Origin of the sequence: Micromonospora sp. URMC 106 (genome assembly GCF_051386395.1) — a bacterium.
GTDB lineage: Bacteria > Actinomycetota > Actinomycetes > Mycobacteriales > Micromonosporaceae > Micromonospora.
Map to the genome: position 1 here is coordinate 1 of NZ_JBPQTP010000007.1, position 55,945 is coordinate 55,945.

The 55,945-nt window shown below is 75.1% G+C and carries 52 protein-coding genes (1 of these 52 cut by a window edge); 26 read left to right on the top strand and 26 right to left on the bottom strand.

What is annotated here, in order from left to right; all coding sequences use genetic code 11:
• Positions 1-292: 292 nt before the first annotated feature.
• From ACSNOB_RS03605 to ACSNOB_RS03615, 3 genes are all read right to left on the bottom strand, one after another.
• Entirely contained in the window at positions 293-1,000 is a 708-nt protein-coding gene (locus tag ACSNOB_RS03605) for a hypothetical protein (protein ID WP_436685150.1), read from the bottom strand.
• 576 nt (positions 1,001-1,576) lie between these two features.
• Positions 1,577-2,704: a DUF3626 domain-containing protein gene (locus ACSNOB_RS03610; RefSeq protein WP_436685151.1), complete on the bottom strand. Its 1,128-nt coding sequence runs from the start codon at positions 2,702-2,704 to the stop codon at positions 1,577-1,579.
• Positions 2,705-2,955: 251 nt separating this feature from the next.
• Positions 2,956-3,435 (bottom strand): VOC family protein, encoded by a 480-nt coding sequence (locus tag ACSNOB_RS03615; RefSeq protein ID WP_436685152.1) that lies wholly within the window; start codon positions 3,433-3,435, stop codon positions 2,956-2,958.
• 123 nt (positions 3,436-3,558) lie between these two features.
• Between ACSNOB_RS03615 and ACSNOB_RS03620 the strand changes: the two genes are divergently transcribed.
• Together ACSNOB_RS03620 and ACSNOB_RS03625 are read left to right on the top strand one after the other, a co-directional pair.
• The gene (locus tag ACSNOB_RS03620) at positions 3,559-3,792 is read left to right on the top strand and encodes a hypothetical protein (protein WP_436685153.1); all 234 of its coding nucleotides are present in this window, start codon (positions 3,559-3,561) and stop codon (positions 3,790-3,792) included.
• Positions 3,789-4,730, top strand: coding sequence for an anti-sigma factor RsbA family regulatory protein (locus ACSNOB_RS03625; RefSeq protein ID WP_436685154.1), 942 nt, complete (start codon positions 3,789-3,791; stop codon positions 4,728-4,730). The genes ACSNOB_RS03620 and ACSNOB_RS03625 overlap by 4 nt, the downstream gene beginning before the upstream one ends.
• Positions 4,731-4,769: 39 nt before the next feature.
• On the opposite strand, the gene ACSNOB_RS03630 is transcribed toward ACSNOB_RS03625, so the two are convergent.
• Entirely contained in the window at positions 4,770-5,399 is a 630-nt protein-coding gene (locus ACSNOB_RS03630) for an MBL fold metallo-hydrolase (protein ID WP_436685155.1), read from the bottom strand.
• Positions 5,399-6,484: an S-(hydroxymethyl)mycothiol dehydrogenase gene (locus tag ACSNOB_RS03635; RefSeq protein ID WP_436685234.1), complete on the bottom strand. Its 1,086-nt coding sequence runs from the start codon at positions 6,482-6,484 to the stop codon at positions 5,399-5,401. Before ACSNOB_RS03635 ends, ACSNOB_RS03630 begins: the two co-directional genes overlap by 1 nt.
• Positions 6,485-6,674: 190 nt before the next feature.
• Between ACSNOB_RS03635 and ACSNOB_RS03640 the strand changes: the two genes are divergently transcribed.
• Complete coding sequence (locus tag ACSNOB_RS03640; protein WP_436685156.1) at positions 6,675-7,115, top strand: hypothetical protein; 441 nt, start codon at positions 6,675-6,677, stop codon at positions 7,113-7,115.
• Positions 7,116-7,253: 138 nt separating this feature from the next.
• Here the strand turns inward: ACSNOB_RS03640 and ACSNOB_RS03645 are convergent, their stop codons facing one another.
• The 3 genes from ACSNOB_RS03645 to ACSNOB_RS03655 form a co-directional block, all read right to left on the bottom strand.
• Positions 7,254-8,558, bottom strand: a complete 1,305-nt coding sequence (locus ACSNOB_RS03645) for an MFS transporter (protein ID WP_436685157.1) — start codon at positions 8,556-8,558, stop codon at positions 7,254-7,256.
• Positions 8,555-9,217 carry a GntR family transcriptional regulator gene (locus ACSNOB_RS03650; RefSeq protein WP_436685158.1) on the bottom strand — a complete coding sequence of 221 codons (663 nt, stop codon included), beginning with the start codon at positions 9,215-9,217 and terminating at the stop codon, positions 8,555-8,557. The genes ACSNOB_RS03645 and ACSNOB_RS03650 overlap by 4 nt, the downstream gene beginning before the upstream one ends.
• A gap of 163 nt (positions 9,218-9,380) precedes the next feature.
• Positions 9,381-10,487, bottom strand: a complete 1,107-nt coding sequence (locus tag ACSNOB_RS03655; RefSeq protein WP_436685159.1) for a CapA family protein — start codon at positions 10,485-10,487, stop codon at positions 9,381-9,383.
• A gap of 92 nt (positions 10,488-10,579) precedes the next feature.
• On the opposite strand from ACSNOB_RS03655, the gene ACSNOB_RS03660 reads away from it, so the two are divergent.
• Together ACSNOB_RS03660 and ACSNOB_RS03665 are read left to right on the top strand one after the other, a co-directional pair.
• Positions 10,580-11,476 (top strand): glycosyltransferase family 2 protein, encoded by an 897-nt coding sequence (locus tag ACSNOB_RS03660; RefSeq protein WP_436685160.1) that lies wholly within the window; start codon positions 10,580-10,582, stop codon positions 11,474-11,476.
• A gap of 97 nt (positions 11,477-11,573) precedes the next feature.
• Positions 11,574-12,761, top strand: coding sequence for a low temperature requirement protein A (locus ACSNOB_RS03665; RefSeq protein ID WP_436685161.1), 1,188 nt, complete (start codon positions 11,574-11,576; stop codon positions 12,759-12,761).
• A 90-nt stretch (positions 12,762-12,851) separates the two neighbouring features.
• Here the strand turns inward: ACSNOB_RS03665 and ACSNOB_RS03670 are convergent, their stop codons facing one another.
• From ACSNOB_RS03670 to ACSNOB_RS03680, 3 genes are read right to left on the bottom strand one after another with little or no spacing between them, the layout of a single operon-like run.
• Positions 12,852-13,793, bottom strand: a complete 942-nt coding sequence (locus ACSNOB_RS03670) for an alpha/beta fold hydrolase (protein WP_436685162.1) — start codon at positions 13,791-13,793, stop codon at positions 12,852-12,854.
• Positions 13,790-14,716 carry an SDR family NAD(P)-dependent oxidoreductase gene (locus ACSNOB_RS03675; protein WP_436685163.1) on the bottom strand — a complete coding sequence of 309 codons (927 nt, stop codon included), beginning with the start codon at positions 14,714-14,716 and terminating at the stop codon, positions 13,790-13,792. The genes ACSNOB_RS03670 and ACSNOB_RS03675 overlap by 4 nt, the downstream gene beginning before the upstream one ends.
• Positions 14,709-16,193: a flavin-containing monooxygenase gene (locus ACSNOB_RS03680; protein WP_436685164.1), complete on the bottom strand. Its 1,485-nt coding sequence runs from the start codon at positions 16,191-16,193 to the stop codon at positions 14,709-14,711. Before ACSNOB_RS03680 ends, ACSNOB_RS03675 begins: the two co-directional genes overlap by 8 nt.
• Before the next feature lie 112 nt (positions 16,194-16,305).
• Here ACSNOB_RS03680 and ACSNOB_RS03685 point away from each other — a divergent pair, with 112 nt between their 5' ends.
• The 13 genes from ACSNOB_RS03685 to ACSNOB_RS03745 all read left to right on the top strand — a co-directional run bounded on the left by ACSNOB_RS03685 (position 16,306) and on the right by ACSNOB_RS03745 (position 29,138).
• The gene (locus tag ACSNOB_RS03685) at positions 16,306-16,968 is read left to right on the top strand and encodes a TetR/AcrR family transcriptional regulator (protein WP_436685165.1); all 663 of its coding nucleotides are present in this window, start codon (positions 16,306-16,308) and stop codon (positions 16,966-16,968) included.
• 129 nt (positions 16,969-17,097) lie between these two features.
• Positions 17,098-17,736 (top strand): flavin reductase family protein, encoded by a 639-nt coding sequence (locus ACSNOB_RS03690; protein ID WP_436685166.1) that lies wholly within the window; start codon positions 17,098-17,100, stop codon positions 17,734-17,736.
• 118 nt (positions 17,737-17,854) lie between these two features.
• Positions 17,855-18,463 carry an ATP-binding cassette domain-containing protein gene (locus ACSNOB_RS03695; protein ID WP_436685167.1) on the top strand — a complete coding sequence of 203 codons (609 nt, stop codon included), beginning with the start codon at positions 17,855-17,857 and terminating at the stop codon, positions 18,461-18,463.
• On the top strand, positions 18,460-19,740 hold the full coding sequence (locus tag ACSNOB_RS03700; protein WP_436685168.1) for an extracellular solute-binding protein: 1,281 nt from the start codon (positions 18,460-18,462) through the stop codon (positions 19,738-19,740). The genes ACSNOB_RS03695 and ACSNOB_RS03700 overlap by 4 nt, the downstream gene beginning before the upstream one ends.
• The gene (locus ACSNOB_RS03705) at positions 19,737-21,500 is read left to right on the top strand and encodes an ABC transporter permease (protein WP_436685169.1); all 1,764 of its coding nucleotides are present in this window, start codon (positions 19,737-19,739) and stop codon (positions 21,498-21,500) included. Before ACSNOB_RS03700 ends, ACSNOB_RS03705 begins: the two co-directional genes overlap by 4 nt.
• Positions 21,497-23,950, top strand: a complete 2,454-nt coding sequence (locus ACSNOB_RS03710) for a tetratricopeptide repeat protein (RefSeq protein ID WP_436685170.1) — start codon at positions 21,497-21,499, stop codon at positions 23,948-23,950. Before ACSNOB_RS03705 ends, ACSNOB_RS03710 begins: the two co-directional genes overlap by 4 nt.
• Positions 23,951-24,019: 69 nt before the next feature.
• Positions 24,020-24,457, top strand: coding sequence for a hypothetical protein (locus tag ACSNOB_RS03715; RefSeq protein ID WP_436685171.1), 438 nt, complete (start codon positions 24,020-24,022; stop codon positions 24,455-24,457).
• Positions 24,458-24,677: 220 nt separating this feature from the next.
• The gene (locus tag ACSNOB_RS03720; protein ID WP_436685172.1) at positions 24,678-25,427 is read left to right on the top strand and encodes a DUF1223 domain-containing protein; all 750 of its coding nucleotides are present in this window, start codon (positions 24,678-24,680) and stop codon (positions 25,425-25,427) included.
• Complete coding sequence (locus tag ACSNOB_RS03725; RefSeq protein ID WP_436685173.1) at positions 25,424-26,311, top strand: redoxin family protein; 888 nt, start codon at positions 25,424-25,426, stop codon at positions 26,309-26,311. The genes ACSNOB_RS03720 and ACSNOB_RS03725 overlap by 4 nt, the downstream gene beginning before the upstream one ends.
• A gap of 43 nt (positions 26,312-26,354) precedes the next feature.
• Positions 26,355-26,873, top strand: a complete 519-nt coding sequence (msrA, locus tag ACSNOB_RS03730; protein ID WP_436685174.1) for a peptide-methionine (S)-S-oxide reductase MsrA — start codon at positions 26,355-26,357, stop codon at positions 26,871-26,873.
• Positions 26,874-26,930: 57 nt separating this feature from the next.
• Positions 26,931-28,160 (top strand): epoxide hydrolase family protein, encoded by a 1,230-nt coding sequence (locus ACSNOB_RS03735; RefSeq protein ID WP_436685175.1) that lies wholly within the window; start codon positions 26,931-26,933, stop codon positions 28,158-28,160.
• A gap of 136 nt (positions 28,161-28,296) precedes the next feature.
• Positions 28,297-28,659 carry an ArsR/SmtB family transcription factor gene (locus ACSNOB_RS03740; RefSeq protein ID WP_436685176.1) on the top strand — a complete coding sequence of 121 codons (363 nt, stop codon included), beginning with the start codon at positions 28,297-28,299 and terminating at the stop codon, positions 28,657-28,659.
• Positions 28,656-29,138 (top strand): SRPBCC family protein, encoded by a 483-nt coding sequence (locus tag ACSNOB_RS03745; protein WP_436685177.1) that lies wholly within the window; start codon positions 28,656-28,658, stop codon positions 29,136-29,138. The genes ACSNOB_RS03740 and ACSNOB_RS03745 overlap by 4 nt, the downstream gene beginning before the upstream one ends.
• 71 nt (positions 29,139-29,209) lie before the next feature.
• Here ACSNOB_RS03745 and ACSNOB_RS03750 read toward each other — a convergent pair whose 3' ends face one another.
• Positions 29,210-30,709 carry a PLP-dependent aminotransferase family protein gene (locus tag ACSNOB_RS03750; protein ID WP_436685178.1) on the bottom strand — a complete coding sequence of 500 codons (1,500 nt, stop codon included), beginning with the start codon at positions 30,707-30,709 and terminating at the stop codon, positions 29,210-29,212.
• A 64-nt stretch (positions 30,710-30,773) separates the two neighbouring features.
• Here ACSNOB_RS03750 and ACSNOB_RS03755 point away from each other — a divergent pair, with 64 nt between their 5' ends.
• Positions 30,774-31,385, top strand: coding sequence for a LysE family translocator (locus ACSNOB_RS03755; protein WP_436685179.1), 612 nt, complete (start codon positions 30,774-30,776; stop codon positions 31,383-31,385).
• 13 nt (positions 31,386-31,398) lie between these two features.
• Positions 31,399-32,091 (top strand): B3/B4 domain-containing protein, encoded by a 693-nt coding sequence (locus ACSNOB_RS03760; protein ID WP_436685180.1) that lies wholly within the window; start codon positions 31,399-31,401, stop codon positions 32,089-32,091.
• A 27-nt stretch (positions 32,092-32,118) separates the two neighbouring features.
• Here ACSNOB_RS03760 and ACSNOB_RS03765 read toward each other — a convergent pair whose 3' ends face one another.
• The 6 genes from ACSNOB_RS03765 to ACSNOB_RS03790 form a co-directional block, all read right to left on the bottom strand.
• Complete coding sequence (locus tag ACSNOB_RS03765; protein WP_436685181.1) at positions 32,119-32,250, bottom strand: hypothetical protein; 132 nt, start codon at positions 32,248-32,250, stop codon at positions 32,119-32,121.
• A 123-nt stretch (positions 32,251-32,373) separates the two neighbouring features.
• Positions 32,374-32,592, bottom strand: a complete 219-nt coding sequence (locus ACSNOB_RS03770) for a hypothetical protein (protein ID WP_393110865.1) — start codon at positions 32,590-32,592, stop codon at positions 32,374-32,376.
• A 147-nt stretch (positions 32,593-32,739) separates the two neighbouring features.
• Positions 32,740-33,342, bottom strand: a complete 603-nt coding sequence (locus tag ACSNOB_RS03775; protein WP_436685182.1) for an MBL fold metallo-hydrolase — start codon at positions 33,340-33,342, stop codon at positions 32,740-32,742.
• A gap of 32 nt (positions 33,343-33,374) precedes the next feature.
• Positions 33,375-33,743 carry a hypothetical protein gene (locus ACSNOB_RS03780; RefSeq protein WP_436685183.1) on the bottom strand — a complete coding sequence of 123 codons (369 nt, stop codon included), beginning with the start codon at positions 33,741-33,743 and terminating at the stop codon, positions 33,375-33,377.
• Between the two features lie 75 nt (positions 33,744-33,818).
• Positions 33,819-36,056, bottom strand: coding sequence for an outer membrane protein assembly factor BamB family protein (locus tag ACSNOB_RS03785; protein ID WP_436685184.1), 2,238 nt, complete (start codon positions 36,054-36,056; stop codon positions 33,819-33,821).
• A 351-nt stretch (positions 36,057-36,407) separates the two neighbouring features.
• Positions 36,408-38,447: a hypothetical protein gene (locus ACSNOB_RS03790; RefSeq protein ID WP_436685185.1), complete on the bottom strand. Its 2,040-nt coding sequence runs from the start codon at positions 38,445-38,447 to the stop codon at positions 36,408-36,410.
• A 401-nt stretch (positions 38,448-38,848) separates the two neighbouring features.
• On the opposite strand from ACSNOB_RS03790, the gene ACSNOB_RS03795 reads away from it, so the two are divergent.
• Positions 38,849-40,411 (top strand): LLM class flavin-dependent oxidoreductase, encoded by a 1,563-nt coding sequence (locus ACSNOB_RS03795; protein WP_436685186.1) that lies wholly within the window; start codon positions 38,849-38,851, stop codon positions 40,409-40,411.
• Between the two features lie 102 nt (positions 40,412-40,513).
• A complete protein-coding gene (locus tag ACSNOB_RS03800) occupies positions 40,514-40,942 on the top strand; it encodes an archease (protein WP_436685187.1) in 429 nt (142 codons plus the stop codon).
• A 9-nt stretch (positions 40,943-40,951) separates the two neighbouring features.
• On the opposite strand, the gene ACSNOB_RS03805 is transcribed toward ACSNOB_RS03800, so the two are convergent.
• From ACSNOB_RS03805 to ACSNOB_RS03835, 7 genes are all read right to left on the bottom strand, one after another.
• A complete protein-coding gene (locus ACSNOB_RS03805) occupies positions 40,952-42,370 on the bottom strand; it encodes an RtcB family protein (RefSeq protein WP_436685188.1) in 1,419 nt (472 codons plus the stop codon).
• Positions 42,371-42,398: 28 nt separating this feature from the next.
• The gene (locus ACSNOB_RS03810; RefSeq protein WP_436685189.1) at positions 42,399-43,013 is read right to left on the bottom strand and encodes a GNAT family N-acetyltransferase; all 615 of its coding nucleotides are present in this window, start codon (positions 43,011-43,013) and stop codon (positions 42,399-42,401) included.
• A 99-nt stretch (positions 43,014-43,112) separates the two neighbouring features.
• A complete protein-coding gene (locus ACSNOB_RS03815; RefSeq protein WP_436685235.1) occupies positions 43,113-43,982 on the bottom strand; it encodes a carbohydrate ABC transporter permease in 870 nt (289 codons plus the stop codon).
• A 38-nt stretch (positions 43,983-44,020) separates the two neighbouring features.
• Entirely contained in the window at positions 44,021-45,064 is a 1,044-nt protein-coding gene (locus ACSNOB_RS03820) for an ABC transporter ATP-binding protein (protein WP_436685190.1), read from the bottom strand.
• Complete coding sequence (locus tag ACSNOB_RS03825) at positions 45,061-46,383, bottom strand: ABC transporter substrate-binding protein (RefSeq protein WP_393110833.1); 1,323 nt, start codon at positions 46,381-46,383, stop codon at positions 45,061-45,063. The genes ACSNOB_RS03820 and ACSNOB_RS03825 overlap by 4 nt, the downstream gene beginning before the upstream one ends.
• Positions 46,384-46,409: 26 nt before the next feature.
• Complete coding sequence (locus ACSNOB_RS03830) at positions 46,410-47,264, bottom strand: carbohydrate ABC transporter permease (protein WP_436685236.1); 855 nt, start codon at positions 47,262-47,264, stop codon at positions 46,410-46,412.
• A gap of 26 nt (positions 47,265-47,290) precedes the next feature.
• Positions 47,291-50,083 (bottom strand): exo-alpha-sialidase, encoded by a 2,793-nt coding sequence (locus ACSNOB_RS03835; protein ID WP_436685191.1) that lies wholly within the window; start codon positions 50,081-50,083, stop codon positions 47,291-47,293.
• A 167-nt stretch (positions 50,084-50,250) separates the two neighbouring features.
• Here ACSNOB_RS03835 and ACSNOB_RS03840 point away from each other — a divergent pair, with 167 nt between their 5' ends.
• From ACSNOB_RS03840 to ACSNOB_RS03850, 3 genes are all read left to right on the top strand, one after another.
• Positions 50,251-51,063 (top strand): SDR family oxidoreductase, encoded by an 813-nt coding sequence (locus ACSNOB_RS03840; RefSeq protein ID WP_436685192.1) that lies wholly within the window; start codon positions 50,251-50,253, stop codon positions 51,061-51,063.
• Between the two features lie 185 nt (positions 51,064-51,248).
• Positions 51,249-52,928: a serine hydrolase gene (locus ACSNOB_RS03845; protein ID WP_436685193.1), complete on the top strand. Its 1,680-nt coding sequence runs from the start codon at positions 51,249-51,251 to the stop codon at positions 52,926-52,928.
• A gap of 163 nt (positions 52,929-53,091) precedes the next feature.
• Complete coding sequence (locus ACSNOB_RS03850) at positions 53,092-54,045, top strand: pentapeptide repeat-containing protein (protein ID WP_436685194.1); 954 nt, start codon at positions 53,092-53,094, stop codon at positions 54,043-54,045.
• 77 nt (positions 54,046-54,122) lie between these two features.
• Here the strand turns inward: ACSNOB_RS03850 and ACSNOB_RS03855 are convergent, their stop codons facing one another.
• Positions 54,123-54,641 (bottom strand): MarR family winged helix-turn-helix transcriptional regulator, encoded by a 519-nt coding sequence (locus tag ACSNOB_RS03855; RefSeq protein ID WP_436685195.1) that lies wholly within the window; start codon positions 54,639-54,641, stop codon positions 54,123-54,125.
• A gap of 5 nt (positions 54,642-54,646) precedes the next feature.
• Here ACSNOB_RS03855 and ACSNOB_RS03860 point away from each other — a divergent pair, with 5 nt between their 5' ends.
• Positions 54,647-55,945, top strand: partial view of an MFS transporter gene (locus tag ACSNOB_RS03860; RefSeq protein ID WP_436685196.1) — the 5' portion only. Its footprint extends 213 nt past the window's final position; only the first 1,299 of its 1,512 coding nucleotides appear in the window; it begins with the start codon at positions 54,647-54,649; its stop codon lies off the right edge, out of view.

Genomic DNA, 55,945 nt, shown 5'->3' on the forward strand with positions numbered 1-55,945 from the left:
GCCGTGCCCGGCGCAGGGATCAAGCCTGACCGCCCGGAGCCGGGCACGGCGGGCCACACCCCACCCCCACGCACCGCAAGCCAACGCCGACCACCCCCCACCGCAGCGCGAGCCACCGCAAGCCACCCCCGGGCACGAGGCCGTGGGCGACGGCAACCGCGCCGCCGCCAGAGCGAGCGAGGCCGTGGTGGTCGACGCCAGTGGGGCAGTTCCGGGGGCGTCCCAGCGGTACCCGTGGCGCAGACGCGACCGGCCGGCCCCGTTCAGGGCCGGCCGGTCAATCATGCGGTTGTCACCAGAGCTGGGCGACGATGTCCGCCGCCTGCTCCTCCCACTGCGCGTACGCGAACGGGTAGGCCGAAACCTGCACCGTCTGCGCGGCGGCGGTCAGCGGCAGGTCCTGCCAGCCGCCGACGTTCTTGAGCGCCTGGAAGAACGCCCGCGAGGAGTACTCGGGGTCGGTGATCTGGTCGGGCGAACCCCAACCCGACGAGGGGCGCTGCTGGAACAGGCCCTGCGAGTCGTGGTCGTTGTACGCGCCCAGGTGGCCGAGGTTGTAGAGCTTCGACTCCTGCAGTGACGTCGCGATGCCGATGACGGCGCCCCGCTTACCCACGCCGGTCTCCTTGGCCTCCTCGATGATGGCCTTGGCGTTGGCGAGCTGCGCGTCGTCGAGCGGGATGCGCGACTGGGCACCCTGCACGCCGTGTGGGATCAGCTCTGCTCGGCTGGGCTTGTCGGCGGCCGGCTTGTCCGTCGTGCCGCCGGTGGTCAGGTCCGATTCCTCGCTGGGAGTCGGCTGGACCTGGCCGGTGGCCTGCTCGATCGCGGCCACGGCACCCTCGTGGGGCCCGCTGGTGACCGGGGCGCCCACGGCCGTCGGCCCGAAGGCCAGGCCGCCGAGGGCGGCGACACCCACCACGCTCAGTGCGATCTTGCGGTTCGAGTCCTTCGAGTCCTTCGCGATGGCCGGGAGCCACCGGGTGAAGTCGTACTTCACGATGGTTGCCCTTTCGGTCAGGCGAAGCGCTCCTGCCTGAGCGCTCCCCGGGGGAACTGCCTAGCCGGAGGGGTTTTGGTTCCGGCGGTACGGGGAACACAACCAGCTTCACCTGTCGGGCATTCCGGATTTGGCCCGGTGGCGGTGGGCTGCGGTCTCCGTCACTCCGCCACCGGGGCGCGGGAGCCCCCCGACGCAGGAGTCGGCGACGCGGACAAACAACCCGAAAGCCCACGCTCTTGATCGAACGCAGCTGGGCGAGCGAACGACGCACAGACAGGCGCGCGACGTGGACGGGCAGGCGGACACGGGCACGGTCGCCGGACGCCGGGCGGTTGGTGAACGCCGGCCGTCGGACGCCGGCACGGTCGGTGAACGCTGGCGCCGTCGCTGAGCGCTGGGCACCGGGCACCCGTACCGAGGCAGCGGGCAACCGCGCATTTTCCTGGAAAGAGTGGTCTCAGCGGGCGTTGAGGCCACTCTTTGCGGGAAGTTTCGCGGATCTTGCCCTTCCGGGACGTTGCGCGGATCTTGGCTCGTCCGGCGCGCCGTGCCGTGGCGCCGGCCCCGGATCGGTCAGGTCGCGCGGGGCGTGCCGAACCGGACGAGGACGTGCCAGAGCTGCTTGAGGTGCTGGAGAGTGACCTCCGTCGGCCCGCGGTCGGCCCAGCGGGACGGCTCGGTGACCACGGAGACCGCCGCGCGTCCGATCAGGGCGGCGTCGATCGGTTGGCCGGGCCGGGCGAACTCGGCGTGCACCCGGGCGGCCAGCGGCGGGATGGCCGGTCCCCGGAAGTCGGGGTCGACCCGGTCGACGGGAAGCTCGAAGCCGGCGTGCCAGTGCAGGGCCACGCCGTACCGACGGGCGATCGTGTCGAGCGTCGCGCCGGCCTCGGTGCCGCGGAACGACGGGTCGACGACTATCGCCTCCACGTCGCGGGCCAGGCTCAGTTCCCCGTGGATCTGGGCCTCGATGTAGTCGTCGAGGGCGCGGCCGGCGGCACCGGGGGTCCCGGCGACGTCCTCGCGGCGACGCAGCAGCGACCGGACCAGGGTCACCACGTCCCCCGGGACGCCCAGGCTGATCCCGGTGCCGTCGGTCGCCGCGAGCAGGGCCGCCAGCACCGGCTCGAAGACGTCGACCGTGCCCAGGTCGCGGGGGCCCAGGTGGCTGTCACCGAAGCAGAAGGTCGCCCGGGCCAGCACCTCCGGGCGCAGTCGCAGGTGGCAGGAGCCGAACCGGGGGCAGGCGCCGTCGGGGTGGTCGAGCAGGTTGAGGCCGCCGTACTTCGGCCGGTCCGCCGGGAGCACGCCGGGCGCCTGGTACGCGCCGCCGAAGAGCGATTCCTCCCAGCGGTCCCGGTCGCCGCCGGGAAAGGCGGTGAGCCCGCCGTTGGAGATGCCGGTCTCGAACTGGCTGCGGTAGACGCCCTCGGCGTCGAGGGCCGCGGCGACCGTACGCCCGTCGGCGAGCAGGCGGTCCGGGTGGAAGTTGAGCGTGAGCCGGCCGCGCCGGCCGACCGCCGCGATCAGCCGCTCCGGCCGGTGGGTCACACCCGAGCCCGCGAGCGCGCGATGGATGGCGGCCAGGGCGGCGAGGCGGTCGCGCAACGCGACCGCACGGACGTACCCGATCGCCGCGCGCTGGGCGGGAGTGAGGGCCGCGTCGACGGCGGCCGGACCGGCGGTGGAGTGCATGGCCATGGATCCTTCCTCGGCACCGGCCGGTACGCATGTCGTTTTCGTCCCCGGCGGGCACCGCGGGTCAGGACGGCGAGTGTGGCGGGTGGGACCGGCGCTGGCGACGGGACGGTCGGCCGGCTGCGCCCGCGCCGCCGCGGCCGGGCCGGAGCCGGGTAGCCCGGGTGACGGGCCGGCGACCGCTGCTCGCGACCGGCATCGGCGCCAACAAGCGCCGTCCGTCGCGCACGGCGGCCGGGCCGATCTTTCCGGGCCTACTCCTCGCCGACCGCCCGGTCGGTGCCGAAGCCGTCGAGCGCCGCCCGCTCGTCCTGGCCGAGCAGCTCCTCGAAGAGCGTGATCTGCAGGCCGGCCGGGGCGTCGAGGCGGGCGTTGAGCGACTGCCACGGGGTCACCGTCGGCGGGGCGATCTCGGTGGCGCCGGCGGAGACCAGGCGGCGGGTGGCGGACCGGCTGTCGTCCACCTCGAACGCCACCCGGATCTTGGGGGCCACCTGGCGCCCGACCTCCACCTCGTCGATCATCCGCTTCTGCGCCGGGTTGGCGATCTCCAGCGTCGCCCGGCCGGCGTCGAGGATCACCACCCGGGCGTCCCCCTCCCCGGAGAACGCGGCCTGCTCGGGCAGGCCCAGCGCGTCACGGAAGAACGTGACCGCCGCCTCGTAGTCCTCCGCCTCCACGACCAGGCGGAGCTGGCGTACGGCGGGTGGAGGGCTGGGGTCTTCCGTCGTCATGTCCGCAGAGAGTAGTCGATCACCCCGGGCCGGGCGGTGACGGTTCACCCGCTCGGCCGTTACCGGGACCGAGGATTACAGTGGGAGGGCCGACCGGAAGGCGATGAATTGACTGTTGGTGCGGTGGTCGACCAGAGGGCCCTCGGTGACCACGTCTGCTGGGCCTGCGACGACGAGGCCGGCGCCCTCGACGGCGTCGGCCGTTCCGTCGCGCCCGGCACCCGCCGCGCTCGGCCCGCTCTGGGCGCCTCGGCGCGGGCGGTGGGGCCGCTGACGCGGGGCGGCCAGGTGCCGAGCGCCCGCCGCCTGCTCGCCCCGGCGTGTGACACCGCCTCCCCCGCGGGACGGCCGGGATGACGCCGGAGCCGAACGGGGCGGCGGAGGCATTCGTGCACGAGGGCCTCTTCTACCGCGATCCGGACGAGCTGCTGGCGGGCACCGTGCCCTTCGTCACCGGCGGGCTCGCCGCCGGGGAACCGGTGCTGGTCGCGATGCCCGGCACCAATCTGCGGCTGGTCCGCGACGCGGTCGGCGAGACGGACGGGGTGCGCTGGGCGGACATGACCGAGGCCGGGCGGAACCCGGGCCGGATCATCCCGTGGGTGTTGCAGGCGTTCATCGACCAGCATGCCGGGCGGCGGGTGCGGATCATCGGCGAGCCGATCTGGGCCGGGCGCAGCGACACCGAGTATCCGGCCTGCGCCCAGCACGAGGCCCTGATCAACATGGCGTTCGTCGGCCGTGACGCCACCATCCTGTGCCCGTACGACGTGGCGGGCCTCGACGACGACGTCCTGACCGACGCGTACGCCACGCACCCGATCCTGGTCGACGACGCCGGCCGACGGTCGAGCGGCGCCTACGCCCCGTCGGACGTGGTCGCCCGCTACAACCTTCCGCTGCCCGCGCCGGCGGAACCGGTCGCGACGCTCAGCTACCGGTTCGACACCCTGCCCACCGTGCGCACGTTCGTCGCCGGGCACGGCCAGGTCGCCGGCCTGGACGAGGAGCGGGTGGCCGACCTGCAGATCGCGGTGACCGAGCTGGCCACGAACAGCATCGCGCACGCCGGGGGCGCCGGCGTGCTGCGGGTGTGGTGGACCGCCGAGCATCTGGTCTGCGAGATCCACGACGACGGTTGGCTGGCCGATCCGCTCGCCGGCCGGTTGACCCCGGCGAAGGACGGCGTCGGCGGGCGGGGCCTGGTGATCGTGCAGGCGCTCTGCGACCTGGTCCGGGTACACAGCACCGCCGCCGGGACGACGGTCCGCCTGCACATGCGCCGCCCGGCCTGACCGGCGTCGGCCGGCGGCCGGGCCCGGCGCACGTGCCCGTCAGTGCCCGCGGGCCAGCCACTCGTCCAGGTGCGGGGCCTCCGCGCCGATGGTCGTGCTGTCGCCGTGCCCGGTGTGCACCGTCGTCTGCGGCGGCAGGGTGAGCAGCCGGTCCCGGATCGAGGCGACGATCGTGCCGAAGTCGCTGTACGAGCGCCCGGTGGCGCCCGGTCCGCCCGCGAAGAGGGTGTCTCCGGTGAACACCACGCCGAGCGCCGGCACGTGGAAGCTGCACGCGCCCGGGCTGTGGCCGGGGGTGTGCAGGACGGTCAGCGCGACCCCGGCGACCTCGACGGCCTGCCCGTCGCGCAGGTCGCCGCCGGGCGCCTCGTCGGGGTGCACCATGTCCCACAGCACCCGGTCGGCGGGGTGCAGCAGGACCGGCGCGCCGGTGGCCCGGGCCAGCGCCGGCGCCACCCGTACGTGGTCGTCGTGGGCGTGCGTGGCGAGGATCGCCCGTACCCGCCGGTCGCCGACGGCCGCCAGGATCGCGTCGACGTCGTGCGGGGCGTCGACGACGACGCACTCGGTGTCGTCGCCGAGCACCCAGACGTTGTTGTCCACGTCGAAGGTCTGACCGTCGAGGGAGAACGTGCCGGAGGTGACGGCGTGGTCGACGCGGGCCGTCATCAGAAGACCACCACCGAGCGGAGCACGTCGCCGCGGTGCATCCGGGCGAACGCCTCCTCCACCTGGTCCAGCGCGATCTCCTCGGTGACGAAGGCGTCCAGGTCGAGCCTTCCCTGCAGGTAGAGCTCGGTGAGCATCGGGAAGTCCCGGCTGGGCAGGCAGTCGCCGTACCAGCTGGACTTCAGCGAGCCGCCGCGGCCGAAGACGTCCAGCAACGGCACGTCGACGGTCATCTCCGGCGTCGGTACGCCCACCAGCACGACCGTGCCGGCCAGGTCACGGGCGTAGAACGCCTGCTTCCACGTCTCCGGGCGACCGACCGCGTCGATCACCACGTCGGCGCCGAAGCCGCCGGTGGCGGCGCGGATCGCCTCGACCGGGTCGTCCTCGCGGGCATTGACCGTGTGGGTGGCGCCGAACTTCCGGGCCCAGTCGAGCTTGCGGGGGTCGGTGTCCACCGCGATGATCGTCGTCGCGCCGGCCAGCGCCGCGCCGGCGACCGCCGCGTCCCCGACGCCGCCGCAGCCGATCACGGCCACGGAGTCGCCCCGGGTGACGCCGCCGGTGTTCATCGCCGCGCCGAGACCGGCCATCACGCCGCAGCCGAGCAGCCCGACGGCGGCCGGCCGGGCGGCCGGGTCCACCTTCGTGCACTGGCCGGCGTGGACCAGCGTCTTCTCGGCGAAGGCCCCGATGCCCAGCGCCGGGGCGAGCTCGGTGCCGTCGGTGAGGGTCATCTTCCGGGCCGCGTTGTGGGTGGCGAAGCAGTACCAGGGGCGGCCGCGGCGGCAGGCGCGGCACACCCCGCAGATCGCCCGCCAGTTGAGCACCACGAAGTCGCCCGGGGCGACGGAGTCGACGTCGGCGCCGACCTCCTCCACGATGCCGGCGGCCTCGTGCCCCAGCAGGAAGGGGTAGTCGTCGTTGATGCCGCCCTCCCGGTAGTGCAGGTCGGTGTGGCAGACCCCGCAGGACTGGATCCGCACGACCGCCTCGCCGGGCCCGGGATCGGGCACCACGATCGTGGTCACCTCGACCGGCGCGCCCTTGCTGCGGGAGATGACTCCCCTGACCTGCTGGCTCACGATCTCCTCCTGCTCCACGTCGGCGCGCCGCGCCGCCGTCCTGCGGGTGCGCTGCCGCGGCACCGTCGATGACGTCCCTCGCGAAACTACCGCCGATCATGCCGGTCGTCCCAGCGCCGGCTCGTGGCGGTTATCGCCGCTCGGGCGGGGTAGGCGGGGGCACGGTTCGACAGTCGGACGGGAGTGCGCCATGAAGGTCAGCCATCTGCCGCTGCGGGTCAGCATCGGCGCGTTCGTGCTCAACTCCGGCCTGGGCAAGCGGAGCCTGGAAGGGGAGGCGGCGCAGGGCGTGCACGCGATGGCCGTCGGCGCGGTGCCGCAGCTCGGGCAGCTCGAACCGGACCGGTTCGCCCGGCTGCTCTCCCGGGCCGAGATCGCCCTGGGCGCCGCGCTGCTCGCGCCGTTCGTCCCGTCGGCGCTGGTGGGCCTGGGGCTGTCCGCGTTCGGCGCGGGTCTGGTGCAGCTCTACCTCAAGACGCCGGGGATGCGCGAGCCGGGCAGCCTGCGGCCCAGCCAGCAGGGCATCGGCCTGGCCAAGGACGTGTGGCTGCTCGGGGCCGGCCTGACCCTGGTGCTGGACGACCTGACCCACCGCCGCCGGCGCCCCCGCGGCCGCCGCTGGGGCGCCTGACCCCGCCGCCCGGGGGATCGCGCCGCCATCGCCGCGGCCCGGACGGCCGCCCGGGCCGCGGGCCGGGGACGCCGCCGGCGGAGCAGGACCACGGCCGCCCACCGCCGCCCGCCCACGAGCGGGCGCCACCGCCGGGGTTCAGCGCGTGTCGGGGGTACGCTGCCGCGCGGCCGCCGCGCGGCGGGCGGCGTTGCGGTAGCGCAGGACCTGCACCGCGCCGAGCGCCCAGAGGGCGTACTGCACGGCGAAGGCCCAGCGGAACGCCGCCAGGTCCGGGGCGGCCCGACCGGCCGGCGTGGCCAGGTCGAGCACCACGCCGACGGCCAGCACCAGCACGATCGAGGCCACGAAGCCGCCGACGTTGACGACGCCGCTGGCGCTGCCGATCCGGTTGACCGGGTTGGCGGTGCGCGCGTAGTCGAACCCGATCATGGAGCCGGGGCCGTTGACCGCCAGCACCAGCACCAGCGTGACGAGCAGCCAGCCCGGCGAGCGTCCCGGCCAGGCCAGCACGACGGCCCAGACCACGGCGGTGGCGCCGGTGATCGCGAAGACCAGCACCGAGCGGCGGAACGGGTGCCGGGCGCAGAGGTGCGCGACCACCGGCCCGGACAGGAACGTGGCGACGGTCATCAGGGTGAGCAGCGACGCGGCGGCCGTCGGGCTGAGCCCCTGCCCCTGCACGAGGAAGGGGTATCCCCACAGCAGGGCGAACACCGCGCCGGAGAACTGGGTGACGAAGTGCGTCCACAGCCCCAGCCGGGTGCCGGGCTCGGCCCAGGCGGCGCGGAGTTCCCGGCGGACGGCGGCCAGGCCGGGCGCCGGGCCGGGCGCGGTGTCCCGGTGCGGGGTGTCCCGGACGGCGACGACGACCGTCAGCAGCACGGTCGCCCCCACCGCCGCGGCCGCGAGGAAGGCGGGTGTCCACCCCGCGCGGTGCAGCAACGCCACCAGGGGTACGGCGCCGAGGATGGCTCCGAGCTGGCCGAGCGTCCCGGTGAGCTGGGTCATCAGCGGGTTGCGCCGCCCCGGGAACCAGAACGCCACGATCCGCAGCACGCTGATGAAGGTCATCGCGTCGCCGAGCCCGACCAGGACGCGTGCGGCGACGGCGAGGCGTACGTCGGTGGCGAGGGCGAAGCAGAGCTGACCGGCGACCATCAGCGCGCCGCCGGCGACGAGCAGCCGCCGGGAGCCGAACCGGTCGAGGAGCACACCGACGGGCACCTGCATCAGCGCGTACACGGCGAGTTGGGCGACGGAGAAGGTGGCCAGGACCGAGGCGTTGATCTCGAAGCGGTACGCCGCGTCGACCCCGGTGACGCCGAGCGAGCTGCGGTGGAACACCGCGGCCACGTACGCGCTCACCGCCACGCCCCAGACCAGCGCGGCGGCCCGGCGCGGCGCGGCCGGCGCGGGCGCCGGGGCGGTCAGCACGCTCACCGCAGCGCCCGCAGCACGTCCGCGGCGTTGTCGATGTGCGCGGCGACGGCGGCAAGCCACCGTCGCGGGTCGTCGGAGTCGAGGGCGGCGAGCTGGTCGGCGTGCTCGGTCAGCGCGGTCTCGGCCCAGCCGGGCGAGAGCCGGAAGCTGGCCTCCCCCATCCGCAGCTGCCGGTCGCGCAGTCGCTGGTACAGCTCGGCGAGGATCTCGTTGCCGGCCGCGTCGACCACGGTGGCGTGGAAGGCGCGGTCGGCCTCCATCAGCGCGGTCAGGTCGCCGGCGGCGTGCGCGGCGCGCATCTCGGCCAGCCGGGCGGCGAGGGCCTCCCGCAGGGCCGCCCGCCGGGGCCAGACCCGCTCGGCGGCGTGCAGCTCGACCAGCCGCCGCGCCTCGATCACGTCGGTGATCTCCCGCGCGGAGACCGGGCGGATCAGCGCGCCCCGCTTGGGATAGAGCCGGACCAGTCCCTCGGCCTCCAGGCGCAGCAGCGCCTCGCGGACGGGGGTGCGGGACACGCCGGCGGCCTCGGCGATCTCCCCCTCGCTGACCAGCGACCCGCCGGGGTGGAGCTGCTCCAGGATCGCCCGCTTGAGGTAGCGGTAGGCGCGTTCGGCGGCAGACGGCGCGGCGGTCCGACGGGACGGCGAGGGATGCGTCATGTATCTATGATGCGTTCCTGTCGTCGCCGGACCCGGTCGACCCGGCCCCGCCGTGGCGCGCGCCACGGCGGGAGCGCGCGGCGTGGGCGCGGCCCCGGCCGGGCGGGGGCACCGTGCCGGGCCGGACAGCCGGCAGTTCCGGGCCAGCGGCGGGCGGGCCGCCTCAGCGCGGGCGCAGGGCGAGCAGCCCGTCCGGGTCGACGTCGAACCCGGCCGCGAACGGCGCGCCGAAGCCGCCCAGCAGGTCGGCGAGCCAGCGCGCCGCGGGGGGCGCGGCCCGTTCCAGCCGCATCCGGCGCATCCGCACCGGGGCCGCCCGCAGCCGCCGCAGCGCCCCGGTCGCCGCGTCGAGGGTGGGCAGCCACAGCAGCCGCAGCTCCGGCCGGTACGCCTCCTGCCCGCCGATGCCCTCGTAGTCGTCGACGAGGTCGCCGCAGCCGTAGAGGATCAGCCGGTCGCGGTACACCTCGACCGGGCGCGGATGGTGCGACGAGTGGCCGTGCACCACGTCCACTCCCGCGTCGACCAGGCGGTGGGCGAAGTCGACGTGCCCGCTCGGCACGTCGTACCCCCAGTTGGAGCCCCAGTGCACGGAGACCAGCACCCGGTCGTCCGGCCCGGCCACGGCGGCGATCCGGCCGGCCAGCGCGTCCGCCGACGCGGCCGAGACCTCCGGCAGGTACGCCACTCCGGGCGCGTCGGCGGTGGCCGCCCACTGCGGGGGCACGCCGCTGGACGGGGCGGCCACCGACCAGACCAGCAGGTGGCGGCCCGCCGCGAGCGGCACCCGGGCGGGCGACCAGGCCGACGCCGCGTCCCGGCCGGCGCCGGCGGTGGCGATGCCGGCGCCGGCCAGCGCGTCGAGGGTGTCGGTGAGCCCGACCGTGCCGAAGTCGAGGCTGTGGTTGTTGGCCAGCGCGCAGACGTCGAGCCGCGCCGCGGTGAGGCAGGGCAGGTTCCGCGGGTGCATCCGGTAGTGGATGTCCTTGGCCGGGGCGTGCTCGCCCCGGCCCGTCACCGCGGTCTCCAGGTTGACCACCCGCACGTCCGGCCGGAGCGCGTCGAGCAGGTCGAGCGCCTCGCCCCACGGCCAGTCCGGCGGCGCCGGGCGCGGGACGGGACCGCCGGCCGCCTCGGCCAGCTCGACGTAGCCACGCGCGTTCCGGACGGCCGGTTCGCGCAGCTCGGGCGGACCCGGTGCGGGCAGGATCGCGTCCACGCCCCGGCCGGTCATCACGTCGCCGCCGAGGAAGAGGGTCACGTCGGGCATCCGAGGTGCTTTCCCCGCCGGAGCGCGCGTTCACCTGCGAACGACGGGCGCGGTGGGGCGTGCGGGGCGTGATCCGGGGTAGCAGGGGCGCCATGACCGACGTGACCGTGGTGGTGGCGACCCGCAACCGGCGGGGCCAGTTGCTGGAGGTGCTGGGCCGGCACACCGGCCCGGTGATCGTGGTGGACAACGGCTCCGACGACGGGACGCCCGAGGCGGTGGCGCGGGCGTACCCGGCGGCGCGGGTGGTGCGCCTCGGCCACAACGCCGGCGCCGGGGCGGCCCGCAACGTCGGGGTCGAGCTGGCCGACACCCCGTTCGTGGCGTTCGCCGACGACGACTCGTACTGGGCGCCGGGCGCGCTGGACGAGGCGGCGCGGCTGCTGCGCGCGCACCCGCGTACGGGGCTGCTGGCCGGGCAGGTGCGGGTGGGTCCGCAGGGGCGGCTCGATCCGGTGTCGGCGGCGATGGCGCGGGCCCCGCTGGGCGTCCCGCCGGGCGCGCCCGGGCCGGCCGTGCTGGGCTTCCTGGCCTGCGCGGTGGTGCTGCGCCGCGAGGCGTTCCGGCAGGTCGGCGGCTTCGCCGAGCGGCTGGGCACGTACGGCGAGGAGGCGCTGCTGGCGATGGACCTGGCCGCCGCGGGCTGGCACCTGGCGTACGTCGAGCAGGTGCTCGCCCACCACCTGCCGCTGCCCGCCGGGCGGGACCGGCGGGCCCGGCACCGGGCGGAGGCGCGCAACCGGCTGCTCACCGCGGCGCTGCGACGGCCCGTCGGGGTGGTGCTGCGCGCGGCGGCGGAGGCGCTGCGGGAGCCGGCCGGTCGGCGGGGGCTGCTCGACGCCGGCCGCGAGCTGGGGTGGGTGCTGCGCCGGCGACGCCCGCTCCCGGCCCCGGTGGAGGCGGCCCTGCGCACCCTGGAGCGGGGCGGGCCCGGTACTCCGGCGGCGGCGCCCGGCCCGGCGGCGGAGGCCGTCACCGCCGCGAACTGACCCGGACCGACCGGCGGGCGGCCGGGGCGAACCGACCCGGGCGGGCCGCCGGCCGGCCTATGGTGAGGGCGGATCGGACGGGCGCGAGGAGAGGCCGGTGACCACGACCCGGGGGCTGCGGCCGTGGTACCGCCCGATGGTGGCCCGCCGCCCGGACGAGGAGCACCGCTCGGCCACGCCGCTGGAGCTCTTCTTCGACCTCTGCTTCGTGGTGGCGGTGGCGCAGGCGGCAGCCGGCCTGCACCACGACGTCGTCGAGGGGCACGTTGGCGACGCGACGGTCAGCTACCTGCGGGTCTTCTTCGCGATCTGGTGGGCCTGGATGAACGTCACCTGGTTCGCGTCCGCCTACGACACCGACGACGACGTCTACCGGATCACCACCCTGGTCGAGATCGCCGGGGCGCTGGTCCTGGCCGCCGGGGTGCCGCAGGCGTTCGCCGAGGGCGACTTCACCACCATGACGTACGGGTACGTGGTGATCCGGCTGGCCGCCGTGGTGCAGTGGTCGCGCGCGGCGGCCGGCGACCCCGCGCACCGCCGGACCGCCCGCCGGTACGCGCTCGGGGTGGCCGTGGTGCAGGCCGGCTGGCTGGCGCGGCTGCTGCTGCCGGTCGACTGGCTCGGGCCGTCCTTCCTGCTGCTGGCCCTGGCCGACCTGCTGGTCCCGGCGGTGGCCGAGCGGGCCGGGACGACCCCGTGGAACCCGCGGCACATCGCCGAGCGGTACGGGCTGTTCACGTTGATCGTCCTCGGCGAGGTGGTGTTGGCGACCTCGGTCGCGGTGCAGACCGGGGTGGACGCCGGCCAGGGGGAGCTGTGGACGCTGGCGGCGGCGGGGGCGGTGATCGTCTTCGCGCTGTGGTGGCTCTACTTCGACCGGCCGGTCGAGGTGCCCACCCGACTGCGCGCGACGCTGATGTGGGGGTACGGCCACTACCTGATCTTCGCGGCGATCGCCGCGGTCGGGTCGGGGCTGTGGGTGGCGGTCGACCGGGAGCGCCACCTCGGGCACGTCGGCGGTGTCGTGGCGGGCTACGCCACGGCGGTCCCGGTGGCCGTCTGCCTGCTCGCCGTCTGGGTGCTGCTCGTGCGCCCGCAGCGGGAGGGCCCGGTGTCGGCGGCGTTCCCGGTAACCGCGGCGCTGGTGCTGCTCGCCCCGCTCGGACCGGCGCCGGTGTACGTGGTGGCGGCGCTGCTGTTCGCGCTGGTGGCGGTGACGGTGGTCGCCCGGCGGCGAGCGACCCGCACGGGCGGGCGCGGGCGGACGCCCGGGCCGCCCTGACGCCCCCGCCGGCCGCACCGGGGCGGGTCGGCCGGGCCGCCCGGGTGCGGCCGATTCGTCAGCCGCCGTCCACCACCGCCGGCCGGACCGTCAGCCGGCCTCCACCACCGCCGGCCGACCCCCGACGGGTGGAGCGGCTTCGCCGGGCGGGGCGCCGTCGCCGGGCGACGCGGCGGCGTCCGGTCCCACCGTGGACCAGAAGTCGACGAGCAGGCGGTGGAACTCCTCGACACACTCGATCTGCGGCATGTGCCCGCAGTCGCGGAACAGGTGGGTGCGGGCCTTGGGCAGCCGTGCCCGGGCCGCCTCGAGGTGCGTCGCCGGCAGGATCAGGTCCTTGTCGCCCCACACGACGAACGTGGGGATGTCCAGCCGCTCCACCTCGGCCAGCAGCTCCTCCCGCCAGTGCGGGCTGATGCCCCGGAAGGTGCCGAGGTGGTGGGCGGTCTCCAGCATCACCCGGGCCGCGTACGGCAGGCGGGCCACCTCCAGGGCGTACGCGACACGGTCGGCCGTGGCGAAGGCCGGGTCGTGGAAGAGGGACAGCTCGACCCGGCGGGCGGCCCACCGTCTGGGCCGCAGCAGCAGCCGGCCCAGCGGGCGCAGCGCGAGCAGCCGCAGCGCGATGGTCACCTCCCGGCCGAAGCCGGCGCTGTTGACCAGCGTCAGGGTGGCCACCCGGCCCGGCTCGGACGCCGCGAGCCGCATGGCGATCGCGCCGCCGAGGGAGTTGCCGACCAGGTGCGCCGGCCGGTCGACGCCGACGGCGTCGAGGTAGCGGCCGACGAACTCCGCCAGCGCCGGCAGGGTGCAGGGCCGGGTCATCGGCAGCGACCCGCCGTGGCCGGGCAGGTCGACGCTGTGCACGCGGAACCGGTCGGCGAGCCGTTCGTGCAGCTCGGTGAAGTCGCGCAGGGTGCGGCCGATGCCGTGCAGCAGCACCACCGGCGGCCCCTCGCCGTCGACGCGGTGGCAGACCCGTCGGCCGTCGACGGTGAGGTGCCGGGGTCGGCGGGCGGCCGGGGCGGTCATGCCGGCTCCCCGGCCGGGTCGGTGGCGGGGGCCGCCTCGGGTCGCCGTTGCGCCGGTGCGGGCGGCGCGGCCGTGGCGCGGCGGGCGGGGCCGCCGGCCACCCGGTTGAGCCCGAACGCCAGGATCCGGGGGTACGCCGCCGGCGCCACCCGGGCCAGCAGGTCGGGCAACTTCGCCGACCAGCCGATCAACACCCGGCCCCGGCGGTGTCGCACCCCGCGCAGGATCACCTCGGCGGCCCTGGCGGGATCGATCGTGAGCAGCTTCTCGAACTGCCGGCGGCCGGTCTCGTACTCCTCCGGCGAGACGCCGCTGCCCATCCGGGCGTTCCGGGCGATCCGGGTGCGGATGCCGCCGGGGTGCACCGACGTCACGCCGATCCCGTCGTCGGCCAGCTCCTGGCGCAGCGCCTCGGTGAAGCCACGGACGGCGAACTTGCTGGCCGCGTAGGCGGTCTGCCCGGCCGGGGCGATGATCCCGAAGAGGCTGGAGACGTTGACCAGGTGCGCGCCGGGTTCCGCCCGCAGGGTGGGCAGCAGCGCGTGGGTCAGCTGCACCACGGCCCGGAAGTTGACGTCGACGACCCAGCTGAACTCGTCGAGGGTCACCTGGTCGAATCGGCCGCCCAGCGCCACCCCGGCGTTGTTGACCAGCAGCCGGACCGCCGGGTGCCGCTGCCGGACCTCCTCGGCCACCCGCGCGGTCGCGGCGGCGTCGGACAGGTCGACCAGGTAGGTGGTGAGCTGCCGGTCGGGGTGCGCGGCGCGGACGGCCGCGACGACGGCGTCGAGCCGCCCCGCGTCGCGGTCGAGCAGCACCAGGTCGCTGCCCCGGCGGGCCAGCGCGTGGGCGAGGGCCTCCCCGATCCCGCTGGCGGCGCCCGTGACGACGGCTGTGCCGCCCGTGAAGACGAACCTACGCACGGACGGTCCTCCTCTGCGGTGTGCCGGCGTGGGAGAACCGCACGCCGGAGTCGGTCAGTCGGCCGTGCCGCATCAGCAGCACGTCCCGGGGATAGTTCTGGTGCAGCCGCCAGGGCGCCCGCGCGCCCTGCTTGGGCAGCGTGTCGACACTGCGCAGCACGTACCCGGCCGTCAGGTCGATGATCGGCGACAGCTCGCCGTCGGGGGGCGGGAGCGGGGTGACGACCTGCTGGCCGGTGCGGTCGAGGTGGCGCAGCAGCCGGCAGACGTAGCCCGCGACCAGGTCGGCCTTGAGCGTCCACGAGGCGTTGGTGTAGCCGATGGTCATCGCGAGGTTCGGCACCCCGGTGAGCATCATGCCCTTGTAGGCGACCGTGCCGGCCAGGTCCACCTCGGCGCCGTCGACGGCCAGGGTCATGCCGCCGAGGGCGAGCAGGTTGAGCCCGGTGGCGGTGACCACGACGTCCGCCGTCAGCTCCGCGCCGGAGGAGAGCCGGATCCCGCGTTCGGTGAAGGTGTCGACGGTGTCGGTGACCACCGACGCGCGGCCGGTCCGCAGCGCGGCGAACAGGTCGCCGTCGGGCACCACGCACAGCCGCTGGTCCCAGGGGTCGTAGCGGGGCGAGAAGTGCCGGTCGACGTCGTAGCCGGCCGGCAGCCGGCTCCGGGCGGCGCGCAGCAGCAGCCGCTTCACCAGGGCGGGGGCCCGCCGGCTGAGCTGGAAGTTGGCGGTGGCGAGCAGGACGTTCTTCCAGCGCACCACCGGATACGCGGCCTTCGCGGGCAGCCAGCGCCGCAGCGCGTCGGCGAGCACGTCGCGCGACGGCAGCGCCATGACGTACGTGGGTGAGCGCTGGAGCATCGTCACGTGGGCGGCGCGCTCGGCCATCGCCGGCACCAGGGTCACGGCGGTGGCGCCGCTGCCGATCACCACCACGCGCTTGCCGGTGTGGTCGAGGTCCTCGGGCCAGTGCTGCGGGTGCACGATCCGCCCCGCGTACCGCTGTGCGCCGGCGAACTGCGGGGCGTAGCCGGCGTCGTAGCGGTAGTAGCCCGAGCAGGCGAAGAGGAACGAGCAGGTCAGCTCGACCGTCTCGGCGGTGTCGTCGCGGTGGGCGTGCACCGTCCAGCGGGCCCGTTCGCTGTCCCACTCGGCGCGTACGACGCGGTGCCGGAAGCGGATGTGGTCGGTGACGCCGTACTCCCGCGCGGTCCGGCGGACGTAGTCGCGGATGGCGTCGCCGTCGGCGATGGCCTTCGGGTCAGTCCACGGCGCGAAGGAGTAGCCGAGGGTGAACATGTCGGAGTCGGACCGGACGCCGGGGTAGCGGAACAGGTCCCAGGTGCCGCCGATCGCGTCGCGGGCCTCCAGCACCGCGTACGTCTTCTCCGGACAGTCGCGGCGCAGGTGGCAGGCCGCGCCGATGCCGGACAGGCCGGCACCGACGATGAGCACGTCGACGTGGTCGGTGGCCATCTCGTCTCCCGTCGGCGGTGTGACACCGGACACTATCCACGGCCGTCGACGCCAGTCAACACCCTGTCGAGTGCCGTCGACAGGGTGTTGATCCGGTGTAGAGTCAGCGGCCATGACGCCCGCCCGTCCGGCCGCCGGGAACGCCACCGCGCGCGGACGGCGCGCGGCGCGCTCCGCCGGGGACGAACGCGAGGTGGCGATCCTGGCCACCGCCGAGCGGCTGCTGCGCCAGCGGCCCGTCGCCGACATCTCCGTCGACGACCTGGCGCGCGGCGCCGGCATCTCCCGACCCACCTTCTACTTCTACTTCCCGTCGAAGGACGCGGTGCTGCTGACGCTGCTGGACCGGGTCACCGAGGAGGCCGACGCCGCGGCCGGGGACGTGCTGGAGCGGCTGGCCGAGGACCCGCGGGCGCGCTGGCGGGAGCTGATCGACCGGTTCCACGAGACGTTCGGCGCGCACCGGGCGGTGGTGCTGGCCTGCGCCCAGGTGCGCGGCACCAACGCCGAGGTGCGCCGGCTCTGGGCGAGCGTGCTGGAGCGCTGGGTGCACGCGATCGAGACCGCGATCGAGGCCGAGCGTCGCCGCGGCGCGGCGCCCGACGGCGTGCCCGCCCGCGACCTGGCGATCGCGCTGAACTCGATGAACGAGCGCGTCTGGTACGCCACGTTCGCCGGCGACGGGCCGGCCGTGGCCGAGCGGGACGTGGTCGACGTGCTGCTCGACGTCTGGCTGGCGGCGATCTACCACAGCACCGCTCCCCCACCGGCCTGACCCGCCGCGGCGCCCGCGCCGGGATGCCGAACGCGACGTCCGATCGCCGCCAGCATCGGCTCCGGCGGTGCCGCAGAGTCGGGGTCGGGGCCGCCACCGCGGCCCACTCGACGGTGAGAGGCGGAGAAGGTGCACGTAGTTCCCGGTCTGAAGGTGCTCTACTTCGGGACGCCGGTGGTGCTGGTCAGCTCGCGCAATCCCGACGGCACGGCGAACCTCGCGCCGATGTCGTCGGCGTGGTGGCTGGGGCAGCAGGCCGTGCTCGGGCTCGGCAACAGCGGCCGGACCACCGCCAACCTGCTGCGCGAACGCGAGTGCGTACTCAACCTGCCCTCCTCGGCGATGGTCGACGCGGTCGACCGGATCGCGCTCACCACCGGCCGGCCGGACGTCCCGGAGCACAAGGTGCGGCAGGGTTACCGGTATGAGCCGGACAAGTTCGCCCTGGCCGGGCTGACCGCGCAGCCCTCGGAGCTGGTCCGGGCGCCCCGGGTGGCGGAGTGCCCGGTCCAGCTCGAGTGCCGGGTGATCGCGGCCCACCCGCTCGCCGGGGCCGACGTGCAGGCCACCGCCTTCCAGGTCGAGGTGCTGCGCACGTACGTCGAGGAGGAGCTGGTCATCCCCGGGACCAGCTACGTGGACCCGCTGCGCTGGGACCCGCTGATCATGAAGTTCTGCGAGTTCTTCGGCGGCGGGCACAACGTGCACCCGTCCCGGCTCGCCGAGGGGTGGCAGATGCCCCACCGGCTCGGCGTCGCCGCCGGCTGACCGCCGGGGGCCCGGCCAGCCGAGCGCCGGCCGGGACTCCACAGGGGAGGCTGCCGGGGACCCCACGTGTCGTCCCGTTGTGCCACCCTGGGGGCGACTGCCCGCGTCACCGGAGGTGATGGCCACGTTACGACTGTGCGAACTCGTCGCCGTGCCCGACACCGCGCCGGTGACCCTCGACGTCGCCGCCGGCGCGTCGGCCGCGCTGGTGGCCGACCCTCCCGTCGGCACCGCCGTCGCCCGCGTGGTGGCCGGGCTGGCCGCGCCGATCGCCGGTCAGGTGCTGGTCGGCGGCCGGGACGTCACCGCCCTGCCGCCGCCGCGCCGCCGGATCGCCTACGTCCCGGCCGGGGGCGCGCTGCTGCCCCACCTGACCGTGCGCCGCAACATCGCCTACGGCCAGCGCCGGCGGGAGCGGGTGCGGGAGGTCGCCGACGACTGGACGGCGACGGTGGTCGACCGGCTGGAGCTCGCGCCGACCCTGGCGTTGCGGCCGCACCTGCTGTCGGAGGCGCAGCGGTTCCGGGTGGCGCTGGCGCGGGCGGTCGCCTGCCTGCCCGAGGTGCTGGTGATCGACCTGCCCAGCGGGCCGGCCGGCGGCGGGCGGCTCACCGACCTGGTCGGGCGGCTGTCCCCGCCGGACACTCCGGGCGCGGCCGTGCTGGTGTGTACGGCCGATCCGGGCGCGCTGGCCGACGTGCCGGTCGCCGCCGAGGTGCTCGGTTGACCCCGGCAGTGCGGCTGCGCCGCCGCGCCCTGCTGCGGGCCGCCGCGACGGCGGGCGCGACCGCCCTCGCCGGCTGTTCCCGGGCGGAGCCGTCGGTCCAGGTCGCGGTGGTGTGGAGCGGCGGGGAGCTGGCCCGGTTCCGCGAGGTGGTGGCCGGCTACGGCGGCGGCGTGCAGGTGATCAGCGCCGGCAACGACATCGACGCGTTCCTGCGCGCCCGCCAGCTCGCCGGCACCAGCCCCGACGTGGCGATCCTGCCCCGCTCGGGCCTGGTGGTGGAGTACGCCCGGCGCGGCTGGCTGCGCGAGCTCACCCCGGCCGCCAGCTACGCCCTGCCGCCCAACATGACCGACCTGCTCTCCGCCGACGGGCGGCGCTACGGCGTCTGGGTGAAGGCGGCCCACAAGTCGCTGTTCTGGTACTTCCCGTCGATGCTGCCCGAGCCGCCGCGGACGTGGGACCAGCTGGTCAGGCTCACCCGGCGGCTCGGCGCGCGGGCCCGGACGGGCGACGGCCCGGCCCCGTTGGCCGTCGGCGCGGCCGACGGCTGGGTGCTCACCGACTGGTTCGAGAACGTGCTCGCCGACGTGGCCCCGCCCGGCTTCTACGAGGCGCTGGCCCACGGCGAGGCCGACTGGCGGGCCCGGCCGGTGCACGCCGCGCTGGACCGGCTCGCCGAGCTGTGGAGCGTCGACGGCGCGTTCCCCGGCGGCGGCCGCCGTGCCCTGCTCACCCAGTACGAGGAGTCGGTGATCCAGCTGGTCCACCACCGGCGGGCCACGATGCTCTTCGAGGCCGACTTCGTCGACGACGTCGGCCGGCGGTTCCGCCGGGGCCCGGAGCGGCCGGAGACGTTCCGGTTCCCGGGCGCCCGGGTGGCCGGCGGTCCGCTGGTCGTCGGCGGCGACGCGGCCGTGGCCTTCGCCGGCTCGGCCCGCGGCGCGGAGCTGGTGCGCTGGCTCAGCGACGGCTCCGCGTTCCAGCCGTGGCTGCGCGCCGGCGGCTACCTCTCCCCCAACGTGTCCGTGCCGCTGGCGGACTACCACGACCCGGTCCGCCGCCGTCTCGCCGCCGAGCTGCGCACGGCCGAGGCGGTGCGCTTCGACCTGTCCGACCGGCTCCCCGGCCCGTTCACCGGCTCCGACGGGGTGGGCATCTGGCGGATCATGCAGGACTTCTTCGCCGACGTCACCGACGGGGTCGCGGCCGGCGAGGCGGCCCGGCGGGCCACCGGTCAGCTCGCGACGGCGGCCCGCTCGGCGGGGAGCGGCCGGTGAGCCGCGTGCTGGGCGAGCTGGCGGTCCTCGACGACGTCGGGCCGCCGCGCCGCGGGCGGGCCTACCCGGCGGCGGGGGCCACCTCGGCGCTGCTGCTGCCCGCCCTGCTGCTGCTCGGCGGGCTGGTGGCGTGGCCGGTGCTGCGTACGCTGCACGCCAGCGTCACCACCGACGGCCGGTGGGTCGGCGCGGAGCACTACCGCGCCGCGCTGGCCGCGCCCGGCACCGGCGCGGTCGTGGGGCGCACGGTGCTCTGGGCGCTGGTCGTGCCCGCGGTGGTGACCGTGCTGGGCTACCTGCTCGCCGCCGCCTCGCGCCGCTCGCAGGAGGGCGGGCTGGTCCGGCTGATCCTGGTGGTGCCGACGGCGCTGCCGCTGGTGGTCACCGGCGTCACCTTCCGGCTGATGTACGACCCGGACCCGCAGCGCGGCCTGGCCACCCTGGTCGCCGCGAGGCTGACCGGCCGGTCGGCGGCGGACGCGCCGCACCTGCTCGGTCCCGGCCTGGTCACGGTGGCGCTGATGTCGGCGTTCGTGTGGGCCTGGGTCGGGCTGGCCGTGCTGGTGTTCCGGGCCGCCCTCGACGCCGTCCCGCCGAGCCTCGCCGACGCGGTGCGCGCCTACGGCGGCAACCGCCGCGACGTGCTCTGGGACGCACAGTGGCGGCCGCTGCTGCTGCGTACGGTCGCGGTGGTCTTCACCCTGGTGGCGCTCGGCACCGCCCGGACGTTCGACCTGATCCTGGTGCTGGCGCCCGGCTCGGTGCGCGACGAGGCGTCGGTGCTGGCGCTGCGGGTCTGGCAGACCTCGAACGGCGCCACCACCGGCGAGGGCGCCGCGCTCGGGGTGGTCTGGCTGGTGGCGGTGGCCGCCGGCATGCTGGTCGCGGCGCTGTTCGTGCGGCAGGGGTGGCCGCCGCCGCGGGACTCCACGCCCGTCCGGCCCGATCCGGCGGTGCCGAGGCCGCGCCGGTCGACCCGGCTGCTGGCCGCGGGCGCGGCGATCGCCTGGCTGGTGCCGCTGGGGGTGCTGCTCGCCACCTCGCTGCACGGCACGGTGGACGCGGCGGCCCGGGGCTGGTGGGCGAGCCCGCCGAGCCTCGCCTCCTACCGGGAACTGCTCACCGGCGTCGAGCTGTGGCGCACGCTGGGCTTCACGCTGGTGCTGGCGACCGTGGTGACCGCCGCGGTGCTGGCCGTCGCGCTGCTCGCCGCGTACCCCCTCGCCTGGTTGACGGGGCCCGCCGCCCAGGGCACCGGCCTGCTGCTGATGGCCGCCAGCATCGTGCCCGTGCAGGTGATCGCCGGGCCCGTCAACGAGGTGCTCGGGGTGGCGCTGTCCTCGGGCACGGCGCGCGGCCTGGCGCTGGTGCACGTCGCGCTGGGGGTGCCGTTCGCCGTGCTGGTGCTGCGCAACGCCTTCGCCGACCTGCCCGCCGAGCAGGTACGGGCGGTCCGGGTGGGCGGGCGCCACTGGTGGAGCACGCTGCGGCTGCTCGCGCGGCACAACCGCCCGGCCGTCGTCGCCGTCGCGGTGCTGGAGTTCGTGCAGGTGTGGAACGACCTGGTGGTGGGCCTGCTGTTCAGCGGCCCGGGGGCGGTGCCGCTCGGGCTGTTCCTCGCCGGCCAGACCCGGGGCTTCGTGGCCAACAGCGGGGCCCTCGCCGCCGGCTCGGTGATCGCCTCGATCCTGCCGGTCCTGCTGGTGGTGCTGGCCCGCCGCCACCTCGTCGCCGGCCTGGTCGCCGGGGGCGTCCGGTGAGCGGGCAGGAGCCGGCCCGCCGCTCCCGTCGGCCGCGACGGCTCAGCCTGCTGCTCGCGGTCGGCGGCGTGGTCGGCGGGACGGTCAGCGCCGTGCTCGGCAACGTCACCGGCAATCTCCTCTCCGAGCTGTCCGTCGCCCAGCTCGGCTCGGCGAGCGCCGGGGTGATCGTGCTCGGCCTCGTCGCCGCCGTCGTCGTGGAGTGGCGCCGCCAGCGGCAGCAGGCGGCCACCCCGGACGACGCCGAGGCCGCGCCCGCCGTCGGCGCGCCCACCCTGCCCTGGCCCGCCGGGTTCACCGGGCGGGCCGGACACGTCGACGCGATCATCGACCTGCTGCAGAAGGAGCACGCGGTCGCGGTGGTCGGCCGGCGGGCCGTCGGCACCTCCGCCTGCGCGATCCAGGCCGCCAACCTGTGCCGGGAGGACTTCCCCGACGGCCAGTTCTACCTGGACCTGCGCCGGGGCGGCCGGCCGCACAGCGCCCGGCAGGTGCTCACCGCGCTGGCCCGGATCCTCGGCACCCGGCCGCCGGCGTCGGGCCGCGCCGACGCCCTCGCCGACGCGGCCGACGAGCTGAGCGGCCAGCTCGACGGCCGGGAGATCCTGGTCGTGCTGGACAACGTGGACGACCCCGCCCAGGTCCGGCCACTGCTGCCGCCGACCGCCCGGGCCTGCCGCCTGCTGCTGGTCGGCACCCCCGCGCTGGACGCCCTGGAGGGGGTGGTGGCACACGGCCTCGCCGAGCCGGACGCCGACGACGCGGTCGAGCTCTTCGCCGCCGCGGGCGCCGCCGCGCCCGTCGCCCGGCCGCACCGCCCGGACCCCCGCACCGACCCGGCGGTACGCGCCCTCGTCGAGCTCTGCGGCCGGCAGCCCCGCACCGTGGCCGAGCTGGGGCGGCGTACGGCCCAGCACGGCTGGCGGCACGCCGACGTGCTCGACGCGTTGCGCCGCACGGTGGACACGCCCCCGCACCAGCACGTCGCCGCCTCCCCGGCCACCCTGCTGGTGACCGGGCGGGACACCGCGTACCACGCGCTGGGCGGCGAGGCGCGGCGGCTGTGGCGGCTGATGTCGCTCAGCCCGGTGCCGCTGGACCGGCCGACGATCGCGGCGCTCGCCGGCCGCCGCCCGGACCGGGTGGCCGTGCTGCTGCACGAGCTGGCCGCCGGCGGGTTCGTCACCGGCGCGCCCGGCGACCGCTACGAGGTGCGCCCGCTGCTGGCCCCGTACGCCCGGATGCACCTGCGCGACGCGGAGCCGGCGCGGCGGCGGGTGGCCGCGCAGGCCCGGCTCACCCGGCACCTGGCCCGCCGGGCCGAGCGGCACGCAGCGAGCCTCGTGGTGGCCGGCTCGCCGCCCGACCGGGAGCCGGCCCTGGCGCTGGACGACGACCCGTACGGCTGGTTCGACCTGCACCAGGAGTTGCTGCTGGCCGTGGTGAAGGTGCCGGCGGGCGCCGCGGAGACCCTGCCGCGGCGGGTGCGCCGCTGGTGGTTCCGGCTGGCGGTCGCGCTGTGCGGGTGGCTCGCCCACGCGGAGCGGCTCGGCGAGTGGGAGGAGGTGTGCCGCACCGTGCTCGCCACGCCCACGGCCGACGACCGGCCGGAGATCGCCGGCTGGGCGCACAACGAGCTGGGGGTGCTGCGCCGCCGCCGGGGTGACGCGCAGGGAGCGGCGACGGCGCTCAGCCTCGCGGTGGCGGAGCGGGGCCGACGCGGCACCGCCCAGGCCCGGATGAACCTCGGCCTGGTGCTGCTGGACCTGGGGCAGCTCGACGACGCGGTGGAGCACCTGGAGCTGTCCCGACGGCACCGCTCGGGCGCGGACCGGGCCGGGCACGCGCTGACCGACCTCGGGATGGGCGCCGCCCGGCTGGCGCGGGGCGAGCTGGAGACCGCGCACCACCACCTGGTCCGGGCGGCGAACGCCTTCCGCGCGCTCGGCGACGCCCGCGGCTACGCGGCGGCGCTGACCAACCTGGTGCTGGTCCACGCCGGGCTCGGCGAGCACCTCGACGCGGCGCAGTCGTGGCGGGCGGCGCTGCGCGAGTACGAGTCCGTGGCCGACCCGACGAACCGGGCCGCCGCGCTGCTCAACGCCGGGGCGGCGCTGCTGGCCTCCGCGCCGGGCCAGGCGCGGCAGGCGTACGAGATGCTGGCGGAGAGCCGACGGCTGCGCGACGGACGGCCGACGGCGGGGCTGGGGCGCACGCTGCTGCACCTGGGCGACGCGGCGGCGGCCTTGGGCGACACCGCCGAGGCCCGGCGGCACTGGGCGGACGCGGCCACGGTGTGTGAGGAGGCGCGCGACGCCGACGGCCAGGCCGCGGCGGACGCCCGCCTCGTCGGCGGCTTCGCCCCCGCCGAGGAACCCGGCGGCTACGCACCCGCTGCGCCGCCACCCGGAGATCACGCGGACACCTCGACCTCCACCCCGCCTGGCTGAGAGCGGTGGTGCGTCGGATACTGGGGCATGCCCCACCGCGGTTCCTGGAGTCCGGCCGGGTTGGCAAGCGTGGTCGACGAGCAGGTGTTCGCCGAGTACGCGCTGTTCGCGCTGCAACCGCAGCACACAGCGGAGGTCGCCTTCGCCCTCGGAGTGCCCAGGGCCGGCCGGCTGCTGTCGGCGGGACGCGGTGGCGCGGTGTTCCGCAGTGGTGGACCCGACCACTACGCCGAGGTGCGTGTGGAACTGTGGCCGCTACGGCCTCCCGTCACCGCCGGTGAGTGGGACGAGGTCGACGAGGCGCAGCTTGAGACGTCGGGCACCGAACTGCGGCTGGCCTCGCCCACCGCCTGGGTGGGCGACCACCCCGTGTTGCTGCCGGCTCCCGGCCGGTACCGGGTGCGTGCGGCCGCGGCAGGCCGAGAGGCGGCGCGTGCCCGCGGGGGTTCCGGTCCTCCGTACCCGTCCGGTCTTGAGCGCTGGCTTGTTCAGCTTTGGCCCGCCTGAGCGCGACGCGAGCACACCCGGACGACACCCCCGGCCGACGAGCGCATGCGGCTGGCCGGCACCGCCACCCACGCCAGCCAGTTGCGGCCCGCCCGGCGGCTCCGGCCGGCCCCGCGCGCCGGACGCAGGCGGGGCGCACCGAGCCCGCGTAGCCCGGCATGGTCGCCGCCGGAACGGGAACGTCAGGGCCGCCAGCGGGACCGACCGGGGAGGATGCGCCATGACCGACATGCCGGGCACCGGGGCCGGAAACGCCCCACCGCCGGCCGGCGGCGGCTTCGCCCTCGTGGAGATGTTCACCTCCCAGGGCTGCAACAGCTGCCCTCCCGCCGAGGACGTGCTGTCCGAGATCGACCGCGACGCCCGGGAGCGGGGGGAGCCCGTCTACGCGCTCGGTTTCCACGTCGACTACTGGGACCACCTGGGCTGGGCAGACCCGTTCGGCGCCGAGGCGCACACCCTGCGGCAGGAGGCGTACGCGCGCGCGTTCGGCTCCGGGGGGTTGTACACGCCGCAGATGATCGTCAACGGCGCCGTCGAGTTCGTCGGGTCCGACCGCCGGTTGGCTTCCTCGGCGATCACGTCCGCCCTCTCGGAGGCGGCCGCCACGCCCCTCGCGCTGTCGCTGCGGGACGGCGCCGAAGGCACGGGCGACGCGCGGCGGGTGGTGGTGGAGTATCAGGCCGGACGACTGCCGGAGCGGGCGGTGTTGAACGTGGCGGTCGTGGAACGCGGCCTGGAGAACGACGTCCCCCGTGGGGAGAACGCCGGGCGGCGCCTGCGGCAGGACAACGTCGTGCGCGCCTTCACGTCGACGCCGTTGAACGTCGAGCGCGGGCGGATCGAACTGGAGGTGCCGCCGGCTCTCGACCCGCGACGCGCCTCGGTGGTCGGTTACGTCCAGAACGACGGTGACAAGACCGTCGTCGGCGCCGCGTCCGTCGACGTGTCGGCGGGGCGGCGGGCATGACCGTGCGGCTTCCTCCCGTCGCCGTCGAGCGGTGGGTGAACTCCCCGCCGCTCACCCCGGACGATCTGCACGGCCGGGTGGTCCTGGTCGACATCTGGGAGTACACCTGCGTCAACTGGATCCGCACCGCTCCCTACGTCAAGGCGTGGCACCGCGACTACGCGGAGCTGGGGCTGACCGTCATCGGGGTGCACGCGCCCGAGTTCGAGTTCGGCCGGTGCCCCGAGAACATCGACCGGGCGGTCCGGGACCACGGGCTCACCTATCCCGTGGCGGTCGACAACGGCTACACGTTCTGGCGCGCCCTGCGTAACGACGCCTGGCCGGCGAAGTACCTCTTCGACGCGGACGGCCGGCTCGTCGACCGGTGGGTCGGCGAGGGCGCCTACGAACGGGTGGAGTCGGAGATCCGGCGGCTCCTGGAGGTCAGGGCGCCCCGTACTCGGCTGCCGCCGGTCAGCCCCGAGGCCACGACCTTCGCCACCACCGGCGAGCCCTCCTACGTCGGCATCACGCCCGAGACGTACCTCGGCGCAGACCGGGGGGTGCCGGGCACGTTCACGGTGACCGGCGACTGGCGCAGCGGCGGCGAGTACGTCGAACTGGCCGGCGGCACCGGGGAACTCTCCCTGCCCTTCAGCGCCGGCGAGGTGAACCTCGTCGTCGACCCCGGACCGGCCGGGCGGGCCGCGATCCAGGTGCTGCTCGACGGGAACCCGATCGGCGACGAGCGCGGCGCCGACGTCGGCCCGGACGCCGTGGCGCGGGTCGACCGCCCGCGCATGATCCGGCTCGTCGCCGACGCGTCCCGGGTCGACCACCTGCTGAGGCTCGTCACCGACGTACCCGGCTTCCGCGCGTACGTCTTCACCTTCGGCCCATAGGGCGATTCCTGACGATCGAGCACCCGGACGGATAGGCGGAGCGATGACCGAGAAGACTGAGAAGGCGATCCTGGCCGGCGGCTGCTTCTGGGGGATGCAGGACCTGATCCGGAAACGCCCCGGCGTGCTCGCCACCAGGGTCGGATACACCGGCGGGGACGTGCCGAACGCGACCTACCGCAACCATGGTTCGCACGCCGAGGCGATCGAGATCGTCTTCGACCCCGACCAACTGTCCTACCGGGACCTGCTCGAGTTCTTCTTCCAGGTCCACGACCCGACCACGAAGAACCGTCAGGGCAACGACGTGGGGCTCAGCTACCGGTCGGCCATCTTCTACACCGACGATCAGCAGCGGCGGGTCGCGGAGGACACGATCGCCGACGTCGACGCCTCCGGCCTGTGGCCGGGCAAGGTGGTCACCGAGGTCAGTCCCGCCGGCCCCTTCTGGGAGGCCGAGCCGGAACACCAGGACTACCTGGAGCGGAACCCCGGCGGCTACACCTGCCACTTCGTCCGGCCGGACTGGAAGCTCCCCCGCCGAGGGCAGCACGCCGCCTAGCCTCCGGCCCCGCGCGGGGGCCGGGCGTCCGATGACCCGACCGAGAAGGAGGCCCACGTGGCCGTCAGGACCCAGACGATGACCCGCCCGACCACCGACATCCGGCCGTTCCGGGTCGAGGTTCCGGAGGCGGATCTCCAGGCGCTGCGGGCACGCGTCGCGGCCACCCGCTGGCCCGAGAAGCAGACCGTCGAGGACCAGTCGCAGGGCGTGCCGCTCGAGACGAGCCAGGCGCTCGCGCGCTACTGGGAGAAGGAGTACGACTGGCGCAGGGTCGAGGCGAGGCTGAACGCCCTACCGAACTTCATCACCGAGATCGACGGGCTCGACATCCACTTCATCCACGTCCGGTCGAAACACGAGGACGCCCTGCCGCTCGTCGTCACGCACGGCTGGCCCGGCTCGATCATCGAGCAACTGAAGATCATCGGCCCACTCACCGACCCGACGGCGCACGGCGCGGACGCCTCGGACGCCTTCCACCTGGTGATCCCGTCGATGCCCGGCTACGGCTTCTCGGGCAAGCCCGACGCGCCCGGCTGGGGCCCCGAGCACGTCGCGCGGGCCTGGACCGAGCTGATGAAGCGCCTCGGCTACGACCGGTTCGTGGCGCAGGGCGGCGACTGGGGCGCGCTCATCACGGACATGCTGGGGTTGCAGGCGCCCGCGGAACTGGCCGGCATCCACACCAACATGCCCGGCGCGGTTCCGCCCGACATCGACGCGTTGCTCCAGTCCGACATCACCGGGGCGAACAACGCGCTGGCCTCGCTGCCGTCCGGCCTCTCGGACGAGGAACGGCGGGCGTGCGAGCAGCTCGACTTCTTCTGGAAGCACTCCGCCTACGCCCTGATGATGGCGACGCGCCCGGAGACGCTGACCGGATTCGCGGACTCGCCCGTCGCCCTGGCGAGCTACATGATCGACCACGACGCCGCCAGCCTGGGGCTGATCTGCCGGACCTTCGCCGGCGAACCCGTGGGCATCACCCGGGACGACGTCCTCGACAACGTGACGCTCTTCTGGCTGACCAACACGGGCGTCTCCGCGGCGCGCCTCTACTGGGAGAACAAGCTCTCCTTCTTCGCCGCCAAGGGGGTCTCCGTACCCGCCGCCGTGAGCGTCTTCCCCGACGAGCTGTACCAGACGCCGAGGAGCTGGGCGGAGCGGGCGTATCCCAATCTGATCCACTACAACCGGCTCGACAGGGGTGGGCACTTCGCCGCCTGGGAGCAGCCGCAACTGCTGTCGGAAGAGCTCCGCGCCGCGTTCCGGTCGCTGCGTTAGCCCGCCGACCCGCACCTGCGCACCCACCTCTGTCGGCGGGTCCGGACAGCTCACCTCCGAGCTGTCCGGACCCGCCGATCCACACGTCTTCACTTAGGGCTTGACCTAACCTTTGTCCGCCCGCATACTTAGGTACATGCCTAAGCGATCTGGCGACGGAGCCGGGGAGGTCGGCGCGGAGCTGGACGACGTCTTCCATGCGCTGTCGGACCCCACCCGTCGCCGGGTCGTCGAACGCCTCAGCCAGGGGCCGGCGACGACCAGCGAGCTGGCCGGCCCGTTCGACATGGCGCTGCCGTCGTTCACCCAGCACCTGCGCGTCCTCGAGCGCGCCGGCCTGGTGACGTCGGAGAAGCAGGGACGGGTGCGCACCTACCGGCTCGCGCCCGAGCCGCTCGACCGCGTGGACACCTGGCTCGCCGAGCGGCGCGCACTGTGGACCCGGCGCCTCGATCAACTGGACGCACTTCTCTACGACCTGAAGGAGCAGCAGAAATGACCGCGTACACCCCGGACCCGAAGCTCGACCTCGTCCTGGAGCGCACCGTCGACGTCCCGCCCGAGCTGGTCTGGAAGGCCTGGACCACGCCCGAGCTGCTCGTGAAGTGGTTCGCCCCGAAGCCCTGGTCGACCTCGTCCTGCGAGATCGACCTGCGCCCCGGCGGCAGGTTCCACACCGTCATGCGCTCGCCGGAGGGCGAGGAGTACCCGAACACCGGCTGCATCCTGGTGGCCGAGGAGAACCGGACGCTGGTCTTCACCTCCGCGCTGGGCCCCGACTTCCGCCCCCAGCCCGCCGGGGACGACTTCCCGTTCACCGCGGTCCTCAGCCTCGAGCGGGCCGGCAACGGCACGAAGTACACCGCCACGGCGATCCACGCCGACGCCGCGGCGAAGAAGTCGCACGAGGAGATGGGCTTCGTCGAGGGCTGGGGCGCGGCGCTGGACCAACTGGTCGAGGTCACGAAGGCCCTCTGACGGACGCGACGGGCGGGCGACCGGCAGGCCGGTCGCCCGCCCCGCGCACCGGGACGGCGACGGCGCCTTTCCTAGCCGGCCGAGGCGGCACCGCGCCGGCCGGCCAGCACGGCGGCGAGCACGCCCACACCCTCCTCGATGTCCGACACCGTGTTGGCCGCGTAGCCGAGGACCAGCCCCGGCGGGTGCGGGCGCTGGCAGTGCCACGACAGCGGCTGCACCTTCACCCCGCGCTCCAACGCGGCCGCCGCCACCTCCGTGTCCGCCACCGCGCCGTCCAGCGTGACCGTCAGGTGCAGCCCGGCCGCCGCCCCCTGCACCGTCGCCCCCGGCACGTTCCGGACGATGGCGGCGACCATCGCGTCGCGCCGCCGCACGTGCCGTCGCCGCAGCAGCCGCAGCTGCCGCTCCAGCGCGCCCGAGGCCATCAGCTCGGCCAGCACCAGTTGCGGCAGCACCGCGTTGCCCAGGTCGGCGTTGCGCTTGGCGTCGACCACCGCGTCGCGGTGGCGCGGCGGAACCAGCAGCCAGCCGATCCGCAGGGCCGGCGCGAGCAACTTCGACACGCTGCCGGCGTAGCAGACGTGGTCGGGCAGCATGGCGCGCAGGGCGGGCACCGGGGGTCGGTCGTAGCGATGCTCGGCGTCGTAGTCGTCCTCGATGACCAGCCCGCCGGCCCGGGCCCACGCCGCGAGCTGACGGCGACGGTCACCGTCGAGGACCACCCCGGTCGGGAACTGGTGTGCCGGGGTCACCATCACCGCCGGCGCGCCGCTCGCGGCCAGCTCGTCGACCCGCAGTCCCGCGGCGTCGACCGCCACCGGCGGGGTGGTGACGCGCCAGTTGTTCAGGTGTTGCCGCACGCCGAGCGAGCCCGGGTCCTCCACGGCGACGGTGTCGACGCCGTGCGGGCGCAGGGCCTGGGCCAGCAGCCCCAGCGCCTGGGAGACGCCCGTCGTCACGATCACCTCGGCGGGGTCGACGGCGATTCCCCGGCTGCGGGCCAGCCAGGCCGCGACGGCCCGCCGCAGCGCGGGCGCGCCACGCGGGTCGCCGTAGCCGAAGTCCGGCGCGGCCAGGTGTCGCAGCACGGTCCGCTCGGCGCGCAGCCAGTCCGCCCGGGGAAAGGCCGCCAGATCGGGTACGCCGGGCGTGAGGTCGATCCGCGCGGGCGCCGTGCGCACGGCGTCGAAGATCCCGGTGCCCGGCGCGGGCGGGAAGAGCGCGGCCGGCGGGGGCGCGGCGGCCGGGCCCGGCGGCGCGGGCGCTGCCGCCGGCGCGGCCACGACCACGGTGCCCGCGCGCCCCCGGCCGGCGACGTGGCCGTCCTCCACCATCCGCTGGTACGCCTCCACGACGACGCCCCGGGAGACGCCGAGGTCGGCGGCGAGCACCCGGGTGGCGGGCAGGCGACCGCCGACGGGAAGCCGCCCGTCGGCGACGGCCCGCCGGAGCTGGTCGGCGAGCCAGTCGGCGCGGCGACCGGGCGGCGCGTCCGCGATGTCGAGGTGAAGGAAGTCCGACCCGGCGGTTATGGACCCCTCGGGTGGGTCTGGTTTGGCCCTGCTCATCGGACCATCCTGGCAGCAGAGTGGGAGGCGTCGCCACACCCGACCACTCCCCGAGAGGACGACGATGACCGTCGCTTTCCTGATCACCTCGCTCGTCGTGGCCGCCACCCCCGGCACCGGCACGCTCTACACGCTCGCCGCCGGGTTGAGCCGGGGCGCCCGCGCGGGGCTGCTCGCCGCCGCCGGCTGCACGCTGGGGGTCGCCCCGCACCTGGCGGCGGCCGTCACCGGCCTGGCCGCGCTGCTGCACTCCAACGCGGCGGCGTTCCAGGTGCTCAAGTACGTCGGGGTCGCCTACCTGCTCTACCTGGCCTGGGTGACGTGGCGGGACCGGAGCGGGTTCACGGTCGACGCGGCGGAGCCCGCACCGTCGGCCGCCCGGGTGATCGGGGTGGCGGTGCTGTCGAACCTGCTCAACCCGAAGCTGACCCTCTTCTTCGTCGCGTTCCTGCCGCAGTTCGTCCGCGCTGACGAGCCGGACCAGGTCGCCCGGATGCTCGGGCTGGGCGCGGTGTTCATGCTGATCACCTTCGTGGTGTTCGCCGCGTACGGGATTCTCGCCGGCACCGTCCGCGACCGGGTGCTGGCCCGGCCGGCGGTCACCCGCTGGCTGCGCCGCGGCTTCGCCGGCTCGTTCGTCGCGCTCGGGCTGCTGCTGGCCCGCGCCGAGGCCTGAGGAGGACGCGACCGTGTACTTCCAGCACTCCCCCGAGGTCTGGGCCGCACACCCCGGGCTCGTCGCCGGGATCCTGTACGCCGAGGGCGTCGGCGGCCCGCCCCGCGCCGGGCTGCCGCTGGGCGACCTGCACGCGGTGGCCCGGGACCGGCTGGCCGGCGGCACCGAGGCGAGCTTCCCGGAGATCCAGGCATGGCGGCGGGCGTTCTCCCGGATGGGGCTGGCCCCGACAAGGTACCGGTGCGCGGCGGAGTCGCTGCTGCGGCGGCTGCGCACCGAGGGCGACCTGCCCGAGGTCCATCCGCTGGTCGACCTGGGCAACGCCGTGTCCGCCGCGTACGCCATCCCGGTCGGCATCCTCGACGTGCCGCGGGTCGGCGGCGGGATCGAGGTGCGGCCGGCGCGGGGCGACGAGCGCTACCTGACCTTCGCCGGCGCCGAGGAGCACCCGGACCCGGGCGAGGTGATCTTCGCGGACCCCCAGGGGCGGGCGCACGCCCGGCGCTGGACCAACCGGCAGAGTGGCTGGTCGGCGGTGCGCGAGGACACCGCGACCGTCCTGGTGGTGGTCGAGGCCATGCACGAGGGGGCGGAACGGGACGTGCCCGTCGTGCTCGACGCGATCGGCCGCGAGCTGCGGCGCGGTTGGTCCGCGCCGTGCCGAAGCGCCCTGCTGAGCCCGGCCGCTCCACGCGTCGAGTTCTGAGCGCCCCGGCTCCGATCGGAGGGACGGTCAGATGTTCGACGAGTCGGCCGGCACGTCGGCCGGGAGCAGGGGCGCCCCGACCGGCGTGCCCGGCCCCCGGCAGGACGGGCCGACCGTGTACGCCGCCGGCATCACCGTGGGAACGATCTCGCCGCCCATGCTGCCCTCCCGACCCGTCGACGGATCGAGCGTAGCCAGCCGGACACGAGCGGTGACGACGTGCTGGCCGACCGCGCGGCGACCCCGCCCGACGTGGCCGAACAGCCGCCGGTCGGCCCCGCGTCAGCTCGGCAACTCGCGCCAGGCCGGGTGGTTGCCGCGCCAGGCACCGGCGAGGATGACCGCCGAGGCCCGTCCGGGGCACTCCTGCACCCGGGAGCGGCCGGACGCGCCGCCGATCTGCACCTGTACGTCCCAGCGCTGCCCGTCCGTGCGGATGTACACGTCCCGGCGCCCACGCTGGGACGTGTCGCCGTTCCACCAGTGCTTCTCGACCCTCACCCGCCGACCGTATAGCAATTCGGCCGCGGACGGCACAGCGCCCGCGTCGCCTTTACCGGACCGACACCCTCGACGGGCTCTTCGACACGCCCACGGCAGATCACCCGGATCCATCCGGTGCACATCGTGCGGCACCGGCGGCACCGGTCAGGCGGACTCCCCCGCCGCCAGGAAGCGGTAGCCGGGAACGGTCTCGGTGAACCAACCGTTCACGCTGGCCAGCCCGCGCTCGTTGAGCTGGGCGTCGTGGATCGGGAACACCCGCCGCGCCCCGGCGGCGCGGGCGAAGTCGATCGCCTCCGTGAGCTTCAACCAGGACGCCTGGGCCGGGACGAGCAGGGTCCGCACCGGCCGGTCCGGCGGGTGCAGCGAGTCCCCCGGGTGGTAGACCTCGTCGCCGACGAGGTAGCCCAGGTTGGCGCAGTCGGGCTGGCCACCGTGGATGCTGGCGTGCCGGCCGCCGAGCGCCGTCACGGCGAGGCCCGCGGCGGTGAACCGCTGCCCGGCGCGCACCCGGGTCACGGGTAGCGGGACCAGGTCGGGCAGCGCCGCGCCCTCGGGCGCGAAGACCGGCACCCCCAGGCCGGCCAGCCGGAGCACGTCGACGTGGTCGGTGTGCTCGTGGGTGACCAGCACGGCGTCCGCGCCGGCCAGGGCGCGTGGCTCGCTCCACGTGCCGGGATCGATGACCAGCACGCCGCCGTCGTGCTCCAGCCGGACGCAGGAGTGGGTGAACTTGGTGATCCGCACCGCCCGACCGTACGCCGGGCGGTGCGCGACCGTCAGCCCTCCCCGACGGCCTGGTCGAACTCGGCGGGGCCGATCTCACCCTCGCGCAGCCGGCGGGCGTTCGCGGCGAACCGGCCGATCGCCCGGCCCCGCGCCGCCGCGCCCGGATCCGGGACGCCGTCCGGGTCGAGGTCGGCGCACTCGTCGGCGACCTGCCGGGGATCGTCGGGGTCCGGGGTCTCGCCGTGCAGCCGCCGCAGCGCCGCGCGCAGCCGGGCGTCCGCCGCCTCGCTCGTGCCCCACGCCCGGGCCAGCTCGACCGTGCGGCCCAGGGTGTCCTCGCCGGGCTTCTCCTCCCGCAGGGCGGCCCGCATCATCCGGAGGAACCGTACGGTGGTCGCGTCCGCGTCGTCCATGATCATGCCCGCAGGGTAGCGGCAGCCTGTGACACCCGGTCGTGTCCGGTGTGGTCGGCGGACGCGGGTGGGCGGCCCCGCCTACCGGCCGACCGGGGACTTCGCGGCGGCCGCCACGATCGCGTCCTGCTCGGCGTCGTCCAGCAGCCCGGACCTCACGAGCCCCTCCGTGACCGCGGCGACGTGCGCGAGGAACGCGCCGTGGCTGTCCCAGCGCGCCTCGTCGCGGATCAGGTCGTTGACCGTGCACCCGTCCTCGGCGTACCGGTTGGGCACCGCGGTCCCGGCGCCCGCGTACACGTGGGGGCGCAGGTCCGAGCGGGGGCAGGCGTCCGCCTCGGGCACGTAGCGCAGCAGGTGCGAGCCGTACTGGACCGCCCGGTTGGGCGCCTTGACCCCGTTGCGGAACCACAGGTCGCCCCGGCCGTCCTGGGTCAGTCGGTAGGTCTGCGCGTCCCGGATCACCCGCACCGCCTTCGACAGTGGGTCGATCTTGAGCAGGTAGCCGTCGAGCGCGGCGTAGACGTGCTCGTCGGCGGCGCTGACCACCAGCTCGTCGGCCACCCCGGAGTAGCCGCCCGGCACGTCGAAGCGGTGCGTCACCGCGCCGGTCGCCGGGTCGAGCACGAAGACCTCGCCGTCGGCGAGGCCCCAGACCATGCCGTCCGGCCCGGCGACGACCGAGGTGATCGCGTCGGCGCCCGGCACGGGGGTGTACTCGGCCGTCTTCTCGCCGGTCGCCAGGTCGGCGGTGAACACCTTCGCCTCGGCGGCCCGCGGCGCGGTGCCCCCACCACCGCTGACGGTCGTGCCGGCCCAGAGCCGGTCGCCGACCACGGCCAGGCTGATCACGCCCTGGTCCGCGACGATGTCCCGGTGCGTGACGCGGGCGCCGGTCGCGGTGTCGTACACGGTCAGCGCGCCGCCCCAGAGGCCGTAGTCGGGCGTGCTGCCGACGTAGACCCGGCTGCCGGCGGAGGCGAAGGCGATCGGCCGGTTCTGGCCCTCCGGTTGCAGCCGGAACAGCTCGCGCGGGTTCGTGCCGAGCCGGTACGGCCGGGTCGGGTCGTAGACGAGCACCCCGCCGTACGGGTAGACGCCCTGGTACATCTTGCCGCCGTGCCAGCCGAATCCGTCGGCCTGCCCGAGCCGGCCGACGTTGGCGGCGGCGCCGGTGGCCGGGTCGAGCACCGCGAGGTTGCCGTTGATGTAGAGATTCGTCCAGATGCGACCGTCCGGCCCGGCGGTGATGTTGTTGATGTCCAGCGCCTGCGGCGGGAACGGCAGCCGGTAGCGCTCGCTGGCGCCGGTGGCCGGGTCGTACCGCAGGGCCTGCCCGCCGTAGTTGCCGATGACGGCGTGGAGCTGGCCGTCCAGGAAGCCGAACCCGATCCCCGCGCCGTCGCTGAGCACCGGTTGGCCCGCGGCGTCGCGCGCCGGCCCGACGGTGTCGGTCGGCAGGTCGTAACGCCACAGTTGCGCGCCGGAGGTGAAGTAGACCGACCGGCCGTCGGGGGCGAGCGGCGACGTGCCCCGCGAGCCCATGGTGAAGCCGTCGGCCAGGACTGCGCCGGTGTCGGGGTCGAGGACGAGTCCCTGGAGCTTGTTGCGCTTGACGAAGAGTTTCCCGCCGACGAGGTTGATGTCGTACGGGTAGTTGGCGTCGCCGCGCAGCGCCTCCGGCCAGATGTCGCGCTTCTCCCCGGTGGTCAGGTCGAGGCGGACGAGATGACCGGCGGTGCCGACGGCCGCCCAGAGGACGTCGCGCGCGGGGTCCACCGCCACGTCGACGACGTACTGCTCGCCGGCGTACATCCGGCCGTGGTCGCGGAAGCCCTCGCCGGGGGCGTAGGAGAAGACGTGCGCCCCGGGGTAGGTGCCGCCGTAGACCCGGCCGTCTGCGCCGGGACGCAGGCCGTAGAGGACGGTCTGCCCCGGCACCGGCGCGCCGAGGTCCACGGTGGCCCGGGTGTCCGGGTCGTACGAGTAGAGGTGGGCGTTCGGGTAGCTGCCCGCGTACACGGTGCCGTCGGCGGTCTGGGTGATGCCCCAGGCGCCGGAGGAGTCGGGCAGGTAGGCCGTGTCGAGCAGTTCGCGGGTCACCGGATCGGTCACGCTGAGCACCCCGGGCGAGCCCATCTGCACCCCGTAGACGACCGGGCGACCGCCGGCGCCGGTGCCGTGGTGGGCCTCGAACACGGTCAGGGCGGTCTGCTGGACCCCGAAATCCGTGACGGCACCGGGAACGGTGGCGGCCGGCTCGGCCGCGGCGGGGGCGGGCAGCAGGGCGACGGCCAGCGACAGGGCGACGGCGGGCACGAGGGGACGACGTAACGGCGACAAGGCGCGACCTCCACGTTCGACGATGCGGGCACCCTATTACGGTGGTGGCCGGAATTCCAGAGGCGCGGATGGATGTCCGCTCGACGTGACCGAAGCGATGCCACAGGGCTCGACACCACGCGACCGCGTGGTGCGCTGTGCCGGTTAGAGCCCTGACCGAAACGTGATCCCGGCGGCGAGGCCCTGCTCACCGCCGCCCCGGACGGTTCGGCGCTCTACGGGCTGCGCGGCCGCAACCTGGTCCGCGTCCAGCTCTAGGCGCCCGTACGGAGCGCGGCGGGCCGGTGATCCTGCTGGGATCACCGGCCCGCTTCGCGTCCGCCCCGGTCAGCCCGTCACGGTGACCCGGTGCAGGTGCTCGCCGGACCCGAGGAAGAGCCGGCCGTCCGGATGTACGGCGAGGAACTCCGCCGGCTGGTCCAGCAGTTGCCGCGTCGTGCCCGCGGCCGGGTCGGCCTGGACCAGCAGCCGCCCGCCGACCAGCGCGTACAGCAGGTGGCGCGTGGCGTCGTAGCCCAGCCTGCCGCGGCTGTCGGACACCCCGGGGGCGAGGGTGACGCGCCGCACCACCGCGCGGGCGGCCACGTCGACGGCGAAGAGCTGCCCGCCGGCCAGCCCCCAGAGCAGGCCCGAGCGGTCCACCGCCAGCGCCGGGATCGCCCGCGCGCCCGGCACCGGGACGAACTCGAACGCCGGGGCGTCGGTCGCGACGTCCCAGCCGAACAGCCGCGCCTCGGTCTGGGTGGGCCGCGGCACGCTGTACCCGCCGTCGATCGAGGTGCCGCCCACGACCAGGCCGTTGACGTGGGCCAGGCTGACGATCGACTGGTCGGTCACCACCGGCCGGTGCACGCGGGCCGCGCCGGTCGTCTTGTCCACGATGGCCAGCGCCCCGCCGAGGGTGGTGTTGGGCATGGTGCCGTAGGCGACCTTCTCCCCCGCGTCGGTCAGCGCCCGCGCCCGCACCTGGTCGGCGGCCTTCAGGTCGAGCAGCTTGACGGGGTTGTCGGGGCTGCCGGGCAGGCCGGGCGAGTACTCGGGGCTGCTCCACGGCTTCGCCGGGTCGTACCGGTAGAGCCGGGAGTCCGGATAGGCACCGAGCCAGACCCGGCCGCCGGTCTCCAGGACGCTCTCCACCTGGGCGAAGCGCTGGAAGGTCGACACCCCGGTGTCCGGGTCGACCCGGGCGAGGCCGCCGTTGAGGTAGCCGCCGACCCAGACGGTGCCGGTCGGGCCGACGTGCAGCGCCGCGATCGGGATCGGCTCGCCGGGCACGTCCGTCGGCACCACGTCGGCGCGGCCGGTCACCGGGTTCCAGCGGAACATGTCGCCGCGCCAGAGCAGCCCGACCAGCGTGCGGCCCGGCCAGTCGCGGTCGGCGAGGGTGACCCAGCCGATGCCCCGGTTGTTGACCACCCGGCCGGGGAAGACCAGCGGGGTGTCGGCGAACGTGCGGGTGCCCGGGTGGTAGCCGGTGAGCCGGCCGGCGCGGGTGAGGTAGACCAGGCCGCCGGGGCCGGGCGCGGAGACGTCCAGGCCGGCGACGTCGTCGATCAGGTCCGTCCACCGCCGGGCGGCGATGTCGTAGACGCCGAGCCGGCCGTTGATGGCGGAGCCGAACCGGGCGTAGACCCGCCCGTCGTGGGCGTTCAGGTCGTACACCGTCTGACCGGCGCCGGTGCCGAGCCCGTCGGGCAGCGGCAGTTCGCGGCGCTCCCCGGTGACCTTGTCGATCTCGACGACGTGGGCGTCCGGCTGGGTGCCGGCGTAGATCTTGTCGGCGGTGACGGCGAGGCTGCGGACGTACTGCGCGCCGGGGAGCACCCGGCCGTAGTCCCGGATCGCCCCGGTGGCCGGGTCGCGGGAGAAGACCCGCGCGCCGGGGAAGGTGCCGCCGTACACCACGCCCGCGTCGTCCACGGCGATCCGCCAGATGTACGTCTCCGACGGCAGCGGCCGGCCGAGGTTCTCCACCGGGCTGTCCGGGCCGGGCCGACGGCGGTACAGGTCGCCGGTGTTGTACGCGCCGACGTAGACGGTGCCGTCGGGGGCGGCGGCCACCGCGTACGAGCCGGGCGCGCCGGTGACTTCCTGGTCGGAGACCGTCCGGCCGGTCGCCGGGTCGATCGCGGCGAGCCGGGCCGGCTCGCCGGAGACCGCCGACCACAGCACCGGTGTCCCGTCCGGCCCGGGGGCGACGGTCCCGCCGATGAGCAGGACGTCGCGTAGCGGGATGCCGAAGGGGTCGACGGTCACCCCGGGCGCGGCCTGATCCGCCGACGCGGGACGCGCGGGCCAGGCGGCGGGGACGGCCGGTGCCACCGCGAGGGCGGCGGCGTAGCGGATCAACGTGCGGCGGTTCGTCATCAGCGCCTGCTCCTCTTCCCGCGACCGCCGGAGGGGCCGGCGGCCGAGCCGTATCGGTCGGATCCGGAACCGCGGCGGGAGGTTCGACGGGAAGCTCTCTCCTGTGCGGCCGGCGCCCCGCTGTCTCCGTCGGGCGACGAGGACGCGTCTCCCGCATCACATAACGGTCTGGTCCGTAAAGACCCTAGGGGGCTCATCCATCGCCGTCAACGGCCCTCGCGGCCGGCGGTCGGGATCCCGCGGCCGGGCTGCCCGACGAGGCCGCTCCGTCACCACGCTCGGCGTCTCCCGGACCGCGCCTCGTCGGCGGAGATCCCCGGTCGGCGCGGCCGGCGTCCTCGCCCGGCATACGATCTGCCGGGCGGCTCGGCGGCGCCGCGGAACAGGGGGAAGAGGCGGACATGGGCGACTACGGGCACCCGTTGACCTTCGGGTCGTTCCTGACGCCCGGCAACGCCGACCCCGAGCGGGTGGTGGGCCTGGCCGTCCTGGCCGAGCAGCTCGGCTTCGACCTCGTCACCTTCCAGGACCACCCCTACCAGCCGGCGTTCCTCGACACGTGGACGCTGATGAGCTTCGTGGCCGCCCGGACCGGCACCGTGCGGCTGGCCGCCAACGTCACGAACCTGCCGCTGCGCCCGCCGGCCGTCCTCGCCCGCAGCGTGGCGAGCCTCGACCTGCTCAGCGGCGGCCGGGTCGAGCTCGGCCTGGGCGCCGGCGCGTTCTGGGAGGCCATCGAGGCGATGGGCGGGCGCCGGCTCTCGCCCGGGCAGGGCGTACGCGCGCTGGAGGAGGCGATCGACGTCATCCGCCAGGTCTGGGACGTCGACGCGCGCGGCGGCGTCCGGGTCGACGGCGAGTTCCACCGGGTCGTCGGCGCGAAGCGGGGCCCCGCGCCGGCCCACGACGTGGGCATCTGGCTCGGCGCGTACAAGCCGCGCATGCTGGCCCTGACCGGGCGCCGGGCCGACGGCTGGCTGCCGTCGCTGGGCTACCTCCAGTCCGGCGACCTCGCCCGCGGAAACGCCGTCATCGACGAGGCGGCCCGGGAGGCGGGCCGCTCGCCCGGCGACGTGCGCCGGCTGCTCAACGTGACCGGCCGCTTCGCCCCGGTCGGCCGCGGCCCGTTGCAGGGCCCCGCCGAGCAGTGGGCGGAGGAACTGGCCGACCTCGCGCTCAGCGACGGCATCAGCACGTTCATCCTGGGCAGCGACGACCCCGAGGACCTGCGGCGCTTCGCCGCCGAGGTCGCCCCGGCCGTACGCGACCTCGTGGCCGCCGAGCGCACCGCCGCCACCGCGCCCGCCGCGCCGGAACCGGTCACCGCCCGCGCGGTCCCGGCGGCGCAACCGCGCCCGGCCGCCGGGGCCCTCGCCGTCGTCCCGACGCCCGACGACGGCGTCCGCCGCAGCGCGATCCGGGTCTGGGACGAGAGCACCCGACCGACCGGTCCCGCGCCGGACCCGACCCGCGCCTACCCGGCGCACGACCAGGCCAACGCCCGGCACCTCGTCGACGTGCACGACGGGCTGCGCGCCGAACTGGCCCGCCTCCACGACCTCGTCGAGCAGGTGGGCGCCGGGCTGGTCGACGCGGGCACGGCCCGCTCGCACATCAACACCATGACGATCCGGCAGAACAAGTGGACGCTGGGCACCTACTGCGAGTCGTACTGCCGGGTGGTCACCACCCACCACACGCTGGAGGACCGGGGGCTGTTCCCGCACCTGCGCGGCGCCGACCCCCGCCTCGCACCCGTGATCGACCGGCTGGAGCAGGAGCACCACGCCATCCACGACGTCCTGGAGCGGGTCGACCGCGCCCTCGTCGCGTTCGTCTCCGTCTCCGACGGGATGGCCGAGCTCCGCGCGGCCGTCGACCTGCTCAGCGACACGCTGCTGTCCCACCTCGCCTACGAGGAACGCGAACTCGTCGAGCCCATCGCCCGCCTCGGCCTGCACTGAGCCGGCCTCGGCCCGCACTGAGCCCGCCTCGGCGCGCGCCGACCCGCCCCGGCACGCGCCGACCCGCCCCGGCACGGCGGTCCCGTGCCGGATGATCGAGGCATGGAGCGAAGACCGGAACGCGGGCACCGCTGCGTGCCGCACACCGCCGACGTGCGCATCGAGGCGTGGGCGCCGACCCGGGAGGAGTGCGTGGCCGAGGCCGTCGCCGCGCTGGTCGGGACGTTCGTCGACCCCGGCGGGGCGCGGCCCGGCGCGCTTCGGGAGTTCCACGCGCCGGCCGGCGACGACGAGGACCTGCTGGTGGGCGTACTCGACGAGGTGATCTTCCGGATGGAGACGGAGGACGAGCTGCCGCTGCACACCGAGGTGGCCGACGACGGCGCCGGCGGCCTGACGGTGCGCTGGCGCACGGCGGGCACCGACGCCGTCGAGCTGGTCGGCGCGGTGCCGAAGGCCGTCTCCCTGCACGAACTGCGCTTCGGCCGCGACGGCGCGGGTTGGTCCTGCGCGGTGACCCTCGACGTCTGAGCCGCCGGCTCAGCCCTTCACCACCCCGATCGGCGCCAGCCGGGCCACCTTCCGGCACAGCCCGGCGCCCTCGGCGGCCGCCACCACGGCCGAGATGTCCTTGTACGCGGCGGGCATCTCCTCGGCCAGGCCGCGCCGGGACGCGCCGCGCACCGCGATGTTCTGCGCCTCCAGCTGGCCGCGCGGGTCCAGGCCGCGTTCGGCCTTCACGGCCTGCTTGCGGCTCTGCACCCGACCGGCGCCGTGACAGGTGGAGGCGAACGCCGGCGCGCCCGGCACGCCGGTGAGCACGTACGAGCCGGTGCCCATGGAGCCGGGAATGAGCACCGGCTGGCCCACGTCGCGCAGGTCGTCGGGCAGGTCGGCGTGGCCCGGCGGCAGCGCCCGGGTGGCGCCCTTGCGGTGTACGCAGAGCGCGCGCCGCTCGCCGTCGACGTCGTGGTCCTCGATCTTGGCCAGGTTGTGCGAGATGTCGTAGACCAGCTCCAGCCGGCTGCCGGTCACCCGGGCGAAGACCTTCCGGGCGGCGTCGGCCAGCAGTTGCCGGTTCGCGCGGGCGTAGTTGGCGGCGGCGGCCATCGCGGCCAGGTAGGCGCGGCCCTCGTGGGAGGAGACCGGGGCGCAGGCGAGCTGCCGGTCCGGCACGTGGATGCCGTGCCGGTCCATCACCTTCTCCATCTTGCGCACGTAGTCGGTGCAGATCTGGTGGCCCAGCCCCCGGGACCCGCAGTGGATCATCACGCAGACCTGGCCGGGGCGCAGCCCGAAGGCGGTCGCGGTGGCGTCGTCGTACACCTCCTCGACGGCCTGCACCTCCAGGAAGTGGTTGCCGGAGCCCAGGCTGCCGACCTGGCGCGCGCCGCGCTCGATGGCCCGCTCGCTGACCTCGGCCGGGTTGGCGTCGCCGACCGCGCCGTAGTCCTCGCACCGCTGGAGGTCCCGTTCGACGCCGAAGCCGCGCTCGACCGCGTACCGGGAGCCGCCGCGCAGCACCGCGTCGAGTTCCGAGCGCTTCGACAGGTGCCACACGGCGCCCTTGCCCATCCCCCGCGGGGTGGCCTCGCCCAGCCCGTCCATCAGCGCGTCCAGCCGGGGCCGCAGCCCGTCGCGGTCGATGTCGGCGGCGAGCAGCCGGACGCCGCAGGAGATGTCGAAGCCCACCCCGCCGGGCGAGACCACCCCGCCGTGTGCGACGTCGGTGGCGGCCACGCCGCCGATCGGGAAGCCGTAGCCCCAGTGCACGTCGGGCATGGCGTACGAGGCGTCGACGATGCCGGGCAGCGTGGCGACGTTCGCCACCTGCTCCAGCGACTTGTCCGCCCCGGCGTCGGGCAGCAGCGACCGGGACGCGAACACCACCCCGGGCACCCGCATCGGGTCGTGCCGGTCGATCCGGAAGCGGTACGGCGACTCCTCGACCAGCTCCATTCCCGGCGGCTACCCGGACGGGCGGCCCTTACACCCGCTCGCCGTCGGCCGGCCGCCGCATCGCCCAGACGTCGGGGCCGCCGTCGGGCACCCGCGCCCGGCCGGTGACCTCGAAACCGAGCCGGCGGTAGAACCGCACGTTCGGCTCCGACGAGGTCTCCAGCACCGCCGGCAGGCCGGCCCGGTCGGCCTCGGCCAGGCCGGGCCGCAGCACCCGGGCGCCGAGTCCCCGGCTCTGATCTGCGCGGCGCACGCCGACGGTGGCGAGCAGGAACGCCGGCTCGGCCGACCGCAGCGAGGCGCAGGCCGCGTCGGCGTCGCGCAGCGCCGCGTGCCGGTCGCCGGCCAGCTCGGCGTTGCGCGCCGCGACGCCGGCCCAGACCTCGTCCGGCACCGGCCGGTCCGGACGAAGCCAGACCGCCACCGCCGCCGGCCGGCCGGCCGGGTCGACCGCCGCCCAGACGTCACCGTAGGGCAGCCCGACAGCGTCGACGGTGCCCGCGAACATGGCCTCCAGCCGCTCCCGGTGCCGGTCCGCCGCGACCGTCCAGGCCATCCAGGGGTACCCGTCGAAGGCATCGGCGAGCACGGCCGCCGCCGCGGCGGTCGACTCCGGCCCGATCCGGCGTACCTCGAACTCCATGCCGTCCTCCTCGCAGCGCCGCCACCCGGCCGGCGCAGTGCGCGATCATGTCACGGCGTCCGGGCCGGCGCCCGCGAATTTCGGGCTCGTCCGGGGTCCTCAGAGCCGGTAGAACGCCCGGTAGCGACGGATCAGCCGCCACTGGAGCAGCACCGCCGCCACGGTCAACAGGATCATCACGAGGGTCGCCGCGGCGGCGTAGCCGTAGCGCAGGTACTCGAAGCCGGTGCGGTAGACGAACAGCGACAGGTACGTGGTGGCGTACGGGGGCGGGCCGCCGTCGGTGACCACGAAGGCCGGCACGAAGGTGAAGTGCAGGCTCTGGATGGCGTCGCGTACCGCCAGCAGCCCGAGCACCGGCGCCATCAGCGGCAGCGTGACCCGGCGGAACACGTCCCAGCCGGTGGCGTCCTCGATCGCCGCCATCTCGTAGACGTCGCGGGGCAACGCGCGCCGGGCGGCCAGCAGCACCACGAAGGTCTCGCCCATGGTGAACAGGCTCATGCCGATGATCGCGGCGCGGGCGTCGGTCGGGTCGGTGAGCCACTGCGGCGGGGTGCGGCCCAGCGCGGTCAGGCCGTTCTCCCCGCCCGTGCGCAGCACCTGGTTGATCGGGCCGTAGAGCGGGTTGAGCAGCCACAGCCAGAGCAGCCCGTAGGCGATCTCGGGCACCGCGGTCGGCAGCACCGCCGCGGTGCGGGCGCTGCCGACCCCGAGCGCCCGGCGGTGCAGCAGCAGCGCCAGGCCGAGCGCGAAGAGCACCCGCAGCGGTACGGCCACCAGCGCGAAGACCAGCGAGTTGGTCAGCGACACCCGGAACACCGGGTCGTCGACCAGCGCGGTGAGGTTCGCCAGCCCCACCCAGCGTGGGGGGCGCAGCAGGTCGTACTCGGTGAAGGCCAGCGCGAGGGTGACCGCGGCGGGCAGCAGCACCAGCCCGACCAGGCCCACCAGGTACGGCGTCAGCATCAGCGCCAACTGCCGCCGCGAGCGGCGGTCGGTGCTCGTCACGGGGCGTACCGGCGGCCGGAGCCGGCGTGGAAGACGTGCACGTCGGGCCAGCGCACGCCGACGCGTACCGCCGCGCCCCGTTCGGGCCGGCGGGCGGCGGGCACCCGGGCGACGACGGGGTGCCCGCCGGCGAGGGTCAGGTAGGCGTACGCGTCCTCGCCGACCACCTCGACCCGGTCGACGGCGGCGTCGGCGCCCTCGGCGGCGTCGAGGGTGACCGCCTCGGGCCGGAAACCGATCCGCAGCTCCTCCGCCCCGCCGACCGGGACCGGCGCGGCACCGGAGGGCCGTACCGGCCCGTGCGCCGGGAGCAGGTTCATCGCCGGGGAGCCGACGAAGCGGGCGACGAAGGTGCTGGCCGGGGTGCGCCAGATCTCGTCGGGGGTGCCGACCTGCTCGATCCGCCCGTCGCGCAGCACGGCGATCCGGTCGGCGAGCACCAGCGCCTCGGTCTGGTCGTGGGTGACGTGGACCATGGTGGCGCCGAGCCGGTCGTGCAGTGCGCGCAGCTCGGCGCGCATCTCCACCCGCAGCGCCAGGTCGAGGTTGGACAACGGCTCGTCGAGCAGGAACACGTCCGGCTCGCGGACCAACGCCCGGGCCAGCGCCACCCGCTGGCGCTCCCCGCCGGAGAGCTGTCCGGGCCGCCGCTGCAGCAGGGCGGCACAGCCCACGGCCTCGGCGGCCGCGCGGGCCCGGTCCCGGGCGACGGCGCGGGGGGTGTCGCGCACCTCCAGGCCGAAGGCGATGTTCTCGGCGACGGTCAGGTGCGGGAAGAGCGCGTACGACTGGAACACCATCGACACGTTGCGCCGGCCGGGGCGGTCGGCGGTGACGTCCCGGCCGGCGATGCGCACGCGGCCGGCGGTGACCGGTTCCAGGCCGGCGACCACCCGCAGCACCGTCGACTTGCCGGCCCCCGACGGGCCGAGCACCACCAGCAGTTCGCCGCGGGCGACGGTCAGGTCCACCTCGTGCAGCACCGTCGACCCCCGGTAGGCGGCGGAGACGCCCGCCAGGGCGAGTCCCGGATCGCTCACCCGTGCTCGCCGCGGGCGAACAGGGGACGGGTCTGCTGGTCCAGGTCGCGGATCACGTCGTCGAGCCGGTCGCCCCGGTGCACGGCGTTCTCCAGGATGCCGTAGGTGACGTCCTCGATCTCGGGCCAGGTGGAGACGGTGGGCAGCGCCCGGACGGTGGGGATGGCGTCGAGGAAGACCTTCGCGCTGCGCGGCGGCTGGGCCGGGCCGAGGAACGCCGGCGACCGCGACACCCCGACGTGGGACGGGACGGTGCGTCCGGTGGCGGCGACGATGCGCTGGCCCTCCTCCGCGATGGCGAACTCCAGGAACCGCCACGCGGCGTCCTTGTTCTTCGCGCCCCGGGTCATGCAGTACGCGTCGGAGTGCAGCACCCCGACCTGCTCGCGGTAGACGGGCAGCGGGGCGACGTCCCACTCGAAGCCGGTGATCGAGCGGAACGTGGTGGTGGAGCGACGGGAGCTCATCAGCATGGCGAGGCGGCCGTTGGCGAACCGCGACTCGTCGTCCTCGGCCTCGACCTCCTCGTCGGTGGGCACCACCCCGTACGCCAGCCGCAGGTCCACCAGGTTCTTCAGCGCCTCCCGCGCGGCCGGGGTGTCCAGCGTCAGCCGGGTCGGCTTCGCCGGGTCGTCGACGAGCTGGCCGCCGTTGGACCACACGAACGGGGCGAGCCGGATGATGGACGGCTCCACGCCGAGGCCGTGCACGGCCGGGCGCAGCGCCGCGCCCTCGCTCTCGGTGGCCTTGATCACCGCGCCGCGGGAGTCGCGGGTCATCGCGCTCGCGGTGGCGACCAGGTCGTTCCAGGTCCAGCCGGCCTTCGGCTCCGGCACGCCGTACTTGGCGAACAGGGTGCGGTTGTAGTAGACCGCGAGGCTGGAGACGTTCTGCGGCAGGCAGAGTTGGCGATCCTTCCAGCGGAAGGCGTTCCAGGCGACCGGGTAGTAGTCGGCCGGGTCGACGGCCTCGGAGCCGGCGAGCCGGTCGTCCAGCGGCTCGATGACGTCCTTCGCCGCGAACTGCCCGTAGAAGCGGTAGTTCATCAGGAACAGGTCCGGCGGGGCGCCGCCGGCCACCGAGGTGGCGAGCCGGGCCAGCAGGTCCTTGCGGTCGCTGGCCTCGACGAGCTGAACGTCGGTGCCGGGGCGCGCCTTCTCGTACGCCTCGACGAGGGTGCGGTAGGCGGCGAGTTCCTCGGGGGCGCCGAAGACCAGCAGCCGCACCGGTCCGTCGGCGGATGATCCGGAGCCGGCGCCGCAGCCGGCGGCGGCCAGCACGGCGGCGAGCAGCAGGGCGAGCAGCGCCTTCGGCCGCATCGTCGGTTCTGTCTCCGGTCGCATCGTCAGTCTCGTCCCGTCGGGTCGTCGTGGTGAAGGAAGCGCCGCTGGGCCAGCACGAAGACGGCCAGCGCCGGCACCGTGGCCAGCACCGCGCCGGCCAGGAACACCGGGAAGTTCGTCGGGTCCAGCACCGACAGGGAGCGCAGCGCCAGCGGCAGGGTGAACAGGTCGCGGTCGTAGACGTAGACCAACGGGTCGAGGAAGTTCGACCAGGTGAGCACGAAGGTGAGCGCGGTGAGCCCGGCGGTGACCGGGCGGACCAGCGGGAGGGCGACCCGCCACCAGGTGCGCATCGGCGAGAGGTCCTCCACCAGGCAGGCGTCGTAGAGGTCCGCCGGCAGCGCCCGGAAGGCCAGGTAGTAGACCAGGACGTAGAGCGGCGAGGTGCCCAGCAACGCCGGGGCGATCAACGGCACCAGGGTATCGGTCAGGCCGAGCATCCGGAAGATCGCGAACCGGGGCACCAGCAGCGCCGTGGCCGGCACCATCAGGGCCGCCAGGGAGGCCGCCACGACGACGCCGGTGGTGCGCGGGGCGAGCCGGGCCAGCGCGAAGCCGGCCAGGGAGGCGACGAGCACGCTCAGCGGCACCGCGACGACCGCGACCAGGACCGAGTTGAGCGAGGCGCGCAGCAGTCCGCCCAGCTCGACGGCCTGCTGGTAGCCGGTGGTCGACACCGGCTCCGGCACGAGCCGCGGCGTCGGCGGCGGGGGCAGCCCGGGCTCGGTGAGCGACCCGGAGACCAGCAGCACCAAGGGCGGGACGAAGACGAGCAGGACGAACGCCGCGCCGAGGGTGCGCCAGGCCCGGCCGGCCGCCTCGGGCAGCGGTGAGGGGCCGCTCGCGCGGCCCCTCACCCGGTTGTTGCCGATGGTCACCTGCCTCAGAGCGTGAGCTGCCAGGCGCCGAGGCCGTGCGAGGCGGCGTAGAGCACCCGCTTGCCCGGCACGACGGTGAGCCCGGCGACCTCGACGTTGGGCATGCCGCGGGCCGCCTTCACCCAGGTGGTGCTGCCCTTGGCCAGCCGCAGGACACCGAAGTCGGTGGCCGCGTAGAGGTCACCGGTGACGTCGTCGCGGACCAGGTCGGTGATCGGCTGGTCGCCGAAGTCGTACGAGCGGTCGGCCCAGGTCGCGCCGGCGCCGGCCAGCTTCACCTCGAACGCGTGCCCGACGGTGGCCGGGGTGTTCGAGTTGAACCCGCTGTAGGAGATCCACGCCCGGGTCGGATCGGCCGGGTCGACGTGGATGCTGGTGACGAAACGGTTGGGCGTGGCGGCGGTGTCGATCCGCGTCCAGGTGACCGCGGAGGCCGGCTCGGCGTCGACGTTGCGGGACACGAACACCCGGCCGGTGCTGGTGGCCGCGTACGCGGTGGACGAGTCGGTGGCGACCCGCTGGACCACCGAGACGGCGCCGCCGGCCCGGTCGCCCCAGGCGGCGTCGGTCAGGTTGACCGTGCCCAGCGGCGCGAAGTCGCCGCACTGCGCCTCGAAGGTGCCGGTCCAGGTGTTGCAGATCCGGTCGGCCTCCGCCAGGCTCCGGTCGCCCAGGCCGAACGTCTTGGTCCGGTAGACGGTGCGGGACGTGCCGGCGAAGATCGTGCCGCTGACCTTCGGGTCGCTGACGACCGGGGCGTAGAACAGGGTGCCCGGGTGCCCGAAGATCGGGTCGGAGATCGAGATCCAGCTGCCCACGTCGCCGTTGTTGAAGTTCACCTCGGGCGAGGCGTCGTAGAAGGTGTGGAAGCGGAACTCCGGCTTGCCGACGTCGAAGCCGGACGCGCCGCCGTCACCGATCATCGTGTTGACCCAGCGCTTGCGCTGGCCCTTGTTCTCCCAGGTGCCGTTGTCCTGGGTGCCGCCCTGCAGCAGGGTGTGGTCGTGCGGGCTGGCCGTCAGGCTGATGAACTGCAGGGTGTTCATGCCCTTGTTGATGCCGTCCAACTTCGACGGGATCCGCGAGAGCATCTGCTTGCAGCGGGCCTTCTGCGCGTCGGTGGTGAGGTTGCGGGCCGGGTTGTCGCACCACGCCGACCGGTCCACGAACTGGCCGCTGGAGCGCATCACGCCACCGTCGTTGGCCTCGAAGAACTGGTACGGGTTGCGCGGGTTGGTGACGAGCGCGTGCTGGTCGGGGTGCAGGCCGTTGGGGTGCAGCTCGTCGGTGCCGTCGTAGGTCATGTCGGTGCCGCTGACCCCGGCGTCGGTGGAGAGCACCACCGCCCGCTTGTGGGCGACGGTCTCGCCGTAGACGTAGGAGCCACCGGTGTAGACGATGTCCGGGTGCCCGGCCGGGGTGTGCACGAACACGTCGTACCAGCACTGGCCGGTGCACTGGTTGTAGGTGGCGTAGCCCGGGTCGGCCGGGTTCGCGCTGGTCAGGTCGGTGAAGCTGGGGGCGCCGCCGGCCACGTCGTCGCTGCGGAACAGCCGCGAGTACGGGTTGCCGAGGTTGCCCTCGTAGACGTACATCCGGGTCTTGCCGTTCGGCAGGGCGGTCACGTCGATCGCGGCGCGGGTCTGGAAGACCGCCGGGTTCAGCGACGGCTTGATCTGGGTCCAGGTGGCACCGGCGTCCGCCGAGCGCCACACGCCCCGGGCGTACGAGGAGGCGTAGACGACGTTCGCGTCGCGCGGGTCGAGCTTGACGTAGCGCACGCCGCGCGGCGAGCAGGCGGCGGTGTTGCCGTACTCCGCGGCGCTGCCGGTGCACTGGGTCGCGTCGGCCGAGCCGTTGTGGATGAACTTCCAGCTCGCGCCGCCGTCGGTGGACTTGTAGAGGCCCCACTTCTCGGCGTCGGGCACCGGCCGGGTGACGCCGGTGCAGCAGGAGCTGGACATGCCGCGCAGGGCGGTGGTGGTGGCGACGTAGAGCGTCTTCGGGTCGCCGGGCTTGATGGTGATCTCACCGATGCCCTTGCCGGCCAGGGCGTCCTTGCCCAGCGGGCCCTTCCAGGTGACCCCGCCGTTGGTGGACTTGTAGAGGCCGACGCCGGCGACGCAGCCGGAGGCGCAGGTGTTCGCCTCGCCGGTGCCCACGTAGATGGTCAGGCCGGTCTTGTCGTTACGGTCGATCTTGACCGACCCGGCCGCGTTGATGCCGAGCGGGCCGCCGAGGTAGAACCACTTGGGCTCCGGCGCGAGGACGTTCAGGGTGCCCCAGACGCCGCCGCCGGCCGGCGTGACGTACGCCCGGCAGAGCAGGGCGTTGCAGTCCGGCGCGATGTCGATGGACGTGACCCGACCGCCCGCGACGTACGCGTTCGGCACGTAGTTGTAGGCGTTGCGGAACTCGGTGAACGGGTAGAGGGCCTCGCTCGGGCCGACGTTGGTCCACCCGCGGCTGCCGCCGGCGCGCCGCTCCGCGGCCGAGTACGCCGCCTTCGACCGGTCCATCTGGGCGATGCTGATCGTGCTGGCCGGGTACGCGCGCTCCAGGAACTCCTGCTGCGCGGCGTTGCCCGGGCCGTCCGGCGACATGCCGTCGTTGCCCGGCACGGCCTGGCGCAGCCGTTCCATGTGGGCGCCGAGCGCGCCCGGCATCTCCCCGTCGCCGGTCGCGGCCGCGGCAGCCGGCACCTGGGCGCCGGCGAAGTGGATTCCTACGAGACCGGTCGATGCCACCAGGACACCGACCGCCAGTCCCACGAGCAGGTGGCGACGTCTGCGCTTCACGAGGGTCCCTCCGGCGGATAGGGGCCGCCGGACGGGCCTCCGGATTGGCGACCGTCCCTGGCAGCGTCCACGCTGGAGAATGGCAGAGCGCACCGGCGTGGGCAATCCCCCGCATGGACCGGGATCAACGTATGGTTGCATTCGCATGGAACGGGTAGTGCGGCACCATGCCAGCGCGTTACGAGAACTATCCGAGAATCGCCATCGTCACCGGCGCCGACTCCGGCATCGGCAAGGCCTGCGCCGTGGCGCTCGCCGAGGCCGGCTTCGACGTCGGCATCACCTGGCACCGCGACGCGGACGGGGCCGGGCGGACCGCCGCCGAGGTCCGCGCCGCCGGCCGGCGCTGCGAGGTCGCCGAGCTGGACCTGACCCGCCTGCCGGGGGCCGACGCGGTCGTCGACGAGCTGGCCGACCGGCTCGGCGGCATCGGGGTGCTGGTCAACAACGCCGGCACCGGGGCGTCCACGCCGTTCGTCGACACCGGCTGGGAGCAGTGGCGCGAGGTGCTCTCCGTCGACCTCGACGGCCCGTTCCTGTGCGGGCAGCGGGCCGCCCGGCGGATGCGGGCCGCCGGGCTCGGCGGCCGGATCGTCAACATCACCAGCGTGCACGAGCACGCGCCCCGGGTCGGCTCGGCCGCGTACTGCGCCGCGAAGGGCGGGCTCGGGCTGCTGACGAAGGTGATGGCGCAGGAGCTCGCGGCGGACGGGATCACCGTCAACGCGGTCGCGCCGGGCGAGATCGCCACCCCGATGACCGGCCAGGAGGACGTCGACCCGTTCACGCAGGAGCGGCCCGGGGTGCCGGTCGGGCGGCCGGGCGACGCGCGGGAGGTGGCCGCCGTGGTGGCGCTGCTCGCCTCGCCCGCCGCCGCCTACGTCACCGGCGCGTCCTGGCCGGTCGACGGCGGCATGCTGATGATGGGGCCGCAGGCCAACGCGCTCACCTCGCACGACTGGCGGTCGGTGCGGGGATGACGTGACCGCCTCCGCGGACGGGCCGCCCCTGGACGACACCGTCCGCGGAGGGGCCGGGCGAGCAGCACGCCGCTACCCCGCGACGGGTCGTCGCGCATCCCTCGGTGGCCGTCACCGGGACCGTCCAGTGTCGAAAGCTTTAGTAGGGTCTCCTCGGCTAGATCATTTTGGACGGGGAGACGCCGGTGCGGACAGTCAGCAGGAGAACGTTCGGAAAGCTCGTCGGTGCGGCCGGCGCCGGGGCCGCCGGTGCCGGCACGCTGCTCGCGACGCCGGCGCACGCGGCGGACGGGTGGGTCGCCACCGGCACCGCGGTGGCCGCGCTGAGCGGCTTCGACGACACGATGAAGTCGTTCATGCAGGCGCGGGGCGTCAGCGCCGGGCAGCTCGCGGTGGCCTACAACGGCCGGCTCGTGCTGGCCCGCGGCTACGGCAACAACTCGGCGGAGACGGTCCAGCCGACGTCGTTGTTCCGGATCGCCAGCCTCAGCAAGTCGCTCACCGCGGCGGCGGTGCTCCGGCTGGCGCAGGACGGACTGGTCGGCCTCGACGATCCGGTGACCTCGGTGCTGGACTTCATTCCGCCGCCCGGCCAGTCGGTCGACCCGAGGCTGTCGCAGGTGACCCTGCGGCGGCTGCTGCAGCACCTCGGCGGCTGGGACCGGGATCTCGCATTCGATCCCCTGCACGGCCAGGACCACGTCATCGCGCAGGCGCTGGGCGTGCCGCTGGAGCTCCGCAAGGACGACATCCAGCGGTACATGGCCGGCCAGCCGCTGCAACACGACCCCGGCAGCACCGTGGCCTACAGCAACTACGGCTACTTCCTCGCCGGCCGGGTCGTCGAGAAGGTCACCGGCATGTCCTACGAGGCGTACGTCAAGCAGAAGCTCCTCGCGCCGTTGGGCATCACCCGGATGGCCCACGGGAAGGCCCTGACGCGGCTCGCCGGCGAGGTCGGCTACCGGTCGCAGTACACCGGGCGCACCGTGCTGGACGACTCGGGCACCATCGTGCCGGCCCCGTACGGCACCTTCAGCATGAGCCTGCGCGACGCCAACGGCGGGTGGGTCGCCTCGGCGGTCGACATGGTCCGCTGGGCCACCATGCTCGACGGCGCCGGTGGGGTGCTCGACAGCGCCTCGCTGGCGAAGGTCACCGCGGTGCCGGCGACCGGGGTGAACAGCAACGGCTGGTACTACGGCCTGGGTTGGGCGGTACGCCCCTTCACCACCAGCACCGGGACGAAGCACAACGTCTGGCACACCGGCAGCCTGGCCGGCACCTACACGCTGCTGGTCAAGAGCTACCAGGGCATGAGCTGGGCGGCGCTGTTCAACCAGCGCGACGACCCCTCCGGCCTCTCCTACGGCGACATCGACAGCGCGCTGTGGGCCGCCTCCCGCCAGGTGACCAGCTGGCCGACGCACAACCTCTGGTCGACGTACTTCACCCCGTGGAGTGCGGTGGTGGACAACACCACGGCCGGGCGCTTCACCGCCAGCGCCAACTGGGCCGTCTCGTCCAGCCTCACCGGCCGGTACGGCACCAACTACCGCCGGGCCGCCCCGGTCGCCGCCAGCGACGTCGCCTGGTACAAGGTCGACGTGCCCGAGACCGGCACCTACCGGGTCGAGGTCTGGTACCCGGCGTCCACCGGCAACAGCGCCGCCACGCCGTACATCGTGGCCACCTCGACGGGCAACAAGACCGTACACGTCGACCAGCGGAGCAACGGCGGGAAGTGGCGCTCCCTGGGCACCTTCACCCTCGTCAAGGGCGACGGCAACAAGGTCGGGGTGAGCCGGTGGACCTCGGGCACCGGCTACGTGGTCGCGGACGCCGTACGCGTCACCCGGGTCTGAGCACCGCCGCCGGGCGACCGGCGCGGGCCGGCCGGCGGGACGCGACCCGCAACTCCTGACACGCCGCGCGCACCTCGCGTGGGCCCGCCCTCAGGCGGGCCCACGCGAGCCCTCGGGCCCCGTGTCGAGGCCTGCGGCGTCTCGACCACCGCCACGCGGGACAATGGAGATCCGCCCGCGCCCCGCCGGCGGGAGTCCGGTCGGCAGGAGGACGGTCAGCGTGTCGGAAACCCCCCGGGCAGCGTCGTCGACGCACGACCTGCGCGCCGACTGCGCCCGGTGCTTCGGGCTGTGCTGCGTCGCGCCCGCCTTCTCCGCGTCGGCGGACTTCGCCATCGACAAGCCCGCCGGGCGGCCCTGCCCGAACCTGCGGGCCGACTCGCGCTGCGGCATCCACGCCGACCTGCGCGAGCGGGGCTTCCCCGGCTGCACCGTCTTCGACTGCTTCGGCGCCGGGCAGCGGGTGGCGCAGCACACCTTCGGCGGGCGGGACTGGCGCGAGGCGCCCGAGACCGCGGCACTCATGTTCGACACGTTCGCGGCGATGCGGCCGCTGCACGAGCTGCTCTGGTACCTGACCGAGGCGCTCGCGCTGCGCCCGCCGCAGCCGCTGCGCGACGAGCTGTCCGGCGCGCTCGCCGAGACCGAACGACTGACCCGGGAGCCCTCGCAGACGCTGCTGGCGCTCGACGTGGACGCCTACCGGGGACGGGTCAACCCGCTGCTGTCCCGCGCCGGTGACGCGGCGCGGGCCCGGGGCGGCCGGGCCGGCGCGGACCGGCGGGGCGCCCGGCTGTTCGGCGCCGACCTGCGCCGGGCCGACCTGCGGCGCGCGAACCTGCGCGGGGCGTTGCTGATCGGGGCCGACCTGCGCGGTGTCGACCTCGGCCTGGCCGACCTCACCGGGGCCGACCTGCGCGGGGCGGACCTGCGCGGGGCGGACCTGTCCGGCAGCCTGTTCCTGCACCAGTCGCAGCTCGACGCGGCCCGCGGCGACCGGCACACCGCGCTGCCGCCCGGCCGGACGCGCCCCGGGCACTGGTCGGCGCTGTCGCTCACCCCGGTGCGGCCCGGCCGCCGGGGCACACCCGCCGCCCGCGGCCGCCGGCACCGGTGACGGCGGGCGACGGCGGGGGCGATCCGGCACCGCCGTCCGGTGACCGCCGGTCGGGCCCGTCGCCCGCCCTTCGGCGCTCAGCCGGCCGCCTCGCGGTAGCCCGCGTACACCGGGCAGGTCGCGCACCGGGAGCGGTCGCAGAGTCGGCACAGCCGGGCCAGGCTGCGCTCGTCGCGGACCTCGCGGCGCAGCAGGCTGCCCGCGATGTCGGCCAACTGTCCGCGCTGCTCGTCCGTGAGCGGCTCCAGCATCCGCGTCAGCACCGCCTGTCGGGCGCGCAGGACCTGCTCGGCCGCCTCCGTCCCGTCCGGGGTCAGGTGCAGCGCGCGGCTGCGGGCGTCCGCTCCGCCGCGCCGCTCCAACCACCCCTGCTCGATCAGGCGACGCACCAGGTGGGCCGCGCCGGGTTGGGTCAGGCCGAGCACCTGGCCCAGCCACTCGGCCGGCACCCCGGGCTGGTCCTTGAGCACGACGAGCGCCTCGGCCAGCGCGCCGGTGGACCCGGCGGGGCCCGCCACGGCCGCACGTACGCGGGACCCCACGAGCAGCGCGAGCGCCCCGAGCAGGTTGGGCGCGTCATCCGCGGGTAGATTCATAAGTTATGAATCTACCGGGTCGGGCGGTCCTCGTCATCGCGTTGATCAACCTGGCCCAGCTACCGGTGGCGATGCGCCAGCTCCTCATCGTGCTCCTGGGCCACCACAACACCGGCAGCTTCGCGGTCGCCGGGGTGGCCAGCGGCGCGTGCGGGCTCGGGCTGGCGCTCACCGCTCCCTGCTACGGGCGGCTGCTGGCCCGGCTCGGCGACCGGCCCGTGCTCCTCGCGTGCGGCGCCGCGCACCTCGCGGCGCTGCTCGGACTCGCGTTCGTCACGGACCCCGCCGCCTACGTCGTCCTCGCCGCCGGGGCCGGCCTCGCCACGCCGCCCGCGCTCAGCAGCGGCCGGGCCCTGCTGCCGACCCTCGTGCCGGCTCCCGCGCTCACCCGCGCGTACGCGCTCAACGCCGTCGGCCTGGAGCTGCTCTACGTGGGCGGCCCGCTCGCGGTCACGGCCAGCCTGCTGGTGACCGGGCCGGCCGGCGCGCTCCTCGGCTTCGCCGCCGTCGGGACCGCCGCCCTGGTCGGCCACGCCCTGAGCGTCCCCCGGCGCGCCACCCGCCCGACCGCCGCCCGGGAGCGCGGGCGGACGCCCGCCCGGAGCACCCTGCGCACCCTCATCGCGGCGCAGGTCGGCTACATGACCTGCATGGGGGCGATGTGGGTGCTGGTGCCCGCCTTCGCCAGCGGCGCCGGGAACCCCGACCAGGCGGGGCTGCTGATCACCGCCTGGTCGGCGGGCAGCCTCGCCGGCGGTCTGCTGCTCGTCGGCCGGGGCCGGCCCGGCAGCCCGGGCGGCAGCTACCTGGCGCTGCTCGCCGCCCTGGCGGTCACGTCGACGGCGCTGCTCCTGCCCCGGACCGTGCCGCAGATGGCCGTCGCCCTGGCGATCTTCGGGCTCGCGCTCGCCCCGTGGCTCGCCGTCACCGACGAGCTGGTCGCGCGGGCGAGCCCGGCGGGACACACCGCCGAGGCGTACGGCTGGTTGCAGACCGCCGGGCAGCTCGGCATCGCCGTCGGCTCGACCGCCGGCGGCGCGGTCAACGACCGCGCCGGCAACACCGCGGCCTTCCTGGTCGTGTCGGTGTCCCTCGCGCTGGCCCTCGCCGTCGCGGTGTCGCGGCGGCGGTTCCTGCGGCCGCCCGACCCGCCGGTCGCCGAGGCGGCCGTGGCGGGGGCCGCACCCCCGCCGCGGGCCGCGCCCCCGGTGACGACGTTTCGTCCCGCCGCGCCCGGGAAGGCCCACGGGCGGACGGCAACGGCGACCAGGGAGGCGACCGTGGGGTACCGAGCGCGCGACGGT

Excerpts from the sequence above, each read along its gene's own strand:
- ACSNOB_RS03610 (WP_436685151.1), bottom strand. The coding sequence starts at position 2,704 with ATGGCCATGCACTCCACCGCCGGTCCGGCCGCCGTCGACGCGGCCCTC.
- ACSNOB_RS03615 (WP_436685152.1), bottom strand. The coding sequence starts at position 3,435 with ATGACGACGGAAGACCCCAGCCCTCCACCCGCCGTACGCCAGCTCCGC.
- ACSNOB_RS03625 (WP_436685154.1), top strand. The coding sequence starts at position 3,789 with ATGACGCCGGAGCCGAACGGGGCGGCGGAGGCATTCGTGCACGAGGGC.
- ACSNOB_RS03630 (WP_436685155.1), bottom strand. The coding sequence starts at position 5,399 with ATGACGGCCCGCGTCGACCACGCCGTCACCTCCGGCACGTTCTCCCTC.
- ACSNOB_RS03640 (WP_436685156.1), top strand. The coding sequence starts at position 6,675 with ATGAAGGTCAGCCATCTGCCGCTGCGGGTCAGCATCGGCGCGTTCGTG.
- ACSNOB_RS03650 (WP_436685158.1), bottom strand. The coding sequence starts at position 9,217 with ATGACGCATCCCTCGCCGTCCCGTCGGACCGCCGCGCCGTCTGCCGCC.
- ACSNOB_RS03655 (WP_436685159.1), bottom strand. The coding sequence starts at position 10,487 with ATGCCCGACGTGACCCTCTTCCTCGGCGGCGACGTGATGACCGGCCGG.
- ACSNOB_RS03660 (WP_436685160.1), top strand. The coding sequence starts at position 10,580 with ATGACCGACGTGACCGTGGTGGTGGCGACCCGCAACCGGCGGGGCCAG.
- ACSNOB_RS03670 (WP_436685162.1), bottom strand. The coding sequence starts at position 13,793 with ATGACCGCCCCGGCCGCCCGCCGACCCCGGCACCTCACCGTCGACGGC.
- ACSNOB_RS03680 (WP_436685164.1), bottom strand. The coding sequence starts at position 16,193 with ATGGCCACCGACCACGTCGACGTGCTCATCGTCGGTGCCGGCCTGTCC.
- ACSNOB_RS03685 (WP_436685165.1), top strand. The coding sequence starts at position 16,306 with ATGACGCCCGCCCGTCCGGCCGCCGGGAACGCCACCGCGCGCGGACGG.
- ACSNOB_RS03695 (WP_436685167.1), top strand. The coding sequence starts at position 17,855 with ATGGCCACGTTACGACTGTGCGAACTCGTCGCCGTGCCCGACACCGCG.
- ACSNOB_RS03720 (WP_436685172.1), top strand. The coding sequence starts at position 24,678 with ATGACCGACATGCCGGGCACCGGGGCCGGAAACGCCCCACCGCCGGCC.
- ACSNOB_RS03725 (WP_436685173.1), top strand. The coding sequence starts at position 25,424 with ATGACCGTGCGGCTTCCTCCCGTCGCCGTCGAGCGGTGGGTGAACTCC.
- msrA (WP_436685174.1), top strand. The coding sequence starts at position 26,355 with ATGACCGAGAAGACTGAGAAGGCGATCCTGGCCGGCGGCTGCTTCTGG.
- ACSNOB_RS03740 (WP_436685176.1), top strand. The coding sequence starts at position 28,297 with ATGCCTAAGCGATCTGGCGACGGAGCCGGGGAGGTCGGCGCGGAGCTG.
- ACSNOB_RS03745 (WP_436685177.1), top strand. The coding sequence starts at position 28,656 with ATGACCGCGTACACCCCGGACCCGAAGCTCGACCTCGTCCTGGAGCGC.
- ACSNOB_RS03750 (WP_436685178.1), bottom strand. The coding sequence starts at position 30,709 with ATGAGCAGGGCCAAACCAGACCCACCCGAGGGGTCCATAACCGCCGGG.
- ACSNOB_RS03755 (WP_436685179.1), top strand. The coding sequence starts at position 30,774 with ATGACCGTCGCTTTCCTGATCACCTCGCTCGTCGTGGCCGCCACCCCC.
- ACSNOB_RS03765 (WP_436685181.1), bottom strand. The coding sequence starts at position 32,250 with ATGGGCGGCGAGATCGTTCCCACGGTGATGCCGGCGGCGTACACGGTC.
- ACSNOB_RS03780 (WP_436685183.1), bottom strand. The coding sequence starts at position 33,743 with ATGATCATGGACGACGCGGACGCGACCACCGTACGGTTCCTCCGGATG.
- ACSNOB_RS03790 (WP_436685185.1), bottom strand. The coding sequence starts at position 38,447 with ATGACGAACCGCCGCACGTTGATCCGCTACGCCGCCGCCCTCGCGGTG.
- ACSNOB_RS03795 (WP_436685186.1), top strand. The coding sequence starts at position 38,849 with ATGGGCGACTACGGGCACCCGTTGACCTTCGGGTCGTTCCTGACGCCC.
- ACSNOB_RS03800 (WP_436685187.1), top strand. The coding sequence starts at position 40,514 with ATGGAGCGAAGACCGGAACGCGGGCACCGCTGCGTGCCGCACACCGCC.
- ACSNOB_RS03805 (WP_436685188.1), bottom strand. The coding sequence starts at position 42,370 with ATGGAGCTGGTCGAGGAGTCGCCGTACCGCTTCCGGATCGACCGGCAC.
- ACSNOB_RS03810 (WP_436685189.1), bottom strand. The coding sequence starts at position 43,013 with ATGGAGTTCGAGGTACGCCGGATCGGGCCGGAGTCGACCGCCGCGGCG.
- ACSNOB_RS03815 (WP_436685235.1), bottom strand. The coding sequence starts at position 43,982 with ATGCTGACGCCGTACCTGGTGGGCCTGGTCGGGCTGGTGCTGCTGCCC.
- ACSNOB_RS03825 (WP_393110833.1), bottom strand. The coding sequence starts at position 46,383 with ATGCGGCCGAAGGCGCTGCTCGCCCTGCTGCTCGCCGCCGTGCTGGCC.
- ACSNOB_RS03840 (WP_436685192.1), top strand. The coding sequence starts at position 50,251 with ATGCCAGCGCGTTACGAGAACTATCCGAGAATCGCCATCGTCACCGGC.
- ACSNOB_RS03850 (WP_436685194.1), top strand. The coding sequence starts at position 53,092 with ATGGAGATCCGCCCGCGCCCCGCCGGCGGGAGTCCGGTCGGCAGGAGG.
- ACSNOB_RS03855 (WP_436685195.1), bottom strand. The coding sequence starts at position 54,641 with ATGAATCTACCCGCGGATGACGCGCCCAACCTGCTCGGGGCGCTCGCG.